Source organism: Streptomyces sp. MNU76, assembly GCF_020982545.1.
Classification (GTDB): Bacteria; Actinomycetota; Actinomycetes; order Streptomycetales; family Streptomycetaceae; genus Streptomyces.
In genome coordinates, this window is record NZ_JAJKLK010000001.1 from 1,148,560 (window position 1) to 1,206,230 (window position 57,671).

Here is a 57,671-nt window from a genome sequence, read left to right on the forward strand (position 1 = left end):
GTCCGTGTCGACCTGCCCGGGGCGCAGTTCCGCGCTCGGGGGCTTGGAGATGGAGTTCTCCGGGATCGGCGGGGTCTGGCCCCGCTCCGCGGCCGCCCGGTTGCGCCACTCGGCGAGGCGGAAGATCGACGTCTTGTACACGTCCTTGATGGGGCCGTACGCGCCCACCGAGTCGCCGTAGAGCGTCGAGTACCCCACCGCCAGCTCCGACTTGTTGCCGGGCGCGAGCACGATGTGGCCCTCCTGGTTGGAGATCGCCATCAGCAGCGTGCCGCGCAGACGCGACTGGAGGTTCTCCTCGGCCAGGCCCGTCAGCTCGGTCGACGCCATGTAGGCGTCGAACATCGGCTCGATCGGGACCGTGCGGAAGTTCAGACCCGTCCGCCTCGCCAGCTCCGCCGCGTCACCCTGGGAGTGGTCCGAGGAGTACTTCGACGGCATGGACACGCCGTACACGTTCTGTGCGCCCAGCGCGTCGCACGCGATCGCCGCGACGAGCGCCGAGTCGATACCGCCGGAGAGCCCGATCAGGACCGACGAGAAGCCGTTCTTCGCGGCGTACGCCCGCAGGCCCACCACCAGCGCCGAGTACACCTCCTCGTCGTCGTCGAGGCGCTCCGCGTACCCGCCGGTCAGCTCCGGCTCGTACGCGGGCAGCGGCTCCTCGGAGAGGACGAGCCGGTCGATGCGCAGCCCGTCGTCGACACGCTGCCCATCAGCGGCTTCGCCGCGGGCTGTCACGGGTTCGGCGGCGGCCGCCGGGAGGTCCAGGTCCAGGACCACGCAGCCCTCCGCGAACTGCGGCGCCCGCGCGACCACTTCGCCGTGCCGGTCGACGACGATCGAGTCACCGTCGAAGACCAGCTCGTCCTGGCCGCCGATCATCGCCAGGTACGCGGTCGTGCAGCCGGCCTCCTGGGCGCGCTTGCGCACCAGTTCGAGCCGGGTGTCGTCCTTGTCGCGCTCGTACGGCGAGGCGTTGATGGAGAGCAGCAGCCCGGCCCCGGCGGACCGGGCGGCCGGGACGCGGCCGCCGTCCTGCCAGAGGTCCTCGCAGATGGCGAGGGCGATGTCGACGCCGTGCAGCCGCAGCACCGGCATGGTGTCGCCGGGCACGAAGTAGCGGAACTCGTCGAAGACGCCGTAGTTGGGGAGGTGGTGCTTGGCGTAGGTGAGCGCCACCTCGCCCCGGTGCAGCACCGCGCCCGCGTTCCGGGGCGCCCCGGCCGGCTGGCCGTACTTCGGCGCGGCGGACTCGGAACGGTCGAGGTAGCCGACGATCACCGGCAGCTCCCCGAAGCCCTCGTCGGCGAGCCGCGCGGCCAGCGCCTTCAGCGCGGCACGGGACGCCTCCACGAAGGACTGGCGCAACGCCAGGTCCTCGACGGGGTACCCGGTCAGCACCATCTCCGGGAACGCCACCAGATGCGCTCCCTGCTCGGCTGAGTGCCGGGTCCAGCGGACCACCGCCTCGGCGTTTCCGGCGAGATCGCCGACGGTCGAGTCGATCTGATTCAAAGCGAGACGAAGTTGAGGCACGCGGCCAGTGTAATCGTCAGAGCGACGCAATGGGGTGTGGGGCGGCCCACGTTCGCGGGCGCCCCACCACCGCCGCTCACGGATGGGCCGTCAGGAGCGCGGCGCGGCGCCCCGCTCCTTGAGCATGCCGGTCATCAAGGAGATCTCGGACTCCTGGGCGTTCACCATGCCCTGGGCGAGCTTCTTCTCGACACCGACGGTGCACTTGGAGACACAGCCCTCCGCCATGTGGATGCCGCCCTTGTGGTGGTCGGTCATCAACTGGAGGAAGAAGATCTCGGCCTGCTTGCCGTTCAGCTTGCCCAGCTTGTCCATCTCGGCGTCGGTCGCCATCCCGGCCATCAGCGCGCCGTCCTCGCCGGAGGCCATGCCGCCCATGCCCATCCAGGCCATCGGCTGCTCGGACGACACCTTGGGCAGGCCCCACAGATCGAGCCAGCCGATCATCATGCCGCGCTGGTTGGCCTGCGTCTGCGCGATGTCGTACGCGAGCCGCCGGACCTCCTCGTCGTCCGTCCGGTCGCGCACGATGTACGACATCTCCACGGCCTGCTGGTGATGGACGGCCATGTCCCGGGCGAACCCCGCGTCGGCGGAGTCCGTGGCGGGGGCCTTCAGCCCGGAGTCGTCACCGTCGGCGACCGCGTATGTGATCGCCCCGGCCGCGACGAGCACCGCCGCGGCCCCGGAGGCGATCCAACCGATGTGCTTCATGCTTCCCACTGTGCCAGGCCCGCTGTCGTCACTCACTCGTAGGTCGTCGCTCGTCACTCGCCGGTCGCCGGCCGTCAGGAGACGCCGTTGGTGCAGGCGGCACCCGGCTCGGGCGTCTGCTGGCCCTGGACGTAGTTCTCGAAGAACTTGTCGACGTTAGGGTCCTTCGCACCGGTCACCGTGCGCTGGTGGCCCCACGCGCTGAGCATGATCGGGTCCTTCTGGTCCTCAACCGGGCTCATCAGCGTGTACGGGGTCTTCTTGACCTTCTCCGCGAGCGCCTTGACGTCGGCCTCGGAGGCCTTGCTGTTGTACGTCACCCAGACCGCGCCGTGCTCCAGCGAGTGCACGGCGTTCTCGTTCTTGATGGCCTTGTCGTAGACGTCGCCGTTGCAGTTCTGCCAGACCGGGTTGTGGTCGCCGCCCACCGGGGGCTCCATCGGGTACTTCACGGTCTTGGTGACGTGGTTCTGGGCGAGCTTGGTGCTCCAGGTCTTCACGCCGTCCGAGCCGGTCTCCCACTTGCCGGTCGACTTGGAGTCACCGGCCACGCTGTCGCTGCCGTTGTCGTCGGACTGCGAGCGGATCAGGACCGTCCCGCCTACGACGAGGCCGGCGACTATCAGCACGCTGGCGCCGATCGTGAGGATCCGGTTCCGGCGCTCACGGGAACGCTCGGCACGGCGCATCGCCTCGATGCGCGCCTTGCGGTCCCCGCTGCTGTTGGTCTTGGCGGCCATGGGATGTGTCCTTAGTGGGGGATGGGTCGGATGGGACGGTCGGATCGACTGATCGTAATTTGATCCGCTCCCTCTCGTAAACGAGGGATCCCGTCTCCCATGCTGCCCGCCGGCCACGGATGCCGCGCGGTTTTCGGGGCACGCGTGACGGGCGTCCGGCGGATGTCGGCCCACTCGGGCATTACGGATGTCGGCGCGAGCAGGCAAGATGGGCGGCAGAGTGGTTGAGCTGCGGTGCGAGCGGTACACCTGCCGTACGCCGGGCGTTCGACCGGAGGCCGCTCGGTGGATCAAGGTGCGCAACGCGCACGAAATGGTGTTGTGGTGGGATGCTCAGGTGCCCGACCGCCTCCCGTGGCTCGGGAGCAAGGCGGCCTGACCAGCAAGGAATGGGTGGAAGCGGAAGATGGACAAGCAGCAGGAGTTCGTGCTCCGTACGTTGGAGGAGCGCGACATCCGTTTCGTACGCCTGTGGTTCACGGACGTGCTGGGCTTCCTGAAGTCCGTGGCCGTGGCCCCCGCCGAGCTGGAACAGGCGTTTGACGAGGGCATCGGCTTCGACGGCTCGGCCATCGAGGGCTTCGCACGCGTATACGAATCCGACATGATCGCCAAGCCGGACCCGTCGACCTTCCAGGTCCTGCCGTGGCGCGCGGAGGCCCCGGGCACCGCCCGGATGTTCTGCGACATCCTCATGCCGGACGGCTCCCCGTCCTTCGCGGACCCCCGGTACGTGCTGAAGCGGGCCCTGGCCAAGACCTCCGACCTGGGCTTCACCTTCTACACCCACCCGGAGATCGAGTTCTTCCTGCTGAAGGACAAGCCGACGGACGGCTCCCGCCCGACCCCCGCCGACAACTCCGGGTACTTCGACCACACCCCGCAGAACGTCGGCATGGACTTCCGCCGCCAGGCGATCACCATGCTGGAGTCCATGGGCATCTCGGTCGAGTTCTCCCACCACGAGGGCGCCCCCGGCCAGCAGGAGATCGACCTGCGCTACGCGGACGCGCTCTCCACGGCCGACAACATCATGACGTTCCGCCTGGTCATGAAGCAGGTGGCGCTGGAGCAGGGCGTCCAGGCGACCTTCATGCCCAAGCCGTTCTCCGAGCACCCGGGCTCGGGTATGCACACCCACCTCTCCCTCTTCGAGGGCGACCGGAACGCGTTCTACGAGTCCGGCGCGGAGTACCAGCTCTCCAAGGTCGGCCGCTCCTTCATCGCCGGCCTGCTGAAGCACGCCGCCGAGATCGCCGCCGTGACCAACCAGTGGGTCAACTCCTACAAGCGGATCTGGGGCGGCACCGAGCGCACCGCCGGGGCCGGCGGCGAGGCCCCCTCGTACATCTGCTGGGGCCACAACAACCGCTCCGCCCTGGTCCGCGTCCCCATGTACAAGCCCGGCAAGACGGGCTCGGCCCGGGTCGAGGTCCGTTCCCTGGACTCCGGCGCGAACCCCTACCTGGCCTACGCCATGCTCCTGGCCGCCGGCCTCAAGGGCATCGAGGAGGGCTACGAGCTGCCGCCGGGCGCCGAGGACGACGTCTGGGCCCTCTCGGACGCCGAGCGCCGCGCCATGGGCATCGAGCCCCTCCCGCAGAACCTCGGCGAGGCACTCTCCCTCATGGAACGCAGCGACCTCGTCGCCGAGACCCTCGGCGAACACGTCTTCGACTTCTTCCTGCGCAACAAGCGCCAGGAGTGGGAGGAGTACCGCTCCGAGGTGACGGCCTTCGAGCTGCGGAAGAACCTGCCGGTGCTGTAGGTGCAGGTCAGGGCGATTTTTCCGCTGGGACGGCACATGGGGGCGGCGGTCGTGGACCGTCGGCCCCTTGCCGTGGGACGCACCGGCTAGCGGAGCACGCGGTGGCGGAGGTAGACGACCTTCGCGGCGAGGGGGCGGGTCTCGACGAGTTCCAGGTCCACCCGGCGTTCGTCCCGGGGGAAGAAGGGGATGCCGCCGCCGACCAGCACCGGGTAGACGATGGCCCGGTACTCGTCGATCAGGCCCGCCTCGGCGGCCTGGGCGGCGAGGGTCGCGCCGCCGATCGCGATGTCGCCCTCGCCCGGCTCGGCCCGCAGCCGCTCGATCTCCTCCGCCACACCGCCGGAGGCCAGACGGGCATGGCCCTCCACCGCCGACAGCGTCGTGGAGAACACCACCTTCGGGAGCGGATTCCAGAGCGCGATCCATTCGCGCTCCGCGTCGCCGAGCGCCGGGTCCTGGTCGGCGGTCTCCCAGTACAGCATCGTCTCGTACAGCCGACGTCCCATCAGGTGGACGCCGACGTCCCGGATCTCGTCGATCCAGAAGCGGAAGACCTCCGGTTGGGGCTCCGACCAGTCGAAGCCGCCGTCCGGCCCGACGATGTAGCCGTCCAGGGAGACGTTCATCGAATAGGTCACGCTGCGCATCGGGAGCCCTCCTCGGTGACGGATCCGACAGTACGGCCACCGGAGACCCACCGCGATGCAAACCGCGAAGGCTGCCGACCGGCGCGGCCGTCGACCGCGAAAGCCGTCGACCGCGAAAGCCGTGGTCGCGCCGCGCGGGGGCTCAGCGCGGAGTGCGCAGGCCGTCCAGTGCCGGGGGCAGTGGATAGACGTGCTCGGCGGGGAACAGACGCTGGGCCTTCGCGGTCTGTCCGGACCGCACCAGGGCCGCGGCTTTGTGGACCCGCGGGGTGAGGTCCGTGAGGCCGACGACCCACTCGTCGGTGAAGGTCCGGATCAGATGGCGGCCGATGCCGACCTGGATGCTGTAGTGGTTCAGCGCGGCCCCGCGCGCCGAGCGCTCCGGGTCCCACTGGACGTGGACGGCGGCCCGGGCCACCGCCGCCGGGTCCGCCGTCGTCAGCACCGCCCGTGACAGCGCCTCCTCCCACCTCTCGCGGGTGATCCGGACCGCGAGCACCCGCTCCTGGCCGGACTTGCCGGCCCAGTTGCTGCGGTGCATCAGCCACAGGAACGACGGCTTGATCCACGTCATCCGACGGAACGAGAACGGCTCGACGAACCGGCCCGCCCGCAGCGCCGCGTCGGCGATCGCGGGTGCGTACGCCTGGTACACCACGATCGTGCGGGCGTCGTAGTCGGCACGGATCTCGTACGGGGAAGCCATGCCCGGCACCCTGCCAGCCGCCGGGCGGCGGCCGCGAGCGAATATCCCCGCCCGTCGGCCGCGGCCGGACTACTGCCGTTCCGCCAGCTCCGCCAGCACCTGGTGCAGCGGCTCCGTGGCCCTGCGCCGGTACTCCTGGATCGACCAGCCGTTGCCGTCCGGGTCCTTGAAGTACATGAAGGTGGCGCCGTCGTCGGGGGTGTACTGGACGGGATCGGAGACGTCGAGGCCGCGTTCGCGGAGCTCGGTGTGGGCGGCCTTGATGTCGGCGACGCAGAGCTGCAGACCCTGGTAGGAGCCGGGGGCCGGCGTGGTCTCACCCTGGGCCATGTCCCAGATGGCGTCGCCGAGGGCGATCGAACAGCCGGAGCCCGGGGGAGTCAGCTGGACGATCCGCATGCCCGGCATGACCTCCTGGTCGATGTCGACGTGGAAACCGACCTTGTCCCGGTAGAAGTCCCGGGCCCGGTCGATGTCGCTCACCGGTAGCGGAATCACTTCGAGCGTGTACTGCATCCCTCGTCCTCCAAGTCGCCTTCGACTTTTCGCCTGGCCGTACCGCCATCGCGTCCGGAGGTACGGCTCCCCCTACCGAAGCCGAAAACCGCGCCGGGCGCCACCGAGAACCGAAAGCCCGCCGCAACCGGGGTGTCGTCGTGCCGCCCACGGCCACGAAGGCCCGTGCTCCTCCGGCGGGGCTCACCCCCCGTAGAACAGCTCGTCCACCACCGCCCGAGCCCGTCGTGTGATGCGGCGGTAGTCGTCGAGCATGTCGCCCACGTGGCCGGGGCCGTACCCCAAGTACCGGCCCACGGCGGCGAGTTCGCGGCCGTGGGAGGGGAATGTGTCGCCCGCGCGGCCCCGTACGAGCATCACCGCGTTGCGGACGCGGGTGGCCAGGACCCAGGCCTCGTCCAGTATGGCCGCGTCCTCGACGCCCACCAGGCCGGCCTCGCGGGCGGCGGCCAGGGCCGCGCGGGTGCGGGTCGTGCGCAGGCCCGACTCGCGGTGGCCGTGCTGGAGTTGGAGGAGCTGGACGGTCCACTCGACGTCGGAGAGGCCGCCGCGGCCGAGTTTGGTGTGGAGGGTCGGATCGGCACCGCGCGGCATCCGCTCCGACTCCATACGGGCCTTGATGCGCCGGATCTCGCGCACGGCGTCGTCGCCGAGTCCGTCCGACGGGTAGCGCAGCGGATCGACGAGATCCATGAAGCGGCGGCCCAGCTCCGCGTCCCCGGCGACCGGTTCGGCGCGCAGCAGCGCCTGCGACTCCCACACCAGCGACCACCGGCGGTAGTAGGCCTCGTACGACTTCAGCGTCCGTACGAGCGGGCCGGTCTTGCCCTCGGGGCGCAGGTCCGCGTCGATGAGGAGCGGCGGGTCGGCGCTCGGGAGCTGGAGCAGGCGGCGCATCTCGGAGACGACCGCGTTCGCGGCGCGGGCCGCCTCCTGTTCGACGGAGCCCTCGCGCGGCTCGTGGACGAACAGGACGTCGGCGTCGGAGCCGTAGCCCAGTTCGTGACCGCCGAAGCGGCCCATGCCGATCACCGCGAAACGGGTGGGGAGCGTGTCGCCCCAGCCCTCGCGGACCACGGCCCGCAGGGTGCCCGCGAGGGTCGCGGCCGTGAGGTCGGAGACCGCGCCGCCGACGAGGTCCACGAGGGCGCCCTGGTCGGCGGTCGCCGGGGTCGCCTCGGTGCCGTAGGAGCCGACGATGTCCATGGCGGCCGTACGGAACAGTTCCCGGCGGCGGACGCCGCGCGCGGCCGTGACGCCCTGCTGGGCGCCGTCGGCCCGGCCCACGGCGGCGAGGATCTCCTGCTCCAGGGGGGCGCGCTCGCGGGCTTCGAGACCGCCGGCGCCACCGGCGACCCCGTCCCCGTCACCGAGGAGCGAGACCGCCTCGGGGGCGCGCATGAGCAGGTCGGGCGCCAGGCGCCCCGCGGACAGCACGCGCGCCAGGTTCTCCGCCGCCGCGCCCTCGTCCCGCAACAGCCGGAGATACCAGGGGGTTCTGCCGAGCGCGTCGGAGACCTTGCGGAAGTTGAGCAGACCCGCGTCCGGGTCGGCGGAGTCGGCGAACCACCCCAACAGCACGGGCAGCAGCGTGCGTTGGATGGCCGCCTTGCGGGAGACGCCGGAGGCCAGGGCCTCCAGGTGGCGCAGGGCCGAGGCCGGGTCGGCGTAGCCGAGGGCCACGAGGCGTTCGCGGGCCGCGTCGGCGCTCAACCTGATCTCGCCGGGGGCGAGTTGGGCGACGGCGTCGAGGAGCGGCCGGTAGAAGAGCTTCTCGTGCAGCCGACGTACGACGGCCGCGTGGCGCCGCCACTCGCGGTTCAGCTCGGCGATCGGATCGGTGCGCAGGCCGAGGGAACGGCCGATCCGCCGCAGGTCGTCGTCGCCCTCGGGGACGAGGTGGGTGCGGCGCAGCCGGTAGAGCTGGATGCGGTGCTCCATGGAGCGCAGGAAGCGGTAGGCCGCGTCGAGTTGGGCCGCGTCCGCCCGCCCCACATAGCCGCCGGCGGCCAGCGCGCCCAGCGCGTCGAGGGTGGTCCCGCTGCGCAGGGACGTGTCCCCGCGTCCGTGCACCAGCTGGAGCATCTGGACGGCGAACTCGACGTCCCGCAACCCGCCCGGCCCGAGCTTGAGTTGCCGGTCGACCTCGGCGGCCGGGATGTTCTCCACCACCCGGCGCCGCATGCGCTGCACGTCGGTGACGAAGTTCTCCCGTTCGGCCGACTTCCAGACGAGTGGTTCGAGCGCGGCGACGTACGCCTCGCCCAGTTCGAGGTCGCCCGCGACCGGCCGTGCCTTGAGCAGCGCCTGGAACTCCCAGGTCTTCGCCCACCGCTGGTAGTAGGCCAGATGGCTGCTGAGCGTTCTGACGAGCGGGCCGTTGCGCCCCTCCGGCCGCAGGTTGGCGTCGACCGGCCAGATGCTGCCCTCGACGGTCGTCTCGGAGCAGACCCGCATCATGTGCGAGGCGAGCCGGGTGGCGGCCCGGATCGCCTTCTGCTCGTCCGCCCCGTCCGCCGTCTCCCCGACGAAGATGACATCGACGTCGGAGACGTAGTTGAGTTCGTGGCCGCCGCACTTGCCCATCGCGATCACCGCGAGCCGGCACTGCTCCGCGTCCTCGGGCGCGGCGGCGCGGGCGATCGCGAGGGCGGCGCGCAGCGTGGCGGTGGCGAGGTCGGCCAGCTCGGCGGCGGTCTGGGCGACGTCCGTCGTACCGCAGACGTCGCGGGCGGCGATGGAGAGCAGGCAGCGGCGGTAGGCGACCCGCAGGGAGACGGGGTCGGTGGCCTCCGCGAGCCCCCGTTCGAATTCCTCGACGCCCGGGTGCAGATCCCGCGGCTCGTACGTCACGAGCGCCTGCCAGTCCTGCGCGTGCCGGGCCAGATGGTCACCGAGCGCGGCGGACGCGCCGAGCACCCCCAGCAGCCGGTCCCGCAGCGGCTTGGCCGCTATCAACGTGTCCAGCACCGCCCGCCGGGCCGTACGGTCCGGTTGCGCCTCCAGCAGCCGTACGAGGCCCAGCAGGGCGAGATCGGGGTCGGCGGTCGCCCCGAGCGCGTCCAGCAGGACCGGGTCGCTCCGTACGGCCGACAGCTCCTCGCTCTCCAGCAGCCGCTCGGCGGCGCCGGCATCGGTGAAACCGTGCCGCAGCAGTCGCGAGTACGTACTGCTCCTGCGCCCCGGCGCCGTCATCCCAGGCCTCCCGTCGGATCAAGCCCGCTCGTCCACACGTCCGCCCACCCGATCGCCCGACTCCGCCGATCAAGACCGTACGGGCACGAGCCTAGCCGCAGTACCTGCGAGAAGCGCCGGCCGACCGGGGGCGGCCCGGGTGTCGGCGTTCTCGAGGGAGGACAACGGGGCCGTGGGACGGGACGGGACGAGTCGGGCCGGGGCGGCGGGTCCTGCCGTCCGGGCCGGGGCGGTGCCACCATTCGGACCGGGGGATCCGTGCCCTAGGGTCTGTATGGAGTTGTGATCAAGGCTGTGATCCGAGGTGTCGGATCCAGAGGAGGCCGGCGCATAATTCGAGTCCGGCCTGGTAGCTTTCAGGCTTTTTGTCGTAGCGGACGGCGAGGCCACGCCAGTCCTTGATCTTGTTGATGGTGCGTTCGACGCTGTTGCGGAGCTTGTACAACTGCTTGTCCCAGGTGACGGGCCGTCCGCCGCGTGAGCCACGGTTCTTGCGGTGGGCGGCCTGATCCTTCTTCTCGGGGATGACCGCTTTGATCCCGCGTTTGCGCAGGTGGGAACGGTTCTGGCGGGACGAGTACGCCTTATCGCCCGCGACTGCGTCCGGCCGGGTGCGGGGCCGGCCGACCGGGCCGGGGACGTGGATCTTGTTCAGGACGGGGATGAACTGCGGACTGTCCCCGGCTTGCCCCGCAGTGATCTTCAGTGAGAGGGGCAGGCACTGCGGCACACAGGACAGGTGCGTCTTCGTGGTCAGTCCGCCGCGGGAACGCCCCAGGTCAGCAGCGGCGAGCCGGGCCCTGCGGCGACGCCTCACACGTCGTCGTTCTTCCCGCTCCGGGTCCAGCTGCCCGTCTTGTTCCTGGCCGGCGCCCCTTTTTTTCCGCGGCGGCCTTCTCCAGCACGTCCAGGATCTCGGGCTCCACGATCATCCCGGCAGCATCATGATGGGCCCGGACCGTGGTCGAGTCCACGCTGACCAGCGACAAGTCCACCAGGCCCCGCTTCGCCGCCTCGGCGATCGCACCCTGGAACACCGCGGTGAACACCCCGGCATCCCGCCACTGCCGAAACCGGCCGTAAACGGTGGACCAGCGCCCGAACCGTTCGGGCAACTCCCGCCATTTCGCCCCGTTCCTGAACCGCCACACGATGCCCTCGAAGTGCGCCCGCAGATTCTCCGGGTACGGCCCATACTCACCGACCGGCAGGAACGGGGAGACGAACTCCCACTCGGCATCCGAAAGTTGAGGTCGAGACACCCCACCGTTTTACCCCAGGGCCCCCGGCTTTCCCAGGCCGGGGGCTCACGAGATCACAACTCCATACAGGCCCTAGTCCGGGTCGGCGGGTCGGTGCCGCTGGCCGGGTGGGCGGGTCGGTGCCCTACGGCCCTTTCGGGGCGAAAAGCACGGGGCGCAGCCCCTGCTTTTCAGGGGCGCGGGGAACTGCGCGAGAAGCCCCACCGGGCCGCACCCGACAACGCACAGCCCGCCCTGCGCACCCTTCGGCCCGCCCGCGCACCCCTTTGTCAGGCCCTGCGGGAAGCCGCCGGCGCCCCGGCCGGGCCTACGCCTTGACCGGTTCCAGTTCCGGTTCCCGGATGCCCCCCGTCACCTGGCGCGGCAGCGCGTACGGCAGGGCGCCGTACCAGGCGCGGGCCACGCCGTAGCCGAAGGCCAGGCAGAGCATGCCGCCGACCGCGTCCAGCCAGAAGTGGTTGGCGGTGGCGACGATGACGACGAGTGTCAGCGTGGGGTAGAGCAGGCCCAGTACCCGCACCCACGGCACCGACGCCAGCGCGAAGATCGTCAGCCCGCACCACAGCGACCAGCCGATGTGCATGGACGGCATCGCCGCGTACTGGTTGGACATGTTCTTCAGGTCGCCCGAGGCCATGGAGCCCCAGGTCTGGTGGACGACGACCGTGTCGATGAAGTTCTCGTCGGTCATCAGCCTGGGCGGGGCCAGCGGGTAGAAGTAGTAGCCGACCAGGGCCACGGCGGTGGTCGCGAAGAGGACCAGACGTGTCGCCGCGTAACGGCCCGGATGACTACGGTAGATCCACACGAGGACACCGAGCGTGACGATGAAATGCAGGGTCGCGTAGTAGTAGTTCATGCCGACGATCAGCCATGTCACCGAGTTCACGGAGTGGTTGATCGTCTCCTCGACCGCGATCCCGAGGTGGTGCTCCACCTTCCAGATCCAGTCGGCGTTCTTCAGCGCCTGCGTCTTCTGCTCCGGGACCGCGTTGCGGATCAGGGAGTACGTCCAGTAACTCACCGCGATCAGCAGGATCTCGAACCACAGACGCGGCCTGCGCGGGACCCGCAGCCGGTGCAGGACCCTCTGCTCCGGCGCGTCCGTGACGGACCGCGGAGCGGCCTGCTCCCGGCCTTCCTCCAGTGTCGTCACGGTCGTTTCACCCATGGGCACAGAGTCTGCCAGAAATCCGGTACCCCACCGATCATCCTCTGGTCGGGTTCGTCACGCACGTTCGTCGGGGTGGCGCCGAGGGCCTTGTCCTCCGTACGTACCGCATCGTTCCCCCATATCTCCGCCTCAGGTACGAGAGCGGTCCCCAGGCGCCGAGGCGGTCGACCCCCGCACCACCAGTTCCGGCATGAACACGAATTCGCTGTGCGGCGCCGGAGTCCCCCCGATCTCCTCCAGCAACGTCCGCACCGCCGCCTGTCCCATCGCCGGCACCGGCTTGCGGACGGTCGTCAGCGGTGGGTCGGTGAAGGCGATCAGGGGGGAGTCGTCGAAGCCGACGACCGAGATGTCGTCCGGGACCTCCAGCCCCCGCTGCCGGGCCGCCCGGATCGCGCCGAGCGCCATCATGTCGCTCGCGCACACCACCGCCGTGCAGTCCCGGTCGATGAGCGCCATGGCCGCCGCCTGGCCGCCCTCCAGCGTGTAGAGGGAGTGCTGGACGAGTTCGGACTCGACGGTCGCCGCCGGGAGCCCCAGCTGGTCCTGCATCGTGCGGACGAAACCCTCGATCTTGCGCTGCACCGGCACGAACCGCTTCGGACCCAGCGCCAGACCTATCCGGGTGTGACCGAGCGAGACCAGGTGCGTCACCGCGAGCGACATCGCCGCCCGGTCGTCCGGCGAGATGAAGGGGGCCTGCACCTTCGGTGAGAAACCGTCGACGAGGACGAACGGCACGCCCTGGGCGCGCAGTTGCTCGTAACGCTGCATGTCGGCGGAGGTGTCGGCGTGCAGACCGGAGACGAAGATGATGCCGGCGACCCCCCGGTCGACCAGCATCTCCGTCAGCTCGTCCTCCGTCGACCCGCCGGGGGTCTGGGTGGCGAGCACCGGGGTGTATCCCTGCCGGGTCAGCGCCTGGCCGATGACCTGCGCCAGGGCCGGGAATATGGGGTTCTCCAGCTCCGGGGTTATGAGGCCCACCAGCCCCGCGCTGCGCTGCCGGAGCCGGACCGGCCGCTCGTAGCCCAGCACGTCGAGGGCGGCCAGAACGGACTGGCGAGTGGTCGCGGCGACGCCCGGCTTCCCGTTCAGGACGCGGCTGACAGTCGCCTCGCTGACCCCCGCCTGGGCTGCGATGTCGGCAAGCCGTGTGGTCACAGCACTGGACTGTACCGGCCGGACCTGCGCTTGCCCACCGGCCCGGCGTCGGGGGCGGGCGGGGATGCGGCCCGGCGCGGGCTGCTGGGTCATCGCGGTCCCTCGTGATTCTGGTCGGTGTCCGTGGGGGCGCCCGTGTGCGGAAGGGGTGGACTTCGCAAGGCGCTGACAGGGTGATGATGGCCGCCCAGGCCATGGGTGGCAAGAGCTTGCAGAGTCTTGCACAGCCTCCTGAACCCCAGCTGAGCTGCCCTGATGGCAGGTTTCGGCCAAGTCGAGTGCAGGTTAAGGGCCGATAACCATCCCCTGTGGTTGCAATTTTTTGCAGCAAGGTCTTTCGTCGCGCTTACAACGCTGTTACGTTCGGCCTCGCCCGGCGGCGGCGACGGCGCGGCCGGAACCCGGCAGGAGCGGCAGACGGGGCCCTCTGCCCGGTACACGGGCTTTCACCCTCAAGGAGATCTCATGCGGCGTGGCATAGCGGCCACCGCGCTGGTGGCGTCGATCGCCCTCACGGCGACGGCCTGCGGCGGAAGCGACAGCGGCGAATCGGCCGACGGTCCGGTCACCATCACCTGGTGGGACACCTCCAACGCCACCAATGAGGCGCCGACGTACAAGGCCCTGGTCAAGGAGTTCGAGGCCGCCAACAAGAACATCAAGGTCAAGTACGTCAACGTGCCCTTCGACCAGGCGCAGAACAAGTTCGACACCGCCGCCGGCGCCACGGGCGCGCCGGACATCCTGCGCTCCGAGGTCGGCTGGACGCCCGCCTTCGCCAAGAAGGGCTTCTTCCTGCCGCTGGACGGCACCGAGGCCCTCAAGGACCAGGACGAGTTCCAGCCCAGCCTGATCAAGCAGGCCCAGTACGACGGCAAGACCTACGGCGTCCCGTTCGTCACCGACACCCTGGCGCTGGTCTACAACAAGGAGCTCTTCGAGAAGGCCGGCATCACCGAGGCCCCGAAGAGCTGGGACGACCTGAAGAAGGCCGCCGCCACCGTCAAGGACAAGACCGGCGTCGACGGTTACTGGGGCTCCACCCAGGCCTACTACGCCCAGTCCTTCCTCTACGGCGAGGGCACCGACACCGTCGACGTCGCGCAGAAGAAGATCACCGTGAACTCCGCCGAGGCCGAGAAGGCGTACGGCACCTGGCTGGACCTCTTCGACGGCAAGGGCCTGCACAAGGCGGACACCACCGCCGACGCCTACGCCCACATCCAGGACGCCTTCGTCAACGGCAAGGTCGCCTCGATCATCCAGGGCCCGTGGGAGATCACGAACTTCTACAAGGGCTCGGCCTTCAAGGACAAGGCCAACCTGGGCATCGCCACCGTCCCGGCCGGATCCACCGGCAAGGCGGGCGCCCCGACCGGCGGCCACAACCTCTCGGTCTACGTCGGCTCGGACAAGGCGCACCAGGAGGCGTCGCTGAAGTTCGTCAACTTCATGACCTCGGCGAAGTCCCAGGAGACCATCGCCCTGAAGAACTCCACGCTGCCCACGCGCGACGACGCCTACACCGCCGAGGTGAAGGCCGACCCGGGCATCGCCGGCTACCAGACCGTGCTCGCCGCCGCCCAGCCGCGCCCCGAGCTGCCCGAGTACAGCTCCCTGTGGGGTCCGCTGGAGACCGAGCTGCTCGCGATCGCCGGCGGCAAGAAGTCCCTGGACAAGGGCCTGGGCAACGCGGAGACCGCGATCGCCAAGCTGGTCCCGGACTACAGCAAGTGATCCCGGGTGGCCGCCGTGTCCCACCCTCCCGGCCGCGGCCGGGAGGGTGGGACACGGCGGCCACCGGCCCGGTCCCCGGGCAGCCCGGCCCCCGATCTTCCAGTGATCTTCCAGAAGGTGTCGAACGATGACAGTCGCCATCGACCGAGCGACCGGCCAACGCCGAGGTGAACCGGGCGGGCGCCCGGGCCCGCTGTCGCGCCTGAAGCAGTCGTACCAGCGGTACTGGTACGCGTACGCGATGATCGCCCCGGTGGTCGTCGTGCTCGGCGTCCTGGTGCTGTATCCGCTGGCGCGCGGGCTCTACCTCACCCTCACCAACGCCAACAGCCTCAACTCGGCGCGCACGATCGGTGCCAACCACATCGAGGCCACCTACGAGTTCATCGGCTTCGACAACTACGCCGACATCCTCTGGGGCCCGACGTCGTACGACCGCTTCTGGTCGCACTTCATCTGGACGATCGTCTGGACGGCGCTCTGCGTCGCCCTGCACTACTTCATCGGCCTCGGCCTCGCGCTGCTGCTCAACCAGAAGCTGCGCGGCCGCACCTTCTACCGGCTGATCCTGGTCCTGCCGTGGGCCGTGCCGACCTTCGTCACCGTCTTCGGCTGGCGGTTCATGCTCGCCGACGGCGGTGTGATCAACGCCGGCCTCGAAGCGCTGCACCTGCCGGCACCGCTGTGGCTGGAGGACACCTTCTGGCAGCGGTTCGCCGCGATCATGGTCAACACCTGGTGCGGTGTGCCGTTCATGATGGTCTCGCTGCTCGGCGGCCTGCAGTCCATCGACTCCTCGCTGTACGAGGCGGCGGAGATGGACGGTGCGAGCGCCTGGCAGCGCTTCCGCTACGTCACCCTGCCGGGCCTGCGCTCGGTCAGCTCCACCGTCGTACTCCTCGGCGTCATCTGGACGTTCAACCAGTTCGCCGTCATCTTCCTGTTGTTCGGCGACACCGCGCCCGAGGCGCAGATCCTCGTGACCTGGGCCTACTACCTCGGCTTCGGGCAGCAACCGCGTGACTTCGCGCAGTCGGCGGCCTACGGCATCCTGCTGCTGGCCATCCTGATCGTCTTCACCTCCTTCTACCGCCGCTGGCTGAACCGCGATGAGCAGCAGCTCGCGATCTGAGGCAGGAGCCCCCATGAGCACCACGACGCCCACGACGACCGGCCGGGCCACGGCCGCCGCGGACCGGCCGACCGCGCCGACCCCCTCGGCGCCCAGGACGACCCGCCGACGCGGCGAGAACAGCCTCGCCGGCTCCCTCGCCTCCCACACGATCCTCATCGTCGCGAGCCTGGCCGCGCTCTTCCCGATCGCCTGGCTGGTCTTCCTGTCCCTCGGACCGGACAAGGACGATTACCTGCATCCCGGGCGCATCTTCGGCAAAATGACCTTTGCCAACTACTCGCACGTGCTTCAGGAGACACCGTTCTTCGACTGGCTGATCAGCACCCTCGTCGTCTCGCTCGGCACCACCGTCCTCGGGGTGCTGATCGCGGCGACCACCGGTTACGCCGTCTCCCGCATGCGCTTCCCGGGCTACCGGAAGTTCATGTGGGTGCTCCTGGTCACGCAGATGTTCCCGGTGGCCGTCCTGATGGTGCCGATGTACGAGATCCTCTCGGAACTGCGGCTCGTCGACAGCTACCTCGGCCTCGTCCTCGTCTACTGCTCGACGGCCGTGCCCTACTGCGCCTGGCTGCTCAAGGGCTACTTCGACACGATCCCCTTCGAGATCGACGAGGCGGGACGCGTCGACGGGCTCACCCCCTTCGGCACCTTCGCACGGCTGATCCTGCCGCTCGCCAAGCCGGGCCTCGCGGTCGCCGCGTTCTACAGCTTCATCACCGCGTTCGGGGAGGTCGCCTTCGCCTCGACGTTCATGCTGTCCGACACGAAGTACACCTTCGCCGTCGGTCTGCAGAGCTTCGTCAGCGAACACGACGCCCAGCGCAACCTGATGGCGGCCACCGCCGTGCTGGTCGCGATCCCCGTCTCCGCGTTCTTCTACCTCGTGCAGAAGAACCTGGTGACAGGACTGACCGCAGGCGGCACGAAGGGGTGACGCTCCGCTGGGAGGGGCGCGCGGGGTCGTCCGTTGTCTGCGGCTCCGGTGGGGCTTCTCGCGCAGTTCCCCGCGCCCCTGAAGGGGCGCGCAGGCCCCCTCTCCCGAGAACCCGAGGCGGTCGTGGTGACCATCCGACCCCGCTGTCACCGCGGCCGCCTCGTCCCCCTTCCCGTCCTCATCCTTCTGCCCAGATGACCCGTCACGCATCAAGGACGTCATGAGCCACCAGCACTCCACCACCACCCCCACCGCGACCCCCGCCGAGGCACAGCGCAGCGATTGGTGGCGCGACGCGGTGATCTACCAGGTCTATCCGCGCAGCTTCGCCGACAGCAACGGCGACGGCATGGGCGACCTGGAGGGCGTACGTTCCCGACTCCCGTACCTGCGCGACCTCGGCATCGACGCCGTGTGGCTCAGCCCGTTCTACGCCTCCCCGCAGGCCGACGCCGGCTACGACGTCGCCGACTACCGCGCGGTGGACCCGATGTTCGGGTCACTGCTGGACGCCGACGCCCTGATCCGCGACGCCCACGGGCTCGGCCTGCGCGTCATCGTCGACCTGGTCCCCAACCACTCTTCCGACCAGCACGAGTGGTTCAAGCGAGCGGTGGCGGAGGGCCCCGGTTCGCCGCTGCGCGACCGCTACCACTTCCGCCCCGGCAAGGGCGCGGACGGTGAACTCCCGCCCAACGACTGGGAGTCCATCTTCGGCGGCCCGGCGTGGACGCGGGTGACGGAACCGGACGGCTTCCCCGGCGAGTGGTACCTGCACCTCTTCGCCCCGGAGCAGCCCGACTTCAACTGGGACCACCCGGCGGTCGGTGACGAGTTCCGCTCCATCCTCCGTTTCTGGCTGGACATGGGCGTCGACGGCTTCCGTATCGACGTCGCCCACGGCCTGGTCAAGGCGGACGGCCTCCCGGACCTCGGCGCCCACGACCAGCTGAAGCTGCTGGGCAACGATGTCATGCCCTTCTTCGACCAGGACGGCGTCCACGCGATCTACCGCGAATGGCGCCTGGTCCTGGACGAGTACGCGGGGGACCGCATCTTCGTCGCGGAGGCCTGGACCCCGACGGTCGAACGCACCGCGAACTACGTCCGGCCGGACGAGCTCCACCAGGCCTTCAACTTCCAGTACCTGGGCACCGACTGGGACGCGGCCGAGCTGAAGGTCGTCATCGACCGCACGCTGGACGCGATGCGACCGGTGAACGCCCCCGCGACCTGGGTGCTGTCGAACCACGACGTGACCCGCCACGCCACCCGCTTCGCCAACGAACCGGGCCTCGGCACGCAGATCCGCCTCGCGGGCGACCGCGCGCTGGGCCTGCGCCGCGCCCGCGCCGCCTCGCTCCTGATGCTCGCGCTGCCCGGCTCGGCCTACGTCTACCAGGGTGAGGAACTCGGCCTCCCCGATGTCGTCGACCTGCCGGACGAGGTCCGCCAGGACCCCGCGTACTTCCGGGGCGCCGGCCAGGACGGCTTCCGCGACGGCTGCCGGGTGCCGATCCCGTGGACCCGCGCCGGCTCCTCGTACGGCTTCGGCACCGGCGGCTCCTGGCTGCCGCAGCCCGCCGCATGGGCCGACCTGAGCGTCGAGGCGCAGACGGGCGTCGCGGAGTCGACCCTGGAGCTGTACCGCACGGCCCTGTCCGTCCGCCGCGAACAGCCCGGCCTCGGCGCGGGCGACTCGGTGGAGTGGCTGAAGGCCCCCGTCGGCGTCCTGGCCTTCCGCCGGGGCGACTTCGTGTGCGTCGCCAACACCACGGGCGAGGCGGTCCGGATCCCCGCGTACGGCCGGGTCCTGGTCGCCAGCGGCGAGGTGACGGTGGCCGACGACGAGGCGAAGCTGCCGGGCGACACGACGGTGTGGTGGACGACCGGCTGACGGACCGTTCGAGGAGACGCGGTCCCGTCCGACGGGACGTGAGCTCGCCACCCGGTCGACCGGGTGGCGAGCTTTCTCATGTGCCGACCCTAGCCATCGTTGGTCCGGGTGCGAGGCGTGGTCGTCACGTCCGACTGATCCTGCCGCAGGCCGAGCCAGCCTTCCAGGTCTCGCGACACCACCGAATTCAGTACATCGAACCCGTCCGCCGCCGCGTCCTGGGGATCGTCCCCGCGGGCGAGCCGGAATTGCAGGGTCCTCTTCACCAGCTGGATCTGCCCCAGCATCTCGCTGCGCTGTATCCAGAGCTCCCGCTCACGGAACATGCCGTCCCACGAGTTGACCACGCCGATGGACCCGGCGAGCGCCGTGCTGAGCAGGCCCAGCCAGGTCGAGTTCCAGACGGCGACTATCGCCCCCGTCAATGCGATGAGGGCCGCGGCGAACGAATTCCACAACGTGATGTACTTGAACCGGTTCTTGGCCGTCAGACGGGTCTTGGCGAACTCCTTCTCGTAGTAGTCGAGATAGTGCAGCAGAACGGCCACGGAGTCCGCCCCTCCGGGCAGCGGCGGCGGCAGATCGATCCCCGAAGTCCTGCGTGGCCTCTTTCTGCCCGGCTGCTCGGCCCCTGTGTCACCCATGGCGGGGAACCTAGCGCTCACACCCCTGAGCGTCATCCCGGTGGCCTCGCCCAACTCCCCACCCTGTGAAGAGGTTTCGCGCGTGTGAAGAAGGTGTGTCCGGAGGGTTGACCGTTGGGCGAGTGACTCGTACTTTCCTCTCGGTTGAAAGTTTTCAGTCATCTTGCAGCAAGAATCCGCAACGTTCCTGCCGCAAGCGGGCCCCTCCCCGGCCCACGAAACCCCCTCGGAACCCTTCAACGGAGAAGGACCCCACACATGGCCAGCAGAACCCTCTCCGGCGCGCTCGCTCTCGCGGCCGGCGCGTCGATCGCGCTCGCGGTGCCCACGACGACCGCGTACGCCTCGCCCCCCGGCACCAAGGACGTGACCGCCGTCCTGTTCGAGTGGAACTTCGCCTCCGTCGCCAAGGAGTGCACCAACACCCTCGGCCCCAACGGGTACGGCTACGTCCAGGTCTCGCCGCCCGCCGAGCACATACAGGGCTCGCAGTGGTGGACGTCGTACCAGCCCGTCAGCTACCGGATCGCAGGGCGGCTCGGGGACGCCACCGCCTTCAAGAACATGATCGACACGTGTCACGCGGCCGGCGTCAAGGTCGTCGTCGACACGGTCGTCAACCACATGTCGGCCGGGAGCGGCACCGGCACCGGCGGCTCGTCGTACTCGAAGTACACCTACCCCGGCCTGTACTCGTCGTTCGACTTCGACGACTGCACCGCCACCATCAGCGACTACTCCAACCGCGCCAACGTCCAGAACTGCGAGCTCGTCGGCCTCGCCGACCTCGACACCGGTGAGGAGTACGTCCGGTCGGCCATCGCCGGGTACATGAACAGCCTGCTCGGCCACGGCGTCGACGGCTTCCGGATCGACGCCGCCAAGCACATCCCCGCCGCCGACCTGGCCAACATCAAGTCACGGCTGAACAACCCGTCCGTGTACTGGAAGCAGGAGGCCATCCACGGTTCCGGGGAGGCCGTCCAGCCGAGCGAGTACACCGGCAACGGGGACGTCCAGGAGTTCCGGTACGCCTTCGACCTCAAGCGGGTCTTCAACAACGAGAACCTCGCCTACCTGAAGAACTACGGCGAGGGCTGGGGGTACATGAACAGCTCGGTCGCCGGGGTCTTCGTCGACAACCACGACACCGAGCGCAACGGCTCCACCCTCAGCTACAAGGACAACGCCAACTACACCCTGGCCAACGTCTTCATGCTGGCCTATCCGTACGGCGCGCCCGACGTCAACTCCGGCTACGAGTTCACCGACCACGACGCCGGACCGCCCAACGGTGGTGCCGTCAGCGCCTGTTGGCAGAGCGGCTGGAAGTGCCAGCACGCCTGGCCGGAGATCATGCGCATGGTCCCCTTCCGCAACGCCACCCGCGGCGAGGCCGTCACCGACTGGTGGGACAACGGGGGCGACGCGATCGCCTTCGGCCGCGGCGGCAAGGGCTTCGTGGCCATCAACCACGAGTCGGGCAGCCTCAGTCGCACGTACCAGACCTCCCTCGCGGCCGGCACCTACTGCAACGTGCAGAACAACACGACCGTGACCGTGAACAGCTCCGGCCGGCTCACCGCGACCCTCGGCTCCAACACCGCCCTCGCGATCTACGCGGGCAAGACCAGCTGCTGACGGTCCTGTAAGTGTTTTCCATTGCTTTCAAGTCTCTTGCTGAAACGCTTTCGGCGGCGATACGGTCACGCGGGGCTTGGAACTGCTGACGTTGGAGTGGTTCAAGAGCGTTCGGGTGAGCGGGGGTGAGTGTGGATGGCCTGTGTCGAGCCGCACACCTGGCTTGTGATGCCGGTTTTCGATGGAGAACTGACGTTCTCTCATCGAATGCGTGACCTTCATGGGTGGTGCTCGTTTCCCGGGCGACGATGTATTCGAGTCGGGCCGGGCGGGGTGGCGGGGTGGGTGAGCTGCGGAGCATCGCGGCGCCGTTCGTCGCGTCCGGGCCGTCCGGTGTGGCTGTCCGCACGCGTCTGAAGCAGCTGACGCCGGGTGATGAGAAGGTGCTGCGTCTGGTGGGCGGGCATCTGGGGTCGCTGGCCTCGAAGGATCTCAAGGCGCGCTGCTGGGACGGCCTGGAGCATTCCGGGCAGGCGTGGGCGGTCCGCAAGCGGGAGCTGACGCCCGCCTCGTCGTCACGCTGGGCGGGCAGTATCACCAAGACCACGCACGACCAGTGGGCGCTCGCCCGCCGCTGCCAGCTCGCGCACATCCAGAATCTGGAAGCGGGGATCCGCACGATCGAAGCCCGGCTGGCGCTGCCGGTCGGGCAGAAGGGGACGAGAAAGGCGCCGGGGGGTTACCGGTCGCGGCGGGAGTGGCATGCGAAGTCGCGGCGGCTGCGGGTGCTGCAGGACCGGCTGACTGTCGCGCGGGCCGACCGGGAGGCTGGGATCGTGCACGTGGTGCGGGGCGGCAAGCGCCTGGCCCGTACCCGGCACCATCTGGAGGAGGCTGGGCTGACGGAGTCCGCGTGGCGTGGGCGGTGGGAGGCGGAGCGCTGGTTCTGCCAGGCGGACGGGGAGTCCGGCAAGCGCTACGGCAACGAGACCATCCGCATCAGCCCCGAGGGCGAGGTCAGCATCAAACTGCCCGCGCCGCTCGTGTATCTGGCGAACGCCCCGCACGGACGGTACGTCCTGGCGTGCCGGGTCGCGTTCGCGCACCGGGGCGGTGACTGGGCGGACCGCGTCGCGGCGAACCGGGCGATCGCTTACCGCATCCACCTGGATACGGGCCGGGAGCGCTGGTATGTGACCGCGTCCTGGCAGATCCCGCCCACCCCACCCTCCCCTCGAGGCAGCCCTCGCGCACGGCGTGATCGGCGTCGACATGAACGCCGACCACCTGGCCGCCTGGCGCCTGGACGTCCACGGCAACCCCACCGCCAGCCCGCGCCGCTTCTCCTACGACCTGACCGGCACCGCCAGCCATCGTGACGCCCAGGTCCGCCACGCCCTGACCCGCCTTCTGCACTGGGCCCGCGCCTGCGGGGTGAAGACGATCGCGGTGGAGGACCTGGACTTCACCGCCGAGAAGACCCGCGAGAAACACGGCCGCCGCACACGCTTCCGCCGGCTGATCTCCGGCATGCCCACCGGCAGACTCCGCGCCCGGGTGGCCTCGATGGCCGACGCCACGGGTGTCGCGGTCATCGCCGTCGACCCGGCCTACACCAGCCGCTGGGGAGCCCAGCACTGGCAGAAGCCCCTCACCACCACAACACGTAAGACCACTCGCCACGAGGCTGCTGCCGTGGCGATCGGAAGGCGCGCCCAGCAACACCCGGTCCGGCGACGGACGCCACCGCCCCCACGGCACCGGAGTGATGCGGTGGGGCATCGGACCGTCCAGGCCGGATCAGGTGTTGCCGGGCGTGAGGAATCCCGCCCCCGCATCCCCGGACCACGGACACGATCCGTGCCGCCCGGGTGCGGAGCGAACGCGGGCAACCAGAACGCCCAACACCGTCCGGGGCGTTCGGCCGAGCATGAGACCTGGCAACAGGACTCACTCCCGCTCGGTCTCCAGGAACGGTCGGACCCACCAGAGCCGTCATCGCAAGGAGCCCATCTGTGATACCGAGATGGCCGACGCCGTCGAGGCGCCGAACAACCCACGCCGGACGGACCGCCGTGGTCGGCGCGGTCACCGTGACCGCGCTGACCGCGGCGCTCGTCCAGCCCCTGGCCGCCGGGGCCGCCACACCGCCCGCACCGCCGTCCGACGCGAAGCTGGCGAAGAGCGCCGCACGTCACGACCTCACCCGCGAGCAGTTCTACTTCGTCCTGCCGGATCGTTTCGCCAATGGGGACAGGGCGAACGACAAGGGCGGGCTGACCGGTTCGCGCCTCGCCACCGGCTACGACCCCACCGACAAGGGTTTCTACCAGGGCGGTGACCTCAAGGGCCTGACCAAGAAGCTCGACTACATCAAGGGCCTCGGCACCACCTCCATCTGGATGGCCCCGATCTTCAAGAACCGGCCCGTGCAGGGGACGGGGGCCGACGCCTCCGCCGGCTACCACGGTTACTGGATCACGGACTTCACCCAGGTCGACCCGCACTTCGGCACCAACAAGGACCTTCAGACCCTGATCTCCAAGGCGCACGCCAAGGGCATGAAGGTCTTCTTCGACGTCATCACCAACCACACCGCCGACGTCGTCGACTACGACGAGAAGTCCTACGACTACCTCTCCAAGGGCGCCTTCCCCTACCTGACCGAGGACGGGAAGCCCTTCGACGACGCCGACTACGCGGACGGCAGGAAGAACTTCCCCTCCGTCGACCGGCACTCCTTCCCCCGCACCCCCGTCGTCCCGGCCGCCGAGAAGAGGACCAAGGTCCCCTCCTGGCTGAACGACCCGACGATGTACCACAACCGGGGCGACTCCACCTGGGCCGGCGAGTCCGCCACCTACGGCGACTTCGTCGGGCTGGACGACCTGTGGACCGAACGCCCCGAGGTCGTCTCCGGCATGGAGAAGATCTACGAGAAGTGGGTGCGGGACTTCGGCATCGACGGCTTCCGGATCGACACCGTGAAGCACGTGAACATGGAGTTCTGGACGCAGTGGGCCACCGCGCTCGACGCGTACGCCGCGAAGAAGGGCCGCGACGACTTCTTCATGTTCGGCGAGGTCTACTCCGCCGACACCGCCGTGACCTCCCCGTACGTCACCCAGGGCCGCCTCGACTCCACGCTCGACTTCCCCTTCCAGGACGCGGCACGCTCGTACGCCTCCCAGGGCGGCAGCGCGAAGAAGCTGGCGTCGGTCTTCGGCGACGACTACCGGTACACGACCGACAAGGCCAATGCCTACGAGCAGGTCACCTTCCTCGGCAACCATGACATGGGCCGCATCGGGACCTTCCTCAAGCAGGACGACCCCAAGGCGTCCGACGCCGAACTGCTCGCCAAGGACAGGCTCGCCAATGAGCTGATGTTCCTCAGCCGGGGCAACCCCGTCGTCTACTACGGCGACGAGCAGGGCTTCACCGGCGCGGGCGGCGACAAGGACGCCCGCCAGACGATGTTCGCCTCGAAGACGGCCGACTACCTGGACGACGACCTGCTCGGCACGGACCGCACGCACGCCGAGGACGCGTACGACACGGGTGCGCCGCTCTACCGGCAGATCAGCGCGCTCGCGGGGCTCCGCAAGGCCCACCCGGCCCTCGCCGACGGCGTGCAGACCGAGCGCTACGCGGCCGACGGGGCCGGCGTCTACGCCTTCTCGCGGACGGACGCCCGGACCGGCATCGAGTACGTCGTCGCCTTCAACAACGCGGACGACGCAGAGAGGGCCACCTTCGCCACGGGGTCGGCCCGCATGACCTTCAAGGGCGTCTACGGCACCGACGGCAAGGTGACGAGCGCCGCGGACAAGAAGGTGACCGTCACCGTCCCGGCCCGCTCGGCGATCGTCCTCAAGGCCGCCCGTTCCCTCGCGAAGCCCGCCACCAAGCCGTCCCTCACGCTCGACGCCCCGGCCGCCGGCGCCACCGGCACGGTCGAGATCGGCGCGGACGTGGACGGCGGACAGCTCAACCGGGTCGTCTTCGCCGCCCAGGTCGGCAACGGCACGTGGAAGACGCTGGGCTCCGCCGACCACGCCCCCTACAAGGTCACCCAGACCATCGGCGAGGACGTTCCGGCCGGCACCGCATTGCGGTACAAAGCAGTGGTGATCGACCGGACCGGACGTACCGCGAGCGCCACCGCGACCTCCACCACGGGCACCCCGCCCGCCCCCGAGGTCCCCACCGCCTCCTCGCGCGACCACGCGATCGTCCACTACCAGCGCGCCGACGGCGACTACACCGACTGGCGGCTGTACGCCTGGGGCGACATCGCCGAGGGCGAGGGGACCACCTGGCCCGACGGGCATGACTTCATCGGGCGGGACGCGTACGGCGCCTTCGCGTACGTCAAGCTCAAGCCCGGTGCCACCAGCGTCAACTACCTCGTCATCGACAAGGACGGCACCAAGGACGTCTCCGCCGACCGCTCGATCGACGTGACGAGGACGGGCGAGATCTGGGTCGAGCAGGGCGAGGAGGCCGTACGGACCGAGAAGCCGGCCGGCGACTACCCCGAGCAGGACAGGACCAAGGCCGTCCTCCACTACCACCGCGCCGACGGCAACTACGACGGCTGGGGCCTGCACGTCTGGTCCGGCGCCGCGCACCCCACGGACTGGGCCGAGCCCCTGGAGCCGGTGCGGACCGACGCCTACGGCGCCGTCTTCGAGGTGCCCCTCACCGACGGGGCCACCAGCCTCAGTTACATCATCCACAAGGGCGACGAGAAGGACCTCCCCACCGACCAGGCACTCGACCTCAAGACCAACGGACACGAGGTGTGGCTGCTGAACGGTCAGGAGAAGTACCTGCTCCCGCAGCCGGCCGGTTCCGCCGCCGCCCTCGACCTCACCACCTCCAAGGCGGTCTGGATCGACCGGAACACCCTCGCCTGGAACGGCGACGACACCGCCGCCTCCACCCAGCTGCTGTACTCGCGCTCCGGCTCGATCACGGCGAAGGACGGCGCCCTCACCAGCACCGACGAGCGATGGCTGCGGCTGAACAGGTCGGCCCTGACCGACACCCAGAAGGCGAAGTTCCCGCACCTGAAGGCGTACACCGCGTGGACCGTCGACCCGCGCGACCGCGACCGGGTCCGTGCGGCCCTGCGCGGCCAGCTGGTGGCCTCCCAGCGCGCGGCCGACGGCGCCGTGCTCGCGGCGACGGGCGTCCAGATCGCCGGTGTGCTCGACGACCTCTACGACGGATCGGCCGCCGACCTCGGCCCGACGTTCCGCAAGGGCCGGCCGACGCTCGCCGTCTGGGCCCCCACGGCACAGTCGGTGCAGCTCGAACTCGACGGGAGGACCGTCCCCATGAAGCGGGACGACACCACCGGCGTCTGGTCCGTCACGGGTGAGAAGTCCTGGAAGAACAAGCCCTACCGGTACGTCGTGAAGGTGTGGGCGCCCAGCGTCCGGGGGCTCGTCACCAACAAGGTCACCGACCCGTACTCCGTCGCCCTGACCGCCGACTCCGAGCGCAGCCTCGTCGTCGACCTGGCGGACAGGTCCCTGGCGCCGAGCGGCTGGTCGTCGTACACCAAGCCGAAGGCCGTACCGCTGAAGGACGCGCAGATCCAGGAACTGCACGTCCGGGACTTCTCGATCGGCGACGGCACCGTGCCCGCGAAGGACAAGGGCACCTACCTCGCCTTCACCGACAAGGGCAGCACCGGCTCCCAGCACCTGCGGGAACTGGCGAAGGCCGGGACGTCGTACGTGCACCTGCTGCCCGTCGCCGACATCGCCACCATCCCCGAGAGGAAGGCCGACCAGGCGACCGTCGACTGCGACCTCGGCTCCTACGCCGCCGACTCCGACAAGCAGCAGGAGTGCGTGGCGAAGGTCGCGGCCAAGGACGCGTTCAACTGGGGCTACGACCCGTACCACTACACCGTCCCGGAGGGCTCGTACGCCACCGACCCGGACGGGACACGGCGCACGGTCGAGTTCCGGAAGATGGTGCGGGCCCTCAACGACGACGGCCTCGGGGTCGTGCTGGACGTCGTCTACAACCACACCCCCGCCAGCGGCCAGGCCGACGAGAGCGTCCTCGACAAGGTCGTCCCCGGCTACTACCACCGGCTCCTCGCCGACGGTTCGGTCGCCACCTCCACCTGCTGCGCCAACACCGCGCCCGAGAACACCATGATGGGCAAGCTGGTCGTCGACTCCATGGTCACCTGGGCCAAGGAGTACAAGGTCGACGGGTTCCGCTTCGACCTGATGGGGCACCACCCGAAGGCCAACATCCTGGCGGTGCGCAAGGCCCTCGACGCGCTCACGATCGAGAAGGACGGCGTCGACGGGAAGCGGATCATCCTCTACGGCGAGGGCTGGAACTTCGGCGAGGTCGCCGACGACGCCCGCTTCGTCCAGGCCACCCAGAAGAACATGGCGGGGACCGGCATCGCCACCTTCTCCGACCGGGCCCGTGACGCCGTGCGCGGCGGCGGCCCCTTCGACGAGGACCCGGGCGTCCAGGGCTTCGCCTCCGGACTGCACACCGAGCCCAACTCCTCGGACGGCAACGGCACCCCGGCCGAGCAGAAGGCCCGGCTGCTGCACTACCAGGACCTCATCAAGGTCGGCCTGAGCGGCAACCTCGCGAACTACCGGTTCACCGACACCGACGGCAAGGAGGTCAAGGGCTCCGAGGTCGACTACAACGGCGCCCCCGCCGGATACGCGGACGCCCCCGGCGACGCCCTCGCCTACGTCGACGCGCACGACAACGAGTCGCTGTTCGACGCGCTCGCCTTCAAGCTGCCGGCCTCGACGAACGCCGCCGACCGGGCCCGTATGCAGGTCCTCGCGATGGCGACGGCCGTCCTCTCGCAGGGCCCGGCGCTCTCCCAGGCGGGCACCGACCTGCTGCGGTCCAAGTCCCTGGACCGCAACTCCTACGACAGCGGCGACTGGTTCAACGCCGTCCACTGGGACTGCCGGGACGGCAACGGCTTCGGCCGGGGCCTGCCCCTCGCGGCCGACAACCAGTCCAAGTGGCCCTACGCCAAGCCCCTGTTGACCACGGTGAAGGTCGGCTGCGAGCAGATCGAGGGCGCCTCGGCCGCCTACCGCGACCTGCTGAGGATCCGTACGACGGAGGACGCCTTCTCCCTCGACACGACCGGACAGGTCCAGTCGAAGCTGTCGTTCCCGCTGTCGGGGAAGGACGAGACCCCGGGCGTGATCACCATGGAACTCGGTGACCTCGTCGTCGTCTTCAACGCCACCCCCGAGGAGCGGAAGCAGACCGTGGACGACCTGGCCGGGACGGCGTACGCCCTGCACCAGGTGCAGGCGTCGGGCGCGGACTCTACCGTCCGCGAGGCGTCGTACGAAGCGGAATCGGGGACCTTCGTCGTTCCGGGACGGACCGTGGCGGTCTTCGCACGATCCGGCCGGTAGGACGCTAGCTTGGGTGGTGCGGCCGGAGCGGGGATCCGGTCCGCACCATCCGAGCGCCGGCGACGACGAGAGCCTCATGAGCCTGATGGCCGACGAAGCAAGCACCACGGTCCTGGTGGTCGACGACGCGGCCGCCAGCCGGTACGCGATGGGCGCGGTGCTGCGCAGAGCCGGACACAGCGTCGTCCCCGTCGCCAGCGCCGGTGAGGCCCTCGCCGAACTCGACGTGCGGCTGCGCTCGGGCGTCCTGCCGGACGTGGCCCTCGTCGACGTCGGCCTCCCCGACATGAGCGGCTTCGAACTCTGCCGTCGGCTCAAGGCACAGTCCCCGACGGCCGCCCTGCCCGTCGTGCACTTCTCCGCCGCGGCCGTCGCCCCCAGCGACCGCTGCCGGGGCCTGGACGCGGGCGGCGAGGCCTATCTGACGATCCCCGCCGAACCGGAGGAGATCCAGGCGGTCGTCCGCGCCGCCGTCCGCGGCGCCCGGATGCGCACCGGCGCCGAGGTCCTCGTACGACGGCTCACGCTGCTCTCCGAGACCATCGTCGACGTCCAGGCCGCCCGCACCCTGGAGGAGTTGGCCGGGGCCGCCGCCGAGGGAGCCGCCCGGCTCACCCGGTCGCCCGCCGCCGTGTTCGTGCTCGGCGAGGACGGCCACCTCTACAGAGGCACCTCCCGGGCCCGCGCCCGCACCACCCTCCCCGACGCCGGCGCGCACGACGCCGTGGCACGGCTCATCCGCCGCGTCACCGACGGCGACCCCCGCCCGCACGACACGGTCGTCCCCGCGCCCCTGTGGCCCGCCGGGTTCTTCCGGCCCGGCGTCACCGAGGACGCCCGTCTCGTCCTCGCCTGCACCGAGAGCGGTACGCCCGTCTGCGTCGCCACACCCGTGCACGGCACCCGGGGCACGGCCTACGACACCACGGGCCTGGTCGCCCGCCTCGCCCAGGCCACCGCGCTGGCCGCGCAACCCCTGCTCATGTACCAGGTCGAGCGCCATGTCGCGCTCACCCTCCAGCACAGCTTCCTGCCCAAGCGGGTGCCCGAGTTCCCCGGCCTGGAAGTCGTCGTCCGGTATGTGCCGGCCTCCCGGCAGACCGAGATCGGCGGCGACTTCTACGCGGCTCTGTCCACTCCCGGCGGCGTCCTCACCGCTGTCGGCGACGTCGTCGGGCACTCGCTGGAAGCGGCCACCGTGATGGTGGAGATCCGGCACGCCCTGCGCGCCTACTGCGTGGAGCAGTCCGACCCGGCTGCGCTCGCCCACCGGCTCGACCGGATGCTCCAGCACTACCACCCGGATGTGACCGCCACGGTCTGTCTGACCCTCGTCGATCCGGGCAGCGGGCGGGTGCGGATCGCCAACGCGGGCCACATCCCGCCGTTGATCGTCCGTGACTCCGGCGAGGCCGCCTACGTGAAGGCCGCGGGCCCCCTCCTCGGGCTCGGCCTCGAACGGCCCGAGCCCACGGAGACGGTGCTGTGGCCGACGGACCGGCTGCTCATGGTCACGGACGGGCTCGTCGAGACCCGGGGCATCGACCTGTCGCTCTCCCTGGAGCAACTGCGGGCCGCCGCCGCGGACGCGCCGACCGGGACGGTCGCGCTGTGCGACACCCTGCTGCACTGCTTCGGCCAGGACCGGGAGGACGACATCGCGATGCTGGCGTTGCGGCTGCGGCGGTTAGGGTGACCCTCATGCCGCAGATCACTGTTGACTACTCCGCTGTCCTCTCCGAGGGCTTCGACCGGCCCGCGTTCGCCAAGGCCCTGCACGACGAGGTCGTGCGGACGGCCGCCGCGAAGCCGGCGGCCTGCAAGACGCAGTTCCGGGCCACCGAGGACACGGTCGTCGGGCCCGACACCGACGGTCACGCGATCGTCCACGTCACGCTCGGGCTGCTCGCGGGCCGGACCGACGAGACCAAGGTGACGCTGACGGAGAACGTGCTGGAACTGCTGCGGGAGCACGTGAAGGTGGGGGAGGGGCTGGCGTTCCACGCGTCGGCGGAGGTGCGGGACCTGGACCCGTCGTACCGGAAGGTCGACGTCTAGGCGAGGATCAGCCGCGGGCCAGAGCCACCAGGCGGCCCGCGAGGTCGCTGAACGGGCCGTCGTGCGGCTCGTTCGCGAGCATGCCGCGGAGCAGGTCCGCCATCTCCGCGTCCTGCGCCGCGCTCACGGCCGCCAGGGCCGCGAAGCCGTGGACGAGTTGGATCTCCAGTTCCTGTCTCGGGATACGGCGGCCGTCCAGCCAGATGAGGGCCGTGGACTCGGCCAGCGAGATCCAGGAGCGGATGACGAGTTCGAGCCGGGCCGGCGGAGTGTCGACATCCAGGTGCGAAAGGATCTGGACATAGGCGGCCTGCCGTACGCCGTCGACGAGGGCGTTGGTACGGGACGAGCCGACGGCCGGGCCACCCCGCATCAGGGCCGAGAACCCGGGGCCGTGCTCGTCGACGAAGTCGAAGAACCGGTGCGTCACACGGAGCAGCCGGGCGCCGAGCGGACCCTCCCGGGGCTCCACGAAACGGTTCGCGAGATCGTCGGAGGCACGCTTCAACGCGGCCTCGTACAGGCTGAGTTTGCCGGGGAAGTAGTGGTAGACGAGTGGACGGGAGATACCCGCCGCCGAGGCTATCTCGTCGATGGAGACCTCGTCGGGCGAGCGCCGGCTGAACAGTTCGAGGGCGACCCCGATCAACTGCTGCCGCCGCTCCTCCACACCCATCCTGCGGCGCGCACCGGTTCGCATACGAACACCTTACCGATCGATTCCAGCCGGTCATCGGCTGGATAGCGTATAGGCGTTCGACCCATCCGGTCACCGGTCTGTCGCCGACCGGCCTCGCCTCACTGGGCCCGGGCGGGCTGAAGCGTGCTGATCTCCCGGCCGTTCGCCAGCGTGCCCGTCAACTCCGCCCGCGCGCCCTCCTCGACCGCTACGGCGAGAAGGTTGCCCTGCGCCGATCCGCTCGCCCCGCCGCCCAGTTCCACGGAGACGGTGTCCTTGCTCCCGGCGGCCAGCAGATAGGAGACGCCGGTCGCGGACTTCCACGGGCCGCCGGCGAGGACATGGGGATCGGCCGGCCCGCAGGCGGGGACCTCGTCGGCGGCGGCCGTGACATACGCGCCGACCGGGGTGACGAACTGCGTCATCGCCCGGGTGCCCGCGCCCCGCCAGGTCTCGGCGCGGGTGCACACCCAGTCGGCCGTGCCACTGCCGTCGGGCAACGGCTGGCGCGCGAACCGCCAGGCGTTGACGCTCCGCACCCCCTGCGACCGCACGGCGGCGAGGGAACAGGCGAAAGGCGCCCAGACCTCGGGAGCGGCGGACGCGTCACGGGCGGGCGCGCGGGACGGCCGGCCGACGGTGAGATGCGCGGGAATCACCTCGGCCAGATCGCTCAGCAGCCGCGTACCCCCCTCGGCATCGGTCAGCTGAAGCACGTCCCACGACTCGCACTTCCCGGCACGCACCGCCGGACTCGCGAACGGAGCCGTCGTCCCGTCCTTCGCCGGCGCCAGCCTCCGCACACCGCCGTCGGCCTTCGCCAGATCCCGTACGGCAGCCTCGCGCACCCAAGGCGCCGTCAGATAGCGGACGTTGCCGTCGACCCGGCCCAGCACCAGGGCGCTCGCGCCGGCGCCGGTCGCCCCGTCCACCCGGGTCAGATCCAGGGCCGCCATGCCCGGGTCGTCGAGGGGCTCCGCGTACCGGGCGATCCGCAGGCCGTCGTGGAGCAGGACGACCCGGAGGTTGTCGACCTCGCCCGCGTACAGCAGCTGTGGCGGGCCGGGCGGGGGACCGGCCTGCGTGCCGAGGGTGACCGCGACCTGCACGGACTCACCGGGCCGGGCCCACACGGCGAGCGCCCGCCGCAACAGGGCCTTGTCCTTGACGAGATCGCCGCGCGCGGGCCAGGTGGTGAAGTCGGTCCGCCCCGTCGCCCGCCACGCCGTGGCCGTCGCCGTCGTCAACCTGCCCGGATCCAGGGCCGCCTGGGCCGCCGGGTTGCGCGCGTACGACGGTGCCGCCGCGCCGTCCGGGCCCCACGCGTCCCCGGGCAGGCCGAGGAGCGCCCCGCACACCACCACGGCGGCCGTCGCGGCCAGCGCGGCCTTGGTGTGCTGGCGGCGGCGCACCAGATCGGTGGGGCGGGCGTGCAGCGAACAGGGGTCGTACTCCGGGGAGAGGAGCAGCGCCTGCTGCTGCGCCGACACCGAGTCGGCCTCCCGCAGCGCGGCGCCCGGATCACCCACCCCGGCTTCGTCCAGGAGCGTCCTGATGACCGGGTCGGGAAGCCTCTCCAGGCCCCGCAGGACATAGGCGGCGCGGGCCGGTCCGGAGAGCGCCGACAGCCTCTGCTCCAGGGCCAGTTCGTCGGTGCCGCCCGATCGGGGGAAGAGCCGCAGCCCCCACACGCGCGGGAGCAGCGGCGGCAGCTGGGACCGCTTCGGCCACGCCCTGCGCCGCAGCGGGAGTCCGGCCTCCAGGGCGGTGCGGACCACCTGGAGCCGGACATAGGCGTACCCCGGGTTGCGCTCCCGCCCCGCCACGGTTCCCGTGCCCGTCGCCTGGGCCGGGATCAGGGAGGCCGACGCGCGCCCCCTCGGCAGCGCCCGCTGCGTCAGCGCGTGCGCCGTCAGCACACGACGGTTGCGGCCCAGGCTCGACGGCAACATCAGATAGGCGAGCCGCACCAGACGCGGATAGTGCTCGACGAGCGCGGCCTCCGCCTGCTCGACGTCCACGACCGACTCCTGAGCGCGGGAAGCTGCGGGGCGCGGGGCGACATCCTGTGACTGCACGTTCAACAGAACGAGCGGAATGGTCCGATGGTCACCACGCCGTTCCACCGGGGTCGGCCGGGGCGCCCAGGGGTGGGGGTGCGTGTCTCGTGGGCGGGTGCGGGTGAGTGGGGCTTCTCGCGCAGTTCCCGCTTTTCAGGGGCGCGGGGAACTGCGCGACCAGCCCCACCGGGCCCGCGGATGGGGGTCAAAGGGCGCAGCCCCTGGGGAGGGACGGGTAGGGGCGGCGGGGGCGAGAAAGGTCAGGTGAGCGACCACCCACTGAACTCGACCAACCCCCGAACCCCGCTCCCCCATTCGTCGCACTCATGAAGATCCCCACATCCTGCCCCCGACCCCCGCCCCGGCACCCCCACCGAAGCCACCACCCGCCAGCTCACCCCGTCATCGACCGAACACTCCCCGTGTACGCCCCCACCCCCGTCCGCCGCAACCGCAACAACACCGGCGCCCTCACCCCTGTGATCCGCCGATACGTGTCGAGCGTCCTGTCCCCGTGCTGTCGTACGACAGCACCACCCGTTCGCGGGTGACCGCCAGGTTCAGGAACCCCGCCGTCCCCGCCGTACCGAGGCTGTTGCGCACCACGATCCCCGCCCGCGCCCAGTTCCCGGTCGCCGCCTGGGAGTCGACCCGAGCGTGACGGACGTACCGTCGCGCAGAGCCCCGCCCGGTAGACGGTGCCGAACTCCGTCGTCCCCGCCACAGGTCCGCCCGCCCCGTCGATCCCGAAGCGGCTCCCCAACTGCCCGAAGACGGCCGCGTTGTTGGTGTACGTCCGCCACCCGGCGGCCAGCGCGCCCGCCTCGAAGAGCGTTCCGTCGAAGCGCCCCTCGACCCGCTTCTCGCCGCGCGGCCCGTACTTCGCCGTGACCGTGTACGGCAGCGGCCGCAACGGCCGGTCGAGCGGGACGTCCGGCGCGTCCGCGCGCCAGCGCACCGTCCCCGAGCCCGCCGCCGCGACGCTCGGCAACGATGTCGGGCCCTCCGGCTCGGCCGTCCCGGCGAAGCCGCCGAGGGCGAAGTCCACCCGCCCGGTCGCCCGCAGCCCGTTGACGTTGCGCAGGACCGCCGACATCCGCGCGCTCCCGCCCGGCGCCAGCACCGGCGGCTCGGCCGTGACGGTCAGCGACCCCTGGTACGGCGCCCGCGCCAGCACGTCCCGCACCCGCACCGCCGCCCGGTACGCGTCCCCCACCGGCCGCGCCGGATAGTCCTTGCGCTCCCGTGTCCACGGCTCCTCGAACGCGAACCAGTCCACGGTCGCCGGAGCGGTCCCCGTGACGAGCGCGTCCTCCAGCGAGTCCAGCCACTTCTGCCAGCGCGGCACGTAGAAGTCGGCCATGAGACCGTTCCACTCCCGGTTGCCGTACTCGTGCAGATTCCCCGTGTCGGACGTGGCCCGCCCGCCCCACACCGTGATCAGCACCTTCGCCGTCCGCTCGAACTCCGCCCGCTCGGCGTCGTTCGTGGCCATCAGCCGCGCGTCGTTCACCCACGGACCGAGCAGGAACGCCGTGTTCGTCCCCGTGACCTCGTCCGACAGCCGCATCAGCCGCAGCCAGAGCGTGGACAGCGCACGGAAGGTCGCGAGGTCGCCCCGTCGGAAGGCCGCCCGCAGCTGCGGCAGGTACTGACGGCTGCGGTGCGCGAGCGCCTGCCGGGCCACGTCCACCACGTCGTACCGGTACGCCGGGTTGCGGCGCAGCCCGTCCGCGACGCCCAGCAGCCCGGCGAGGGCCGCGTCGAAGCGGCCCGGGTCGTACGTCAGCGTCCTCGGCGCGTACTCGGCGGCCCGGTCCGCGGCCAGGTCGGGACGGGCGCAGAACAGGGAGTCGTGCGGGTCGCTGCGCTCCACGGCCCGCTGCTGGTAGGCGGTGTCGTGCAGCGCCCGCCACGCCCTGCGGGCGCTCGCGTCGCGGCCGCCGTAGCGGAAGTCGGCGTACGAGGAGAACCAGGCCGCCCGGTCGATCTTCTTCGGCGTCCAGGCCAGTTCGGAGAAGAGTTCGAAGGCCGCGGGGTCACGGTCGGTGGCCTCCGGCATGAACGCCGTACCCACGAGCGCGCTGTCCGCCTTGTCCCGCCAGGCGAAGAACTTGTCGTTCCACAGGTGGGCGCGGGCCCCGATGGTCGTACGGCCGCCGAAGTTGGGGATCGTGCCGAAGCAGTACGGGGTGCCGCCCCAGTCGCGTTCGCGGTTCGTGACGCTGGTGTAGCGGTCGGAGACGCCGTCCACGATCAGCATCTTCGACCGGTCGATGGCGTCCAGGAGTTCGGGCAGCGGGTTCTCCTGCCAGCCGAGGATCACCCAGGTGGCGCCGGGGTGGGCCTTCTGGAGGGCCTTCTCCACGCCCTGCGCGGCGTCCGGCACCGGCACGTCGCCGGCCGTGCCGCCCTCGTGCAGGAGGTCCATCTTGAAGTGGGACGCCTCCCCGTACACGTCCTCCAGATGCCCGTAGAAGGAGGCGGCGACCCGGGCGAAGGTGTCCGTGCGCGGGTCGAGCCAGTCGGGGCGTTCGAAGCCGTGCCAGATGCCCTGCGGGACGACGTGCGCGTCACCGCCGTTGCGTGCCACGAACTCCTTGGGCACGTGCCCGTAGTAGCCGGGCAGCACCGGCGACATGCCCAGTTCGCGCAGCCGGTCGGTGATCCGCCGGCCGAGGGCCGCCCGGCGGGCGATCAGCTCGGGGGAGAGGGGGCCACCGTAGCCGGAGAGGTTCTGCAGCAGCCACCAGGGCTGGTGCGAGGGCGCGGGCAGCCAGGCCCGGGACTCCTCGTCGGAGTAGCCGAAGTCCTTCAGCAGCCGGTGGTAGACGGCCTCCATCCCCGCGATGACCAGCACCTCGTTGCAACCGTGCGCCGCCAGCAGGTCGATCTGGTGCTCCCAGTACGACCAGTCCGCGTACGGGGCGGTGTAGCCGTCGTTGGTGTCGTTGAGCGCGAAGCGGTGGGGGAGCGCGGTGGATCTCCAGGGGCGGGCGGGTGCGGGAGGCGCTTGGGAAGGTCGAGCCGGCTGCCGTTCCAGGCGAGGTGCGCCCCGCAGACGTACTTGAGGTACCAGTGGACGCCCATGAGCAGCGTGGCGGGCGTCGTGGCCTGGACCCGGATGCTTCCGGTGGTGCCCGTGACCCGGAAGCGGTCGACGGTGCCGCTGCGGTCGAGCAGACTGAGCCGGAACTGTCCGGCGTGGCCGGGCAGCAGCCGATTGAGCGCGGAGCGCGCGGGAGCCGTATCGAAGACGGGGCCCTCGCCGGGGCTCTCTGCGGCGTGGGCCGGGGCCGACCACGGCAGGTAGGTTCCGAGGCCGATGACACCGGCCGAGCCCAGCACCGTGCGTCGCGACGGACTGTTCATGTCTGTGTGCCCCCTGTGTCGACAGTGGCGGCACGCTAACGGGGCGACCGTCCGTGAACAACGGTGCGCACGGAGCTGGCGAGTTCACGTCGCCGGAATGGACGCGGAGGTACGGATGAGTTTGACGAGGAAGAGCCTTGCGGGGGGCGCGGCCGGCACGGTCGCCGCGCTGCTGCTGCTGACCGGCTGCGGCTCGGGCGACGACACCGAGGCCGCCGTGCCGAAGACGGCGACCGGGACGCTGGAGCACATCGCGGGCGAGGTGGGCTGCAAGCCGGACATGCAGACGGACGAGGACACGATCCGCCAGGCAGTCTGCAAGAACAGCGACGGCGAGTTCGATGACAAGTTCGTCCTCGCGACCTTCGCCACCGATCGCGGCCAGGCTGAGTGGCTCGCGGCTGCCAAGGACTACGGCGGCTACTACCTCGTCGGCCGCAAGTGGGTCGCCATTGGGAAGGAGACGACGGTCTCCGGGCTGCAGGGCACGCTCGGCGGGGAGCTGCAGGAGGGGTCCGAGCACATGAACCCCGGTGGCAGCCACAACAAGAGCGGCGGTCACGAGGGCTGACCGCGCGGGCCGCGGCCCCGGGGGGACGACGAAAGCCGGCGGTGGTGGATCCACCGCCGGCTTCCTCATCACCGCTTCAGGTGACTGGTGACCGGTTCAGGACTACTGGCAGTCCTGGCCGTTGTTGATGCAGTCGACCATCTGCTTCATCGTGTTCTCGTCGAAGAAGTTGATGAAGTCGTTGTGGTCGGTGATCGCCTTGTGCAGCTCGGTCGGGAAGCCGTCCACCGCGAACGGGTTCACGACCTGTCCGTTCTGGATCTGCGGGGCCGGAACGTCGTAGACCAGACGGGCCTGGAGCTGGGGGATGGCCTGGAAACCGTTGGGACAGCTGCCGTCCGCCTCGACGAAGTCCACGTGGGTGCGGTGGTTCGCGCTGTCGATGTTCTGGCCGTCCCAGCAGCTCTGGAAGAAGGACGTCCGTACCACGGAGCTGCCCTCGGGGCAGATCGGGTACTTGTCCGTCAGCTGCCGGTCCTCGAAGCCGGTGCAGCTCCAGTTGGTGTTGGCGTTGGCGAGGCCGTTGTTGAAGGCCTTGGCGTCACCGGTGATGATGCGCAGGGCCTGCGGCATCGCGACGACATTGCTCTTCTTGTTGCCGACGAACTTCAGCTCCGCCTGGCTGGCCTCGAGGATCTTGCCGATGTTGCCTTCCGCGCCGCCACCGAGGTCGTTCGCGTCGAACTCCTGCGTACCGTCCTGCAGACGCAGCACCGGCCAGTAGTACGACGACTTGTCGCCCTGGTTCTGGCAGCTGGTGTCGGCCTGGAGGAACTGCTGGTCGCTGGTGAAGGCGTTGTTGTTCTGGTTGCCGACGTAGTCGTGCGTGTGCTGCGCGCCGTTGTCGACACCCGGAGCCACGATGATGTTGTCCGAGTTGTGGTTGTCGTTCGAGTTGGTGCCACAGCTGGTGGTGAAGCTGCCCGTCGAACCGCCGTTGCCGTTCGCGGCGAGACCGTTTCCGTTCACACCCTTCGGGCCGCCGTTCGGCTGGACCTGGGTGATGTCCTGGAAGTCGGCCGCGACCGGACCGTTGGCGACCGGGCCCTGGCCCTGGCCGTCGTTGCCCTGGTTCTGACCCTGGCCGTCACCGCCCTGGTTCTGGCCGTCACCGCCCTGGTTCTGGCCCTGGCCGCCGTTGTTGCCGCCCTGGCCGCCACCCGCGTTGGTCTGGTTCGGGTCGGCGACGCCCTTGCAGCCGGCGAGCTGGTCCATGCCCTGCGGAGCCTGCCCGCCCGCGTTCCGGATGTTGATGCCGATCCGGTCGAGGGTGGCTACTCGCTTGGACTTGAGCGGGCCGATGATGGCGTTGTTGACGAAGCCGGCGTCTCCCGCCTGGGCCTGGCGCGTGTCAGCGAGACGCTTGTAGGCCTCGGTGATCTGCTGGTCCAGCAGCGCCAGCTCCTTGGCGACGCCCTTGCGTGCCCTCTCGGGCACGTTCGTCAGCTTCTGGCCGACGTCCGGGCAGTCGATCGTGGCCACCTGCGCGGAGGCCAGCGTGCTGTTCTGCCCGGACTTCGACTCGCCCGCTGAGGCGTAGAAGTTCGCCCAGACCAGGCCGCCGCCCGCGACCGCGAGCGCCGCGGATGCGGCGATGGCCCGGACGGCCAGCGGCGAACGTCGTTTGCGTGTGTTGCGTCCCATGGAACTCCTCTGACTTCCTTGCGGGGCATCGAGGCGCCCGACAGGAGTGAAGCGGCTCCATCACATACGCGGCGCGTCCCAGGAGTGTTCAGACGACTCGGAAATTGCTGCGAGATCCGTGGGACAAAGTGGTTTCAACACCCCACGAAATACCGGGAGTTGTCGCCCGCCTACGCGGTGTGCGCGGTGAAGTCCCCTGGCGGGGTCCGTGAAGGGATCGTTTCGGCGGCCCTGGCCAAGATACGTGAGAACCGCCGCCCGCGAGCCGATTGCCCGTTCTGCCGCCGAACCGCGCCCGCTCCTAGAGACCCAGCACCTTCGCCTCCACCGCCGGGTCCAGAACCACCGGAGGCCGGTCGGGCCGGGGGGCAAGGCGGGTGAGGGACGGTGCTTCCCGCCCCCTGCACGAGTCTGCGGTGCAGTGCCTGTGGATGGATCGACAAGAACTCGCGCAAGAGCCAAGCCGGGTTCGTCTGTTCCTCCTGCGGCTTCACCCGCAAGGCCGACACCAACGCCAGTATCAACATCGCGGCAGGGCAGGGCGGGATCCCCCGCCCCCGGCGCACAGCCGGTGTCGGAGGGACGACACCGCCCACCAAGCGGCCGAGCGTCCGTGAACCTCAGCCCATATGGGTTGGAATCCCCCTCTTCTAAGAGGGGAGGATGTCAACCAGCATCAGAAGTCTCATACCGCCGACTCTGCCCGCAGGGCGGCCGCCACGGCACGGAACTGCTTTCAGGAGATCGCGGTCAGGAGATCCGCGCTCAGGAGCCCCACCGGGCCCCGAGGCGCGGATCCGCCGTCAACGGCCCAGCGGCGGCGTGTACTTGTATCCGACCCGCCGGACCGTCTGGATCGCCTGACGGAACTCCGCGCCGAGCTTGCGGCGCAGCCGGGCGATGTGCACGTCGACGGTCCGCCCGTCGCCCACATGCCCGTAGCCCCACACCGTGGTGACCAACTGGTCCCGGGTGTGCACCCGGTTGGGGTGCGCGACCAGATGGGCGAGGAGTTCGAACTCCAGGTAGGTGAGGTCGAGCGGCCGCCCGTCGACACGCGCGGTGCGCTGCGCGGTGTCGACGTGGACCAGTTCGTCCCCGACCTCGACGGAGGCGGAGGCGGTGTCGTCCGCGACCGCGAACGGCAGTACCGGCGGCTGCTGGTCGGCCGGCAGCAGCACCAGGTAGCCGACCATCGGCGGCCGGCCCGGCAGCGTGGGCAGGGTGTGCTGGGGCGCGGGCAGCCAGGTGGCGCCCGGGGGCAGGAAGTCGGTGATGTCCACGACCTCGTCCCGGCCCACGGCACGCAGCCGGTGGCGTGGCGCGGGCCCGGGGAGGGACGGCCACGGGGCGGAGCCCGACGCGGCGGTCAGCGGGGTGGCGGTCGACAGAGAACGGGTGTTCGCCATGAGAGGTCAGCTCTTTCGCGCGAGAAGTTCGTCCGGGAGACCTCGGCGACCGAGTTCGTGGTCGGGGACCCGCCGAGGGACGTACGTCGTTCCGCGCCGACCGAAGGCCGGGGTGTACGGCTTTAGAGAGCCGGCGCGTTCATCGCGCGGCAACACACCCGGTCGAAGTCGTGGTGCTGACGGGAAGGCCAGAAGGGCTCGAGGTCATGGCGACCCGTCGCCCGTCGGTTCTGGAAGCTGGCCATGGCCCCATTGAAGCAGACACACGCCCGTCGCAGGAGCCTCCTCTCACTGCTTGGACGCTTCATGCCCCCACGGGCGCACGCCCCACCGACAACGCCGGAGGGCGCCCACCATGACGGTGGGCGCCCTCCAGGAGCAGCGGGGTGGATCAGACCTGGCCGGCCTTGTCGAGCGCGGTGCAGCAGGTGTCGACGATCAGGCGCGTCACGACGTACGGGTCGACGTTGGCGTTCGGACGGCGGTCCTCGATGTAGCCCTTGCCGTCCTTCTCGACCTGCCACGGGATACGGACCGAGGCACCGCGGTTGGAGACGCCGTAGGAGTACTCGTTCCACGGGGCGGTCTCGTGCAGACCGGTCAGACGGTCGTCGATGCCGGCGCCGTAGTTCTTGACGTGGTCGAGCGGCTTCGAGCCCTCGCCCAGCGACTCGCACGCGGTGATGATCGCGTCGTAGCCCTCGCGCATCGCCTTCGTGGAGAAGTTGGTGTGCGCACCGGCGCCGTTCCAGTCACCCTTGGCCGGCTTGGGGTCGAGGGTGGCCGCGACGTCGAAGTCCTCGGCGGTGCGGTAGAGCAGCCAACGGGCCACCCACAGCTGGTCGGCGACCTCCAGCGGCGCCAGCGGACCGACCTGGAACTCCCACTGGCCGGGCATGACCTCGGCGTTGATGCCGGAGATGCCGAGACCGGCGGCCAGGCAGTTCTCCAGGTGGGCCTCGACGATGTCACGGCCGAAGATCTCGTCGGCGCCGACACCGCAGTAGTAGCCGCCCTGGGGGGCCGGGAAGCCGCCCTTGGGGAAGCCGAGCGGGGTGCCGTCCTGGAAGAACGTGTACTCCTGCTCGATGCCGAAGATCGGCTCCTGCGAGGCGAACTTCTCGGCGACCTCACGCAGCGCGGCACGGGTGTTGGACTCGTGCGGCGTCATGTCGATGTTGAGGACCTCGCAGAGCACGAGGACGTCGTCGCCGCCGCGGATCGGGTCCGGGCAGGTGAAGACCGGCTGCAGCACACGGTCCGAGGAGTGCCCCTCGGCCTGGTTGGTGGAGGACCCGTCGAAGCCCCAGATCGGCAGCGCGTCCAGACCGGCGGGCTCACCCGCGATGATCTTGGTCTTGGAGCGGAGCTTGGCCGTCGGCTCGGTGCCGTCGATCCAGATGTACTCAGCCTTGAAGGTCACGGGACACATCCTTCGGGGTGGGTCACTAGGCGCATGTGCGGGTGCTGCGGCGCTGCGGCACTGAAACGCCGCGCTGATGCCGGGCAGCCTGTCAACCTGCGATTTCCCGATCATTGCTCGAATGTGAACCCCGTGTTACCTGGTGACTCTGTGGCGCGATTCACGCCCCGGCGCGCCCGGCCGGCCCGGACCCGGCAGGTCCCGGTGGACGCGCTGTTCGTGCACGCGCGGGTGGCCGGGCGCCGCTGCGCGCGGTGCCCGGCCACCCCGGACGGCGATCGCCTGCCCTTCACCTCACCGTAACGAGCGGGTCCGCCCCGCCGGTCCGGTCCCGGGTCACCCCACCTTCTCGATCAGCGCGCGGCGGATCAGGAACTTGCCGGGTTCCCGGACCTGTTCGAAGGCCGCGTTGTTCAGCAGGACACAACTGCCGGAGACCGAGGTGACCTCCACGGTGGTGGACTTGTTGTTGTCCAGGTTGGTCACCCGCAGCTTCGTGCCCGCCGGGAACTCGTTGCTGGACGCGGCCGGGGTGCCGCCCTCGCCGGAGAGAGTGACGGTGGAGCCGTTGCAGACCTGCTCGCCGGCCCCGGCGTTCCCCGTGTCCCCGGCGTCCGCGCCGCCCGCACCGCCGGCGTTGCCCGCGGCCTCGTCGCCCTGGGGGTCCTGAGCCGACCCCCCGGTCTCCGCGGCCGGCGCGGACGGCTGTGCGGGCTGCGCGGCCTGGGAGCCCTGAGCCGACTCCCCGACGACGCAGTCCGACGCGCCCTGCTGGACCTTGATCTGGGCGATGACCGCCTCGCGGTTGGCGATCCGGGCCGCCGACTGGGCGTCGGGGTTCGCCTTCTGGTCCGCGATGAACCGCTCGTTGTTGCCGAGGGCGGTGGCCAGCCCCTGGCAGACACTGGAATCCGCCGCGGACTGTGCCGCGTTCGACGTGGCCGCCATGGCGAAGGCCCCGCCTCCCGCCACCGCCGCCGCGGTCACGAAGAGGGCGACCTTCTTCTTCGTGCTGAGCGTTCTCCTACGCGACATGCGCGCCTCCTGTTCCCGGTGGACCGTCGTCGAGTCACCGGATCGGACGAGTACGCCGCTATGTACGAGATCCCGAACGAAGCTACTCAACGGTCACAGCGAACTCTCAAGTAACGCATGTCACACGGCGGTTGAGGGCCCGGCTGCCGGAACCGCCCGCTACCTGGACAGGGCGTCCCGTACCGCGTCGTCCGTGCGGGCCACCACCGCGGTGCCGTCGTCCGCGGTGATGATCGGCCGCTGGATGAGCTTGGGGTGCTCGGCGAGCGCCCTGACCCACCGGTCGCGCGTCCCGGCGTCCCGGGCCCACTCCTTGAGGCCGAGTTCCTTGGCGGCGGCCTCCTGGGTACGGGTGATGTCCCACGGTTCGAGCCCGAGCCGGTCGAGCACGGCACGGATCTCGTCCTCGCTCGGGACGTCCTCCAGATAGCGGCGGACGGTGTAGTCCGCGCCCTCGGCGTCGAGCAGGCTGATCGCGCTGCGGCACTTGGAACAGGCCGGGTTGATCCAGATCTCCATGCCGACCACCGTAGCCAACGGGGCCCGAAAACCCGTGTCTCACCCCTGTCACAGGACCCGTCAGATCCCTTCTGGCCAGGGGCGATTGTCAGTGGGGGGTAGTAAAATAGAAGCAGTGTTCGAGGGTTGCCGACGGGGGATCTCCGGCGGCGCCCAGACCGCGACAGGAGGATGTCTTGCCCGCTGCCGCACTGAAGTCGAAGCCGCTGCCCACCCAGTCCACCGTCCAGCACCCCGTTCTGCTCGACCTGCCCTACGAGCCGGTGGTGAAGCACACGCTGCCGCCGGGCCGGCCGCGCGATTGGTACATCACCCACAACCGGCGGCTGAAGGCCATGCGCCTCGCGATCGCCCTGCTCGACTCCGGTGTCTACATGCCGAACCAGGCGCGCAACGAGACGATCCGGAGCACGGCGGAGGTCATCGGGGTGCACCCGCCGTCGGACATCACGTGCCACATGGTGCGGGCGCTGATGCGCTACAGCCGCTGAGGCTGAGCAAAAAGGGGCGATCTCCGGCCGCCAGGGTTGGCCGGAGATCGCCCTAGTCCTGCCCGCCCGGGGTCCATACGATGCGGTCGCCCCTCGGTCTTCACAGCTGCTTCACATGTTGCCGCTTCAAGGATCGCGGGGTCCTCGCGCATGCCTCTTGGCATGTGCATGACTATGATCGGAGAACCCCCCATGGTTCGTGGTCTCCTCCTGGGCGGCGCCGTAGCCGCTCTCTTCGCCAGTGCGCTACCCGCGCAGGCCGAGTCCCCCTTCGAGGACCCGCCCCCGGACAAGATCGTCATCAAGGTCGCCACGGTGAACGGCTCCGGCTGTCCCCAGGGCACGGCCGCGGTCGCCGTCGCGCCGGACAACACGGCGTTCACGGTGACCTACAGCGACTACCTGGCCCAGGTGGGCGGCGGCGCGCCGTCCACCGCGTTCCGCAAGAACTGCCAGCTCAACCTGATCGTCCATGTGCCCGGCGGCTTCACCTACGCCATCGCCAGCGTCGACTACCGCGGCTTCGCCTCGCTCCAGCGCGGCGCGAGCGGGGTGGAGAAGGCCTCGTACTACTTCCAGGGGTCCCCCGACACGGCGTCCCGGACCCACACGTTCAACGGCCCCTACGAGGACAACTGGCAGGCCACGGACGAGACCGACTGGGCCCAACTGGTGTGGGCGCCCTGTGGTGTCGAGCGGAACTTCAACATCAACACGGAGCTGCGGGTCAACCGGGGGACGTCGCCGGCGGGCAGCACGAGCTTCATGACGATGGACTCGACGGACGGGGACATCAGCACGATCTATCACCTGGCCTGGAAGGAGTGCCCCGGCAAGTGAGCCGTGGTGCCGGGTGCGCCTCTCTCCGGGGGCACCCGGCGCTCGGGTCGGTCTTTCGCCCGCGGGCCGACGGGGCGTCTCGCGCAGTTCCCCGTGCCCCTGAAAGACCAGGCCCTGCGGGCCTGGAAGCGTCGGCCGGGGCCGGCTGAGAGAAGATGGCCGGGGCGGGGCTGAAAGCACGGGGCGCAGCCCCTGCCTTCAAGGGCGCGGGGAACTGCGCGAGCAACCACGAATCACCCGCCCCGCCGACGAATCACCCGCCCCCGCCGACGAATCACGCGCCCCTGAGTCATGAGGCGCCCGGCACCCCACGCGCCGCCCACCAGCTCCTTCTCCAAGGGCGTCCGGAACCGAGGCGTGACCCGGGTGTCACCCAACCACCCGCGAGCCGCGCAGCCTCCTCGCGGATCCTCTCCTCGGCCTCCCGCCCCACCCCGTCCTTGTCCAGCAACCGCCACACGACCTCCCTGTCCGCCCGCTGGGCCCACCCGCCCACCACCCGGCCGTTCCACCACACCGTCGGGCCGACGTTGCCGCTGTAGTCGAAGAGGGCGGGCCGCATCCCGGGGTCGAGGTACCAGTCGCGTTCGCGCCACCCCATGGCCGTCGGGTCGAGCGCCGGGAGCAGCGCGGCCCACGGCTCGCCGGAGTCGGTGACCGGCTCCTCGTCCTCGGCGGTCACGAACCCCGTGCCCTCGTCCAGGGTCACGGCCCGCGCCCCGATCGCCGCCAGCGCCCGCCGCACCTCGGTGACACGCCACCCCGTCCACCACTTGAGGTCCGCCTCCGTCGCCGGGCCGCAGGCCGCCAACCACCGGCCCAGCAGGGCCGCCTGGGCCTCGGCCACGTCCAGCTCGGGGTGCGCGGGGGCCACGGCCCAACGGAACCGGCTCGACGTCCAGGAGCCGAGCGGCCGTCCCCGGACGACCCTGCCCTCCACGCCCAGCACCCTGAGCAGCCGGGTCGAGACGGTGTGCGTCCCCTCGTAGCTCTTGCCCGCCGCGTACACGAACCGCTCCCGCAACCTTGGCTCGTCCTCGGCGAGTTCGGACGCCGTGGCCTGGCCCCGGCGGGCCAGCGCGGTCAGCGCCGACTCCTGGACGTCCTTCAGCCAGGCCGCGTCGGGGGCCCCGGCCGCCGCCATGTCCTTCAGCAGTGCGGCCCTCTCCCGCGCGGCGACCGTGAGACCGGTCGAGGCGTGCACCACGGCGGTCAGCTCCGTGGGGAACACGAAGACGGTGTGCCGCATGCCGTGCATCCGGACGAGCGTCCGGTCCGTGTAGAGCGCCCGCTCGGTCTCGGTCACCGTCCGCGTGGCGTCGGCGAGCCGTGCGCCCACGGCCAGGAACACGGTCGCGGGATCCGAGCCGTGCAGTGCGACGAGCGTGTCGGAGACCTCCTCGGGACCCGCCGACCGTACTGATCCGGCCAACCGCTGCCGCAGCCCCAACCGCACGCGCCGCTCGCCCACTCCGATGTACCGCCGTACGTCACCCATGCCGGCCATCCTCCCGGACCCCACTGACAATCGGGGCCCACCGAAGGCCCCGCACGACCGTGTGACACGGCCCCTCCCCGGCCCTTTCCCTACGCGTACCGTTCCAGCACCCCGCTCACATACGCCTCCAGCCGCGCCGCCAGTACATCCGGCGTCAGATCCGTCCGGCCCAGCTCCCGCCAGGGCCCCGCCAGCTTCTCCGCGTCGGGCGCGTACCCGAGGGCGTCCAGCAGCAGCCAGTACAGGTGGTCCCGGTCCTGGGACAGCCGGCGCCCACCGCGCGCCTCGTACCGCGTACGGAACCCCAGCCCGTACTCGGCGCCGTACAACAACGCCACGGTCGTCGAGCAGTGCGCCACATCCAGATCCGCCGGCCCCCACGAGGTCTCCACCCAGTCCACGACCCCGCCGATCCGCAGTTCCCCGTGCCCACCCGCGCCCGCGCCCGCACCCGTGAACAGCACGTTCCCCGGATGGAAGTCCCGGTGCAGGAAACACCCCTCGTACGCGGGAGCCTCCCGCCGGATCACGTCCACGGCCCGTTCCCACAGCGAGCCCCCGGGCGTGGTAACCCGGTCGGGCGAGGTCCAGGCCTGGTAGGTGCGAGGCCGTTCGTCGGGTACGACCGCGTGGATCCGGGCGAGCTGTCCGCCGAGCAGGTCCAGCCGCTCCTCCAGGTCCGCGTCCTCCGCCACCCGCACGGACCCCGGCAGCAGGGACATCAACAGCGAGGGGTGGTCGGTGAGTTCGGCCGTCGGGTCGACGGCGTGCAGGACGGGTGTGGGGATGTCGTCGTACGGGGCGAGCAGGGTGAGTATCTCGGCCTCGCGGCTCAACAGCCCCGGCGCGTGCCGTCGGAAGAACGGTTTCACGAACGACCGCAGGACGAGATCCGTCCCGTCGTCGAGGGTCAGCCGACGCATCCGCGACGTCCAACCTCCGCGCAGATCGGTCCAGTTCCGTACGGCGCGGCCCTCGGGGAGCTGTTTCGCCACCCACGCACGGGTCGCCGCCCACTCCTGACCGTCGAAATCATCGAATGCCATGGAGTCAGCATCCCCGAGGATCCCCCAGGCCCCCAGGCCCCAGGACTCCCCGAGGACCCCCGATAAATGGGATGCCCGCGCACCCGTCACGCGAGCATCCTGGAACCGCGGAGCGAAGGCCCCCGGAACACCGGGCCCGTGCACGAGGGGCACCACTTTCCGGCCCCGGGGCCACTTTTCCCCGCACAGTCATCACCCACGCCACGCCCCGAGGAGGCCCGTCATGGGCACCTTGATCCTGTCGGCGACCGTGGTCCTGGTCGTCATGGGTTTCTCCAACCAAGTCCTCTGGCTGGCCGCTGTCGCCCTGCTCTACCTGTACGTCCGCTACGGCCGCACGGGGGGAGGCTCGGCGACGTCCTCGCCGGGCCCCCCGGTGGGCGGCGGCGCGGCCCAGCCCTCCTCCTACCGCGCGTACCGCGATCGCCGTGACCAGCAGGCGAAGTGGGAGCGCCGCTACCGCCGGGAACGGCCTTTCGAGACCCGTCGGCAGGAGCGCGACAAGAGCAACAAGTGACGGCGTCCCCGGGGTCGGGGTCACAGCCCCGGGGCGCCCCAGATCGGGAACCACCGGCTCAGCTCGGGCTCGATCCGCAACTCCTCCCCGAGCACGGCCCGGACCCGTAGCTCCAGCGCGTTGTCCCGCCGCTGCCCGCCACCTGGCAGCGGCGCGAACGGATAGAACGTCCCACGCTTGTAGAGATAGACGATCCCGAGCCGCATACCGTCACCGTCACTGCCATCCGCACCGGAGGCCGCAGTGGCGTCCCCGCCCGCGCCCCGACGCCGGAACCCGACGACCGAGCACAGCAGCTGCGGCCCGAACCCACCGCCCTCCAAGGCGCTGTTGACCGCGTGCAGGTCGCTCACCAGCGCGGGCAGGTCCCGCGGATCCCGCCGGGAGACGAGCCACGAGTAGCCGTACTCGTCCCGCTCGATCCCGACCGGTGGCCCGGTCCGCCCCGCGTCCGCGTCGAGCAGGGCCCGCACCTCCCGGCGTACGCCGTCGAAGGCCGCGCCCTCGACCGTCGCGAAGCACACCGCGCCCGTGCCGGTCGGGGTGAGGGAGGCGGCGGCCTCCAGCGCGACGGCGGCCGAGGGGAGGGCGAAGAGCCGGTCCAGGTCGGGTGCGACTGGCTTCGTACGGCCGAGAAGGATGTCCAGCAGCCCCATGCCCGCTCAGCCCGCCTTCCCGGGCTCCACGGACCCACCGGAACCCGGCCGGGCAGCGGCATCCAACTCCGCCGAGATCCGGGCCAGTTGATCGAGCCGCTGCTCCAGCGGCGGGTGGGTGGCGAAGAAGTGGGCCAGATGAGGGTGGTCGCCGAGCGCGGGGGTGAAGTAGAACGCGTTGAAGGCCTGCGAGGTGCGCAGGTCCCGGGTGGGGATGCGCGCGATGTCACCGGTGACCTTGGTGAGGGCGGAGGCGAGCGCCGAGGGCCGCCCGGTGAGGAGCGCGCCGGCCCGGTCGGCGGCCAGTTCGCGATAGCGGGACAGCACCCGGATCAGCAGGAAGCTCAGGACGTACACGGCGGCGGAGACGCCCATGATCACACTGAAGACCACGGCGGTGTTCTGATCCCGCCGTCCGCCGAACATGTGCGAGTAGAACGCGGCCCGGACGACGAGCCCGGCGATCACCCCGAGGAACGAGGCGACCGTCATGACGGCGACGTCGCGATGGGCCACATGCGACAGCTCGTGCGCGAGCACACCCTCCAGCTCGTCCGGCTCCAGCCGCCGCAGCAGCCCGGTCGTCACGCACACCACGGCATGATCGGCGTTCCGCCCGGTCGCGAAGGCGTTCGGCATGTCCATATCGGCCACCGCGACCCGCGGCTTCGGCACGTCCGCCACCGCGCACAGCCGGTCCACGACCCCGTGCAGCAGCGGGTACTCCTCCGCCTCCACGATCCGCCCGCGCATCGCGTACAGGGCGACCCGGTCGGAGTACCAGTACTGCGCCCCCAGCAGCCCGGCGGCGATCACCACGACCAGCACCCAGGACTTCAGCAGCGCGATCAGCACGGCCACGAACACGACGTACAGCAACCCGAGCAGGAACAACGTGACCGTCATCCGCAGGGCCAGCCGAGGATCACTCCGGAACCGCTCAGACATCCGTACCACCCCACACTCAGGCAGCAGCTCGTCCCGCTTCCATTGTGCGCCCGCGCATCCCACGAAGCGGTCACGCGGTGGTCGTGATCGGCCCTCAGTAGGGCAAAGGTTCAGTACGAAGACCGATAGTTGACGTACCCGATGAGGGCGATCAGTCCCGCCACGCACCCGAAGACGATCAGCGTCGACACCCAGGACGACCGGCGCGGCTCCCTCGGCCCCGGGTCGGCGCGGAACGGCTGGGGCGCGGGCGGGTTCTCCTTCCAGCGGGCCGCGAGCATCCGGGCCCGCGCGGAGGGCTCCTTGTGCTCGGCGCCGTCCGCCCACTTGATGTCGAACTCCCGCTCGTCGTCGTCCTGTTCGCGCATCCCCGTGTCTCCCCGTCGTCTCTCTCGACCTCTCGAACAGTCGTACAAGAACCATACGACGACGCCCCGTCGGCGAGAAACGAAAACGACGACGCCCCCGTCCCGGGAAACGGGAACGGGGGCGCCGCCGTGAAGACGTACGGACTACGCGTCGATCACGCGCCGATCACACGTCGAAGTACAGCTCGAACTCGTGCGGGTGCGGGCGGAGCTGCAGCGGGGCGATCTCGTTGGCGCGCTTGTAGTCGATCCACGTCTCGATCAGGTCCGGCGTGAAGACGTCGCCCTGGAGGAGGAACTCGTGGTCGCGCTCCAGCGAGTCGAGGACGGCCGGGAGGGAGGTCGGGACCTGCGGGACGCCCGCGTGCTCCTCGGGGGCCAGCTCGTAGAGGTCCTTGTCGATCGGCTCGGCCGGCTCGATCTTGTTCTTGATGCCGTCGAGGCCCGCGAGCAGCAGGGCCGAGAAGGCCAGGTACGGGTTGCCGGAGGAGTCGGGTGCGCGGAACTCGACACGCTTGGCCTTCGGGTTCGAACCCGTGATCGGGATACGCATGGCCGCGGAGCGGTTGCGCTGCGAGTACACCAGGTTCACCGGGGCCTCGAAGCCCGGGACCAGACGGTGGTACGAGTTCACCGTCGGGTTGGTGAAGGCCAGCAGCGACGGGGCGTGCTTGAGGATGCCGCCGATGTAGTAGCGGGCGGTGTCCGACAGGCCCGCGTAACCGGCCTCGTCGTAGAAGAGCGGGGAGCCGCCCGACCACAGCGACTGGTGGACGTGCATGCCCGAGCCGTTGTCACCGAAGATCGGCTTGGGCATGAAGGTCGCGGTCTTGCCGTTGCGCCAGGCCACGTTCTTCACGATGTACTTGAAGAGCTGGAGGTCGTCGGCCGCGGCGAGCAGCGTGTTGAACTTGTAGTTGATCTCGGCCTGGCCGGCGGTGCCCACCTCGTGGTGCTGGCGCTCGACCTGGAGGCCGGACTTGGCCAGCTCCAGCGAGATCTCCGCGCGCAGGTCGGCGAAGTGGTCGACCGGCGGGGTCGGGAAGTAGCCGCCCTTGTAGCGGACCTTGTACCCGCGGTTGTCCTCCAGCGCACCGGTGTTCCAGGCGCCCGCCTCGGAGTCGATGTGGTAGAAGGACTCGTTCTCCGAGGTCTTGAAGCGCACGCTGTCGAAGACGTAGAACTCGGCCTCGGGGCCGAAGTACGCGGTGTCGGCGATACCGGTGGACGCGAGGTACGCCTCGGCCTTCTTCGCCACGTTCCGCGGGTCACGGGAGTACTGCTCGCCCGTGATCGGGTCGTGGATGAAGAAGTTGATGTTGACCGTCTTGTCGCGGCGGAACGGGTCGACGCGCGCGGTGGACAGGTCGGCGCGGAGCGCCATGTCGGACTCGTGGATGGCCTGGAAGCCGCGGATCGAGGAGCCGTCGAACGCGAGCTCCTCGGCCGGGTCGAAGGCCGTGGCCGGGATCGTGAAGTGCTGCATCACACCCGGCAGGTCGCAGAAACGGACGTCGACGAACTTGACGTCCTCGTCCGCGATGAACTTCTTGGCCTCGTCGGCGTTCTGGAACATCCAGCTCCTCCTACTCCCGACGTCTCCTGCCGGGGTGGTAGTTCGTTCGTGCGGCCAGTGCGGTGGCACACGCTGTCCTCGACACTAGGGACGGGTGATTTCTCGTGCGTGACCCATTTGTTTCGCACAAGTTAACCGGACATCCCGCCCCGCACCCCACCTGTCCGTATGGCAGAACGGTCGCAGTACCGTGGTCGGGTGGACAAGAGGCAAGCAATCGGATCGTGGCTCTCCGGCCCCCGCGAAGCCGCGGAGGCGGCCGGAGTCGACTTCGGATACAGGGGCCAACAGCTCGGTCTGCCGGAGGAGGGGCCCGGCTCCATCGCCCGCCCGGGCCGCCGTCTCGGCGCACTCGCCGTCGACTGGGGCCTCTGTCTCTTGATCGCATACGGCCTGATCACCGACGGCTACGACCAGGCCACCAGCAACTGGGCCCTGCTCATCTTCTTCCTGCTGCACGTTCTCACCCTGGGCACGGTCGGCTTCACCCCCGGTAAGCGCCTCTTCGGCCTCCGCGTCGTCTCCCAGGAGACCGGCACGGTGAACCCCTGGCGCGCCGCCCTCCGCTCGGCCCTGCTCTGCCTCGCCATCCCCGCCCTGGTCTGGGACCGCGACGGCCGCGGCCTGCACGACCGGCTGGCGCGCACGGTCGAGGTCCGGATCTGAGGCTCCCGAGCCGAGTACGACGATGGGGGCGCCCGGAGTGATCCGGGCGCCCCCATCGTCGTACCGACGTACTCGGGCCGTCAGCGGGCCTTCGGGCCGCCCTTCGGCATGCGCATGCCCTTGGGCATCGGGCCCTTGGGGAGCGGCATGTTGCTCATCAGGTCGCCCATGGCGCGCAGCCGGTCGTTGGTGGCGGTCACCTGGGGGCCGGAGAGGACGCGCGGCAGCTTGAGCATGGTCGTGCGGAGCTTCTTCAGCTCGGTCTGGCCCTCGCCCGTGCCCACGACCAGGTCGTGCACGGGAACGTCCGCCACGATGCGGGCCATCTTCCGCTTCTCGGCGGCCAGCAGGCTCTTCACCCGGTTCGGGTTGCCCTCGGCGACCAGGACGATGCCGGCCTTGCCGACGGCCCGGTGCACCACGTCCTGGCTGCGGTTCATCGCCACCGCGGGCGTCGTGGTCCAGCCACGGCCCACGTTGTCCAGGACCGCCGCCGCGGCACCCGGCTGGCCTTCCATCTGCCCGAACGCGGCCCGCTCGGCACGCCGTCCGAACACGATCGCCGTCGCGAGGAAGGCGAGCAGGAGGCCCAGGATGCCGAGATAGATGGGGTGACCGATCAAGAAACCGATCGCGAGGAAGACACCGAAGGTGATGATTCCGACAGCCGCGAGTACAAGACCGATCTTCTTGTCGGCCCTGCGGGTCATCTTGTACGTGAGAGCGATCTGCTTGAGTCGCCCGGGGTTCGCAGCGTCCGCTGCGGGTTCCTTCCTCGCCATGGCACGAAGTCTACGTGTCCGGGGAAGCGAGGACGACGGCGGTGCCGGTGGGGACCGGAGACCGGCGGCTGCGCTGGGGAAGCGGCGCCGGGCGGCGGCGGTGCCGGCGTGGTGCGGCGTGGTGCGGCGTGCATGCGGAGCGGTGTTTCGTCGTGCGGTGTTACGAGGTGCGCGAGGCTACGACCGCTTCGAGGACACGCTCGGTCTCGACACGGTCCTTGGCGCGGCGGCGGTCCTCCAGGACGGAGGTCCAGGCGTTGCGACGGGCGGTGCGCTGGCCGCTGCTCATGAGCAGCGACTCGACGGCACGGAGTGCAACGGTGAACGACGGGATCGCTGTGGCGCGAACGGGTGCGGCCTGCATGGGAGGTCCCCTCGGGATGGCTGCTCTGGCTAGGACCCTGTACCGGGCGTGAAACCAGGGTCACTGATTGGTGTTACCAGGGCGTGACCGACCGGTCAAACGCCAGTGAAGCCTTGATACGCGGCTTTTAAACCCCGACGCGGCCCTGACACTGCCCTCATCTGCGAGGACGGTCAGGACCGCGGTCAATCGGCCATTACCGGCCAGTAGCCTCTTGTGCTCGGATTCACACGAATCGAGTGGCACTCCGTGCCATTTGGCGTAAGGGTCAGACGGCCTGCGAGGCGACGTAGGAACCCCGCTTCTCGACGGCCATCTGGTACAGGCGGCCGGCGCGGTACGAGGAACGGACCAGCGGTCCGGACATCACCCCGGAGAAGCCGATCTCGTCGGCCTCCTGCTTCAGCTCGACGAACTCCTGCGGCTTGACCCAGCGCTCCACGGGGTGGTGCCGGACGCTCGGGCGCAGGTACTGCGTGATGGTCACCAGCTCGCAGCCCGCGTCGTGCAGCTGCTTGAGCGCCTCGCTGACCTCCTCGCGGGTCTCGCCCATGCCGAGGATCAGGTTCGACTTCGTGACCAGACCGTAGTCACGGGCCTCGGTGATGACCTTCAGGGAGCGTTCGTAGCGGAAGCCGGGGCGGATGCGCTTGAAGATCCGGGGGACCGTCTCGACGTTGTGCGCGAACACCTCGGGGCGGGAGGCGAAGACCTCCTCCAGCAGCTCCGGGACGGCGTTGAAGTCGGGCGCCAGCAGCTCGACCTTGGTCCGGCCGTCCGCGCGGTGCGCGGTCTGCTCGTGGATCTGGCGCACGGTCTCGGCGTAAAGCCAGGCGCCGCCGTCCTCCAGGTCGTCGCGGGCGACGCCGGTGATGGTGGCGTAGTTCAGGTCCATGGTGACCACGGACTCGCCGACGCGACGGGGTTCGTCGCGGTCCAGCGCCTCGGGCTTGCCGGTGTCGATCTGGCAGAAGTCGCAGCGCCGGGTGCACTGGTCGCCGCCGATGAGGAAGGTGGCCTCGCGGTCCTCCCAGCACTCATAGATGTTGGGGCATCCGGCTTCCTGGCAGACGGTGTGCAGGCCCTCGCTCTTCACGAGGCTCTGCATCTTCGTGTACTCGGGGCCCATTTTCGCCCGGGTCTTGATCCACTCGGGCTTGCGCTCGATGGGGGTCTGGCTGTTGCGGACCTCCAGGCGCAGCATCTTGCGTCCGTCGGGTGCGACTGCGGACACATCGGCTCCCTGTGCTTCGATTCTTCGGCGTCCACCAGGGTACGCCCGTACGGTTCTCGGTCCCCGGGGTGGTCAACCTTCGGGCTCATGGGTTGCATTCCCGGCTGCGGGTCCGGTGGGGGCTGGTCGCGCAGTTCCCCGCGCCCCTTGAGGGCCTGCGGCCACTCGGGGGCGAAAGAGCACGGGGCGCAGCCCCTGCTTTTCAGGGGCGCGGGGAACTGCGCGAGAAGCCCCCACCGGACCCGCACCCGCCAACGAACCGACCCCCGCCCCTGACGCGGACTACGCCGACGCCCGCTCCACCACCCGCGGCTTCAGATCCGCGTGCTCCAGCACATCCCGAAGGTGGCGCTCGGCCACCGGCAACACCTCGGCGATCGTGATGTCGCGGCCCAGTTCGGCCGCGAGAGAGGCGACCCCCGCGTCACGGATCCCGCACGGGATGATCCGGTCGAACCACTTGTTGTCCGGGTTCACGTTCAGTGCGAAGCCGTGCATGGTGACCCCCTTCGCGACCCGGATCCCGATCGCCGCGATCTTGCGGTCCTCACGCCGCTGGCCCGCGTTGGACGGCGCGTACTCCGGCCCGTTCATCCGGGGATCGAACTCGTCGTCGGTCATCCGGGGGTCGAGGTCCAGCGACAGCCCGCCGAGCCGCTGCTCGACCGGGTCGCCGAGCACCCACACACCGCTGCGGCCCTCGACCCGGGTGGTCTCGACGCCGAACTCCGCGCACGTACGGATGAGGGCCTCCTCCAGGCGCCGTACGTGTGCCACCACGTCGACCGGCCGGGGCAGCTTCTGGATCGGGTAGCCCACCAGCTGACCGGGGCCGTGCCAGGTGATCTTGCCGCCGCGGTCGACGTCGATCACGGGGGTGCCGTCGAGGGGGCGCTCGTTGTCGGCCGTGCGCCGCCCGGCCGTGTAGACCGGCGGGTGCTCCAGGAGGAGCACGGTGTCGGGGACCTCGTCCGCGAACCGCGCCGCGTGCACCCGGCGCTGCTCGTCCCAGGCCTCCTGGTACTCGACGGCCTCCGTGCCGAACCCCATGCGGACGAACCGCAACCCACTCACGGCAAGCGCCTCCCTCGGCGGTGCCGCCGGGCGGCGGCACCGCGATAGCCCTGTGGCTCTGTCAGGCGCGTGACGCGCCCAAGCCACTGTACGACCGCGGGCTCGCGCACTGTTCGAGCGGCCTCCGGAACCGACGGAGCCGTCGTACGCGTGCGCGTCGGCGACCGACGGCCTTCGTGCGCGGCGCGGGGGTGCGGGCCGACGCTCGTCGTACGGCGCGGCCGCCGGGCGTACGAGGGGCCCAGCCGGCGCGTGTCGGAGGTCACCCACGTCAGCCGCGCGGCAAATCCTCACACGATCGGATGAATGGACGCGGAAGTGTGCGATCGGACGCTTACTCTCCGCTACATTCGCGCCGTTCACCAGGCCGCAAAAGGCTTCTCACCAGGCAATCCGGGAAACCCCGCCGACACCCGGAAGGCAGGAGACCGCACCGCAGATGACGGAACGACCCGCGCAGCGCACCCCCAACCGCCAGCTCGCCGCCCTCATCGCAGAAGCGGGGTTCTCGAACGCGGGACTAGCGCGCCGTGTGGACCAGCTCGGTCTCGAACACGGCCTCGACCTCAGATACGACAAGACGTCCGTCACCCGCTGGCTGCGCGGTCAGCAGCCCCGGGGGACGACTCCCGCACTCATCGCCGAGGTGTTCACCCGCCGCCTCGGCCGCCGGCTCACCGCCCAGGACCTCGGCCTGGACGCCTGCGCCCCCGTCTACGCGGGCCTGGAGTTCGCCGCCACCCCCGAGGAGGCCATCGACATCGTCGGCGGTCTGTGGCGCAAGGACTCCGGCAGCCACGCCGAACTCCGCAAGATCGCCTTCACCCCCGCCGGACTCGTCGTCCCCAGCCGCGACTGGCTGATCGGGCGGGCCGACGACCGGGTGGGACGCGGTGACCCGGCAGCCACCCGGGTCCCCCCGCAGGGCCGCCCGGTCGTCCCCCGGCAGCGCAGCCAGACGGAGCGCGGCCCCGGCCAGAAGGTCACCGGCGGGGACATCGCCGCCCTCCGCTCGGTGGGGGAGCTGTTCCGCGCCCTCGACGACGCGTACGGCGGCGGCCACGCCCGCCAGGCCCTCGTGCGCTACCTGGAGCACGAGGCCGAGCCCATGCTGCGCGGCGCCTACGGCGAACAGATCGGCCGACGGCTGTTCGCGGCCGCCGCCGACCTGACCCGGCTGGCCGGCTGGACCTCGTACGACATCGGCGCGCACGGGCTCGCCCAGCGGTACTTCGTGCAGGCGCTCAGGCTGGCGCAGGCGGCGGGGGACCGGGCGTACGGGGCGTACGTGCTGGTCACGATGAGCCGTCAGGCGGTCTACCTGGGGCACGGTCGGGAGGCCGTGCAGCTCGCGCGCGTCGCCCAGCAGGGCGTCGGGTCCGCCGTGCCGCCGGTGGTGCAGTCGCTGCTGCACTCCGTCGAGGCGCGCGGGCACGCGGTGCTGGGCGAGGTGCGGGCCTCCACGGCCGCCCTGGTCCGCGCCGAACGCGCCCTGGAGACGGCCCGCCCCGGGGACGAAGTCCCGTACTGGGCGCGGTTCTTCGACGAGGCGCAGCTCGCCGACGAGTTCGGGCACAGCCACCGCGACCTCCAGCAGTACCGGGCGGCCGCCCAACACGCGGAACGCTCCCTGCAGTTGCGGGCACCCGCGTACGCCCGCAGCCGCCTGTTCTGCCGAGTCGTCCTCGCCTCCGCCCGCCTCGGCCTCGGCGAACTCGACCAGGCCTGCCAGCTCGGCGCGGAGGCCGCGGGACAGGCCGCCGAGATGCGGTCGGTCAGGGCCGTGGAGTACGTCCGCGACTTCGAACGCCGACTGGAGCCGTACCGCGACGCGGCCCCCGTGCGGGGCTACCGGGACAAGGTGGCGGCGCTGATGTAGGCGCGCGGCACGCCGTAGGGGCGCCCGGAACAACTCCGGGCGCCCCTACGCCGTTCACGCGGCCGTTTCCAACGGCTCCTCCAGGAACGTCGGGTGGGCGTCCAGGTCGGTCAGGACGGCGTGGGCGGCCCGGCGGGCGGAGTGGAGGGCGCCCTGGACGG

Annotated in this window: 43 protein-coding genes and 4 pseudogenes (2 of these 47 only partly in view); 17 read left to right on the top strand and 30 right to left on the bottom strand. The window is 70.4% G+C overall.

Annotated features, from left to right (window positions below; all coding sequences use genetic code 11):
- The 3 genes from E4N62_RS04975 to E4N62_RS04985 form a co-directional block, all read right to left on the bottom strand.
- On the bottom strand, positions 1–1,539 hold the 5' portion of the coding sequence (locus E4N62_RS04975) for an NAD+ synthase (RefSeq protein WP_230212091.1). 240 nt of this gene lie to the left of the window's left edge; the window shows 1,539 of its 1,779 coding nt (coding positions 1–1,539); its start codon is at positions 1,537–1,539; the stop codon falls past the left edge of the window.
- A 90-nt stretch (positions 1,540–1,629) separates the two neighbouring features.
- Positions 1,630–2,253 carry a DUF305 domain-containing protein gene (locus E4N62_RS04980; RefSeq protein WP_230212092.1) on the bottom strand — a complete coding sequence of 208 codons (624 nt, stop codon included), beginning with the start codon at positions 2,251–2,253 and terminating at the stop codon, positions 1,630–1,632.
- Positions 2,254–2,327: 74 nt separating this feature from the next.
- The gene (locus tag E4N62_RS04985; RefSeq protein WP_230212093.1) at positions 2,328–2,993 is read right to left on the bottom strand and encodes a DUF3105 domain-containing protein; all 666 of its coding nucleotides are present in this window, start codon (positions 2,991–2,993) and stop codon (positions 2,328–2,330) included.
- 406 nt (positions 2,994–3,399) lie between these two features.
- On the opposite strand from E4N62_RS04985, the gene E4N62_RS04990 reads away from it, so the two are divergent.
- Complete coding sequence (locus tag E4N62_RS04990) at positions 3,400–4,761, top strand: glutamine synthetase family protein (protein WP_060886099.1); 1,362 nt, start codon at positions 3,400–3,402, stop codon at positions 4,759–4,761.
- A gap of 86 nt (positions 4,762–4,847) precedes the next feature.
- Here E4N62_RS04990 and E4N62_RS04995 read toward each other — a convergent pair whose 3' ends face one another.
- From E4N62_RS04995 to E4N62_RS05025, 7 genes and pseudogenes are all read right to left on the bottom strand, one after another.
- A complete protein-coding gene (locus tag E4N62_RS04995) occupies positions 4,848–5,411 on the bottom strand; it encodes a dihydrofolate reductase family protein (RefSeq protein WP_230212094.1) in 564 nt (187 codons plus the stop codon).
- A gap of 142 nt (positions 5,412–5,553) precedes the next feature.
- Positions 5,554–6,117 (bottom strand): DUF4291 domain-containing protein, encoded by a 564-nt coding sequence (locus E4N62_RS05000; protein WP_230212095.1) that lies wholly within the window; start codon positions 6,115–6,117, stop codon positions 5,554–5,556.
- Positions 6,118–6,186: 69 nt separating this feature from the next.
- Positions 6,187–6,633: a VOC family protein gene (locus E4N62_RS05005; protein WP_230212096.1), complete on the bottom strand. Its 447-nt coding sequence runs from the start codon at positions 6,631–6,633 to the stop codon at positions 6,187–6,189.
- 183 nt (positions 6,634–6,816) lie between these two features.
- The gene (locus E4N62_RS05010) at positions 6,817–9,828 is read right to left on the bottom strand and encodes a bifunctional [glutamine synthetase] adenylyltransferase/[glutamine synthetase]-adenylyl-L-tyrosine phosphorylase (RefSeq protein ID WP_230212097.1); all 3,012 of its coding nucleotides are present in this window, start codon (positions 9,826–9,828) and stop codon (positions 6,817–6,819) included.
- Positions 9,829–10,114: 286 nt separating this feature from the next.
- A pseudogene (locus E4N62_RS05015) lies at positions 10,115–11,090 on the bottom strand (IS5 family transposase).
- Positions 11,091–11,397: 307 nt separating this feature from the next.
- The gene (locus tag E4N62_RS05020) at positions 11,398–12,261 is read right to left on the bottom strand and encodes a phosphatase PAP2 family protein (RefSeq protein WP_230212098.1); all 864 of its coding nucleotides are present in this window, start codon (positions 12,259–12,261) and stop codon (positions 11,398–11,400) included.
- Positions 12,262–12,393: 132 nt separating this feature from the next.
- Complete coding sequence (locus E4N62_RS05025; RefSeq protein WP_308184840.1) at positions 12,394–13,428, bottom strand: LacI family DNA-binding transcriptional regulator; 1,035 nt, start codon at positions 13,426–13,428, stop codon at positions 12,394–12,396.
- 465 nt (positions 13,429–13,893) lie between these two features.
- Between E4N62_RS05025 and E4N62_RS05030 the strand changes: the two genes are divergently transcribed.
- From E4N62_RS05030 to E4N62_RS05045, 4 genes are all read left to right on the top strand, one after another.
- Positions 13,894–15,165, top strand: coding sequence for an extracellular solute-binding protein (locus E4N62_RS05030; RefSeq protein WP_230212100.1), 1,272 nt, complete (start codon positions 13,894–13,896; stop codon positions 15,163–15,165).
- 127 nt (positions 15,166–15,292) lie between these two features.
- Positions 15,293–16,297: a carbohydrate ABC transporter permease gene (locus E4N62_RS05035; RefSeq protein WP_230212101.1), complete on the top strand. Its 1,005-nt coding sequence runs from the start codon at positions 15,293–15,295 to the stop codon at positions 16,295–16,297.
- 13 nt (positions 16,298–16,310) lie between these two features.
- Positions 16,311–17,237: a sugar ABC transporter permease gene (locus E4N62_RS05040; protein ID WP_230212102.1), complete on the top strand. Its 927-nt coding sequence runs from the start codon at positions 16,311–16,313 to the stop codon at positions 17,235–17,237.
- Positions 17,238–17,457: 220 nt separating this feature from the next.
- Positions 17,458–19,134 carry a glycoside hydrolase family 13 protein gene (locus E4N62_RS05045; RefSeq protein ID WP_230212103.1) on the top strand — a complete coding sequence of 559 codons (1,677 nt, stop codon included), beginning with the start codon at positions 17,458–17,460 and terminating at the stop codon, positions 19,132–19,134.
- An 89-nt stretch (positions 19,135–19,223) separates the two neighbouring features.
- On the opposite strand, the gene E4N62_RS05050 is transcribed toward E4N62_RS05045, so the two are convergent.
- Positions 19,224–19,778, bottom strand: coding sequence for an SLATT domain-containing protein (locus tag E4N62_RS05050; protein WP_230212104.1), 555 nt, complete (start codon positions 19,776–19,778; stop codon positions 19,224–19,226).
- A gap of 258 nt (positions 19,779–20,036) precedes the next feature.
- Between E4N62_RS05050 and E4N62_RS05055 the strand changes: the two genes are divergently transcribed.
- The 5 genes and pseudogenes from E4N62_RS05055 to E4N62_RS05075 all read left to right on the top strand — a co-directional run bounded on the left by E4N62_RS05055 (position 20,037) and on the right by E4N62_RS05075 (position 30,859).
- Complete coding sequence (locus E4N62_RS05055; RefSeq protein ID WP_230212105.1) at positions 20,037–21,419, top strand: alpha-amylase family protein; 1,383 nt, start codon at positions 20,037–20,039, stop codon at positions 21,417–21,419.
- 281 nt (positions 21,420–21,700) lie between these two features.
- Positions 21,701–23,378, top strand: a pseudogene (locus E4N62_RS49260) (IS200/IS605 family accessory protein TnpB-related protein).
- Positions 23,375–28,801 carry a pullulanase-type alpha-1,6-glucosidase gene (gene pulA, locus E4N62_RS05065; RefSeq protein WP_230212106.1) on the top strand — a complete coding sequence of 1,809 codons (5,427 nt, stop codon included), beginning with the start codon at positions 23,375–23,377 and terminating at the stop codon, positions 28,799–28,801. The pseudogene E4N62_RS49260 and the gene pulA overlap by 4 nt, the downstream one beginning before the upstream one ends.
- Positions 28,802–28,886: 85 nt before the next feature.
- Positions 28,887–30,497 (top strand): fused response regulator/phosphatase, encoded by a 1,611-nt coding sequence (locus tag E4N62_RS05070; protein ID WP_230212107.1) that lies wholly within the window; start codon positions 28,887–28,889, stop codon positions 30,495–30,497.
- 5 nt (positions 30,498–30,502) lie between these two features.
- Positions 30,503–30,859 carry a 5-carboxymethyl-2-hydroxymuconate Delta-isomerase gene (locus E4N62_RS05075; protein WP_230212108.1) on the top strand — a complete coding sequence of 119 codons (357 nt, stop codon included), beginning with the start codon at positions 30,503–30,505 and terminating at the stop codon, positions 30,857–30,859.
- Between the two features lie 7 nt (positions 30,860–30,866).
- On the opposite strand, the gene E4N62_RS05080 is transcribed toward E4N62_RS05075, so the two are convergent.
- The 3 genes and pseudogenes from E4N62_RS05080 to E4N62_RS49265 all read right to left on the bottom strand — a co-directional run bounded on the left by E4N62_RS05080 (position 30,867) and on the right by E4N62_RS49265 (position 36,970).
- Entirely contained in the window at positions 30,867–31,559 is a 693-nt protein-coding gene (locus E4N62_RS05080) for a TetR/AcrR family transcriptional regulator (protein WP_230212109.1), read from the bottom strand.
- A 98-nt stretch (positions 31,560–31,657) separates the two neighbouring features.
- Positions 31,658–33,616, bottom strand: coding sequence for a hypothetical protein (locus tag E4N62_RS05085; RefSeq protein ID WP_230212461.1), 1,959 nt, complete (start codon positions 33,614–33,616; stop codon positions 31,658–31,660).
- 242 nt (positions 33,617–33,858) lie between these two features.
- Positions 33,859–36,970: pseudogene (locus E4N62_RS49265) on the bottom strand (alpha-N-acetylglucosaminidase).
- Between the two features lie 115 nt (positions 36,971–37,085).
- On the opposite strand from E4N62_RS49265, the gene E4N62_RS05095 reads away from it, so the two are divergent.
- Positions 37,086–37,541 (top strand): hypothetical protein, encoded by a 456-nt coding sequence (locus E4N62_RS05095; protein ID WP_230212110.1) that lies wholly within the window; start codon positions 37,086–37,088, stop codon positions 37,539–37,541.
- A 102-nt stretch (positions 37,542–37,643) separates the two neighbouring features.
- On the opposite strand, the gene E4N62_RS05100 is transcribed toward E4N62_RS05095, so the two are convergent.
- Complete coding sequence (locus tag E4N62_RS05100; protein WP_230212111.1) at positions 37,644–39,185, bottom strand: DUF1996 domain-containing protein; 1,542 nt, start codon at positions 39,183–39,185, stop codon at positions 37,644–37,646.
- Positions 39,186–39,572: 387 nt separating this feature from the next.
- Between E4N62_RS05100 and E4N62_RS05105 the strand changes: the two genes are divergently transcribed.
- The gene (locus E4N62_RS05105; protein ID WP_230212112.1) at positions 39,573–39,839 is read left to right on the top strand and encodes a transposase; all 267 of its coding nucleotides are present in this window, start codon (positions 39,573–39,575) and stop codon (positions 39,837–39,839) included.
- Between the two features lie 149 nt (positions 39,840–39,988).
- On the opposite strand, the gene E4N62_RS05110 is transcribed toward E4N62_RS05105, so the two are convergent.
- From E4N62_RS05110 to E4N62_RS05125, 4 genes are all read right to left on the bottom strand, one after another.
- On the bottom strand, positions 39,989–40,594 hold the full coding sequence (locus E4N62_RS05110) for a winged helix-turn-helix domain-containing protein (RefSeq protein WP_230212113.1): 606 nt from the start codon (positions 40,592–40,594) through the stop codon (positions 39,989–39,991).
- Positions 40,595–40,985: 391 nt separating this feature from the next.
- Positions 40,986–42,017, bottom strand: a complete 1,032-nt coding sequence (glnII, locus tag E4N62_RS05115) for a glutamine synthetase (protein WP_230212114.1) — start codon at positions 42,015–42,017, stop codon at positions 40,986–40,988.
- Between the two features lie 336 nt (positions 42,018–42,353).
- A complete protein-coding gene (locus E4N62_RS05120) occupies positions 42,354–43,052 on the bottom strand; it encodes a septal ring lytic transglycosylase RlpA family protein (RefSeq protein WP_230212115.1) in 699 nt (232 codons plus the stop codon).
- Positions 43,053–43,211: 159 nt separating this feature from the next.
- A complete protein-coding gene (locus E4N62_RS05125; protein WP_230212116.1) occupies positions 43,212–43,571 on the bottom strand; it encodes an arsenate reductase family protein in 360 nt (119 codons plus the stop codon).
- Between the two features lie 176 nt (positions 43,572–43,747).
- Here E4N62_RS05125 and E4N62_RS05130 point away from each other — a divergent pair, with 176 nt between their 5' ends.
- Complete coding sequence (locus tag E4N62_RS05130) at positions 43,748–44,062, top strand: hypothetical protein (protein ID WP_230212117.1); 315 nt, start codon at positions 43,748–43,750, stop codon at positions 44,060–44,062.
- A 192-nt stretch (positions 44,063–44,254) separates the two neighbouring features.
- Positions 44,255–44,902: a DUF4360 domain-containing protein gene (locus tag E4N62_RS05135; RefSeq protein WP_230212118.1), complete on the top strand. Its 648-nt coding sequence runs from the start codon at positions 44,255–44,257 to the stop codon at positions 44,900–44,902.
- 233 nt (positions 44,903–45,135) lie between these two features.
- Here the strand turns inward: E4N62_RS05135 and E4N62_RS05140 are convergent.
- A pseudogene (locus tag E4N62_RS05140) lies at positions 45,136–46,400 on the bottom strand (winged helix DNA-binding domain-containing protein).
- Positions 46,401–46,489: 89 nt separating this feature from the next.
- The gene (locus tag E4N62_RS05145) at positions 46,490–47,446 is read right to left on the bottom strand and encodes an aminoglycoside phosphotransferase family protein (protein ID WP_308184845.1); all 957 of its coding nucleotides are present in this window, start codon (positions 47,444–47,446) and stop codon (positions 46,490–46,492) included.
- Positions 47,447–47,669: 223 nt separating this feature from the next.
- On the opposite strand from E4N62_RS05145, the gene E4N62_RS05150 reads away from it, so the two are divergent.
- Complete coding sequence (locus E4N62_RS05150; protein ID WP_230212119.1) at positions 47,670–47,963, top strand: hypothetical protein; 294 nt, start codon at positions 47,670–47,672, stop codon at positions 47,961–47,963.
- Between the two features lie 20 nt (positions 47,964–47,983).
- On the opposite strand, the gene E4N62_RS05155 is transcribed toward E4N62_RS05150, so the two are convergent.
- The 4 genes from E4N62_RS05155 to glnA form a co-directional block, all read right to left on the bottom strand.
- Positions 47,984–48,619, bottom strand: a complete 636-nt coding sequence (locus E4N62_RS05155) for a hypothetical protein (protein WP_230212120.1) — start codon at positions 48,617–48,619, stop codon at positions 47,984–47,986.
- Positions 48,620–48,625: 6 nt separating this feature from the next.
- Positions 48,626–49,567, bottom strand: a complete 942-nt coding sequence (gene htpX, locus E4N62_RS05160) for a zinc metalloprotease HtpX (protein ID WP_230212121.1) — start codon at positions 49,565–49,567, stop codon at positions 48,626–48,628.
- A 110-nt stretch (positions 49,568–49,677) separates the two neighbouring features.
- Positions 49,678–49,935 carry a hypothetical protein gene (locus tag E4N62_RS05165; protein ID WP_230212122.1) on the bottom strand — a complete coding sequence of 86 codons (258 nt, stop codon included), beginning with the start codon at positions 49,933–49,935 and terminating at the stop codon, positions 49,678–49,680.
- A gap of 166 nt (positions 49,936–50,101) precedes the next feature.
- Positions 50,102–51,511 (bottom strand): type I glutamate--ammonia ligase, encoded by a 1,410-nt coding sequence (gene glnA, locus E4N62_RS05170; protein WP_184895044.1) that lies wholly within the window; start codon positions 51,509–51,511, stop codon positions 50,102–50,104.
- A gap of 198 nt (positions 51,512–51,709) precedes the next feature.
- Between glnA and E4N62_RS05175 the strand changes: the two genes are divergently transcribed.
- Entirely contained in the window at positions 51,710–52,177 is a 468-nt protein-coding gene (locus tag E4N62_RS05175; RefSeq protein WP_230212123.1) for an RDD family protein, read from the top strand.
- A gap of 80 nt (positions 52,178–52,257) precedes the next feature.
- Here E4N62_RS05175 and E4N62_RS05180 read toward each other — a convergent pair whose 3' ends face one another.
- From E4N62_RS05180 to lipB, 4 genes are all read right to left on the bottom strand, one after another.
- Positions 52,258–52,959 (bottom strand): DUF4191 domain-containing protein, encoded by a 702-nt coding sequence (locus tag E4N62_RS05180; RefSeq protein WP_033527459.1) that lies wholly within the window; start codon positions 52,957–52,959, stop codon positions 52,258–52,260.
- Positions 52,960–53,119: 160 nt separating this feature from the next.
- The gene (locus tag E4N62_RS05185) at positions 53,120–53,323 is read right to left on the bottom strand and encodes a hypothetical protein (RefSeq protein WP_184895048.1); all 204 of its coding nucleotides are present in this window, start codon (positions 53,321–53,323) and stop codon (positions 53,120–53,122) included.
- 268 nt (positions 53,324–53,591) lie between these two features.
- Positions 53,592–54,557 (bottom strand): lipoyl synthase, encoded by a 966-nt coding sequence (gene lipA / locus E4N62_RS05190; protein WP_230212124.1) that lies wholly within the window; start codon positions 54,555–54,557, stop codon positions 53,592–53,594.
- A gap of 282 nt (positions 54,558–54,839) precedes the next feature.
- Positions 54,840–55,631, bottom strand: a complete 792-nt coding sequence (lipB, locus tag E4N62_RS05195) for a lipoyl(octanoyl) transferase LipB (protein WP_230212125.1) — start codon at positions 55,629–55,631, stop codon at positions 54,840–54,842.
- A gap of 439 nt (positions 55,632–56,070) precedes the next feature.
- Between lipB and E4N62_RS05200 the strand changes: the two genes are divergently transcribed.
- Positions 56,071–57,510: a hypothetical protein gene (locus E4N62_RS05200; protein ID WP_045555407.1), complete on the top strand. Its 1,440-nt coding sequence runs from the start codon at positions 56,071–56,073 to the stop codon at positions 57,508–57,510.
- Positions 57,511–57,564: 54 nt separating this feature from the next.
- On the opposite strand, the gene E4N62_RS05205 is transcribed toward E4N62_RS05200, so the two are convergent.
- Positions 57,565–57,671: the end of an NAD(P)/FAD-dependent oxidoreductase gene (locus E4N62_RS05205; protein WP_230212126.1), read on the bottom strand. Its footprint extends 1,291 nt past the window's final position; the window shows 107 of its 1,398 coding nt (coding positions 1,292–1,398); the start codon falls outside the window, past its right edge — the gene reads right to left on this strand; its stop codon occupies positions 57,565–57,567.

Excerpts from the sequence above, each read along its gene's own strand:
- E4N62_RS04980 (WP_230212092.1), bottom strand. The coding sequence starts at position 2,253 with ATGAAGCACATCGGTTGGATCGCCTCCGGGGCCGCGGCGGTGCTCGTC.
- E4N62_RS04985 (WP_230212093.1), bottom strand. The coding sequence starts at position 2,993 with ATGGCCGCCAAGACCAACAGCAGCGGGGACCGCAAGGCGCGCATCGAG.
- E4N62_RS04990 (WP_060886099.1), top strand. The coding sequence starts at position 3,400 with ATGGACAAGCAGCAGGAGTTCGTGCTCCGTACGTTGGAGGAGCGCGAC.
- E4N62_RS04995 (WP_230212094.1), bottom strand. The coding sequence starts at position 5,411 with ATGCGCAGCGTGACCTATTCGATGAACGTCTCCCTGGACGGCTACATC.
- E4N62_RS05000 (WP_230212095.1), bottom strand. The coding sequence starts at position 6,117 with ATGGCTTCCCCGTACGAGATCCGTGCCGACTACGACGCCCGCACGATC.
- E4N62_RS05005 (WP_230212096.1), bottom strand. The coding sequence starts at position 6,633 with ATGCAGTACACGCTCGAAGTGATTCCGCTACCGGTGAGCGACATCGAC.
- E4N62_RS05010 (WP_230212097.1), bottom strand. The coding sequence starts at position 9,828 with ATGACGGCGCCGGGGCGCAGGAGCAGTACGTACTCGCGACTGCTGCGG.
- E4N62_RS05020 (WP_230212098.1), bottom strand. The coding sequence starts at position 12,261 with ATGGGTGAAACGACCGTGACGACACTGGAGGAAGGCCGGGAGCAGGCC.
- E4N62_RS05030 (WP_230212100.1), top strand. The coding sequence starts at position 13,894 with ATGCGGCGTGGCATAGCGGCCACCGCGCTGGTGGCGTCGATCGCCCTC.
- E4N62_RS05035 (WP_230212101.1), top strand. The coding sequence starts at position 15,293 with ATGACAGTCGCCATCGACCGAGCGACCGGCCAACGCCGAGGTGAACCG.
- E4N62_RS05040 (WP_230212102.1), top strand. The coding sequence starts at position 16,311 with ATGAGCACCACGACGCCCACGACGACCGGCCGGGCCACGGCCGCCGCG.
- E4N62_RS05045 (WP_230212103.1), top strand. The coding sequence starts at position 17,458 with ATGAGCCACCAGCACTCCACCACCACCCCCACCGCGACCCCCGCCGAG.
- E4N62_RS05050 (WP_230212104.1), bottom strand. The coding sequence starts at position 19,778 with ATGGGTGACACAGGGGCCGAGCAGCCGGGCAGAAAGAGGCCACGCAGG.
- E4N62_RS05055 (WP_230212105.1), top strand. The coding sequence starts at position 20,037 with ATGGCCAGCAGAACCCTCTCCGGCGCGCTCGCTCTCGCGGCCGGCGCG.
- E4N62_RS05070 (WP_230212107.1), top strand. The coding sequence starts at position 28,887 with ATGGCCGACGAAGCAAGCACCACGGTCCTGGTGGTCGACGACGCGGCC.
- E4N62_RS05075 (WP_230212108.1), top strand. The coding sequence starts at position 30,503 with ATGCCGCAGATCACTGTTGACTACTCCGCTGTCCTCTCCGAGGGCTTC.
- E4N62_RS05080 (WP_230212109.1), bottom strand. The coding sequence starts at position 31,559 with ATGCGAACCGGTGCGCGCCGCAGGATGGGTGTGGAGGAGCGGCGGCAG.
- E4N62_RS05095 (WP_230212110.1), top strand. The coding sequence starts at position 37,086 with ATGAGTTTGACGAGGAAGAGCCTTGCGGGGGGCGCGGCCGGCACGGTC.
- E4N62_RS05100 (WP_230212111.1), bottom strand. The coding sequence starts at position 39,185 with ATGGGACGCAACACACGCAAACGACGTTCGCCGCTGGCCGTCCGGGCC.
- E4N62_RS05110 (WP_230212113.1), bottom strand. The coding sequence starts at position 40,594 with ATGGCGAACACCCGTTCTCTGTCGACCGCCACCCCGCTGACCGCCGCG.
- E4N62_RS05120 (WP_230212115.1), bottom strand. The coding sequence starts at position 43,052 with ATGTCGCGTAGGAGAACGCTCAGCACGAAGAAGAAGGTCGCCCTCTTC.
- E4N62_RS05125 (WP_230212116.1), bottom strand. The coding sequence starts at position 43,571 with ATGGAGATCTGGATCAACCCGGCCTGTTCCAAGTGCCGCAGCGCGATC.
- E4N62_RS05135 (WP_230212118.1), top strand. The coding sequence starts at position 44,255 with ATGGTTCGTGGTCTCCTCCTGGGCGGCGCCGTAGCCGCTCTCTTCGCC.
- E4N62_RS05145 (WP_308184845.1), bottom strand. The coding sequence starts at position 47,446 with ATGGCATTCGATGATTTCGACGGTCAGGAGTGGGCGGCGACCCGTGCG.
- E4N62_RS05150 (WP_230212119.1), top strand. The coding sequence starts at position 47,670 with ATGGGCACCTTGATCCTGTCGGCGACCGTGGTCCTGGTCGTCATGGGT.
- E4N62_RS05155 (WP_230212120.1), bottom strand. The coding sequence starts at position 48,619 with ATGGGGCTGCTGGACATCCTTCTCGGCCGTACGAAGCCAGTCGCACCC.
- htpX (WP_230212121.1), bottom strand. The coding sequence starts at position 49,567 with ATGTCTGAGCGGTTCCGGAGTGATCCTCGGCTGGCCCTGCGGATGACG.
- E4N62_RS05165 (WP_230212122.1), bottom strand. The coding sequence starts at position 49,935 with ATGCGCGAACAGGACGACGACGAGCGGGAGTTCGACATCAAGTGGGCG.
- glnA (WP_184895044.1), bottom strand. The coding sequence starts at position 51,511 with ATGTTCCAGAACGCCGACGAGGCCAAGAAGTTCATCGCGGACGAGGAC.
- E4N62_RS05180 (WP_033527459.1), bottom strand. The coding sequence starts at position 52,959 with ATGGCGAGGAAGGAACCCGCAGCGGACGCTGCGAACCCCGGGCGACTC.
- E4N62_RS05185 (WP_184895048.1), bottom strand. The coding sequence starts at position 53,323 with ATGCAGGCCGCACCCGTTCGCGCCACAGCGATCCCGTCGTTCACCGTT.
- E4N62_RS05200 (WP_045555407.1), top strand. The coding sequence starts at position 56,071 with ATGACGGAACGACCCGCGCAGCGCACCCCCAACCGCCAGCTCGCCGCC.